The organism is Mesorhizobium sp. NZP2234 (assembly GCF_013170765.1).
GTDB lineage: Bacteria > Pseudomonadota > Alphaproteobacteria > Rhizobiales > Rhizobiaceae > Mesorhizobium > Mesorhizobium loti_D.
In genome coordinates, this window is sequence record NZ_CP033364.1 from 4,524,987 (window position 1) to 4,581,572 (window position 56,586).

52 protein-coding genes and 2 tRNA genes (2 of these 54 running past the window's edge) are annotated in these 56,586 nt (G+C 62.8%); 21 read left to right on the forward strand and 33 right to left on the reverse strand.

Annotation, left to right across the window (positions count from 1 at the left end):
• A protein-coding gene (locus EB230_RS22420) for a DUF3008 family protein (RefSeq protein ID WP_056562242.1) crosses the window boundary here: on the reverse strand, positions 1-66 show its beginning. Its footprint begins 123 nt before the window's first position; the window shows 66 of its 189 coding nt (coding positions 1-66); the start codon lies at positions 64-66; its stop codon lies off the left edge, out of view.
• Positions 67-195: 129 nt separating this feature from the next.
• Here EB230_RS22420 and EB230_RS22425 point away from each other — a divergent pair, with 129 nt between their 5' ends.
• Positions 196-1,578, forward strand: a complete 1,383-nt coding sequence (locus EB230_RS22425; protein ID WP_056562244.1) for an RNB domain-containing ribonuclease — start codon at positions 196-198, stop codon at positions 1,576-1,578.
• Here the strand turns inward: EB230_RS22425 and murI are convergent.
• A complete protein-coding gene (gene murI / locus EB230_RS22430; RefSeq protein ID WP_056562247.1) occupies positions 1,575-2,375 on the reverse strand; it encodes a glutamate racemase in 801 nt (266 codons plus the stop codon). The genes EB230_RS22425 and murI overlap by 4 nt on opposite strands.
• Positions 2,368-3,285 carry an RNA methyltransferase gene (locus EB230_RS22435; protein ID WP_056562251.1) on the reverse strand — a complete coding sequence of 306 codons (918 nt, stop codon included), beginning with the start codon at positions 3,283-3,285 and terminating at the stop codon, positions 2,368-2,370. Before EB230_RS22435 ends, murI begins: the two co-directional genes overlap by 8 nt.
• Positions 3,286-3,501: 216 nt before the next feature.
• Here EB230_RS22435 and EB230_RS22440 point away from each other — a divergent pair, with 216 nt between their 5' ends.
• Both EB230_RS22440 and EB230_RS22445 read left to right on the forward strand, forming a co-directional pair.
• Complete coding sequence (locus tag EB230_RS22440) at positions 3,502-4,713, forward strand: NADP-dependent isocitrate dehydrogenase (protein WP_056562254.1); 1,212 nt, start codon at positions 3,502-3,504, stop codon at positions 4,711-4,713.
• A gap of 81 nt (positions 4,714-4,794) precedes the next feature.
• On the forward strand, positions 4,795-5,421 hold the full coding sequence (locus tag EB230_RS22445) for a glutathione S-transferase family protein (RefSeq protein WP_172373975.1): 627 nt from the start codon (positions 4,795-4,797) through the stop codon (positions 5,419-5,421).
• Between the two features lie 15 nt (positions 5,422-5,436).
• On the opposite strand, the gene EB230_RS22450 is transcribed toward EB230_RS22445, so the two are convergent.
• The 4 genes from EB230_RS22450 to recA all read right to left on the reverse strand — a co-directional run bounded on the left by EB230_RS22450 (position 5,437) and on the right by recA (position 11,355).
• Positions 5,437-5,916, reverse strand: a complete 480-nt coding sequence (locus tag EB230_RS22450; protein WP_172373976.1) for a DUF2269 domain-containing protein — start codon at positions 5,914-5,916, stop codon at positions 5,437-5,439.
• On the reverse strand, positions 5,913-7,208 hold the full coding sequence (locus tag EB230_RS22455) for an SDR family oxidoreductase (protein ID WP_172373977.1): 1,296 nt from the start codon (positions 7,206-7,208) through the stop codon (positions 5,913-5,915). The genes EB230_RS22450 and EB230_RS22455 overlap by 4 nt, the downstream gene beginning before the upstream one ends.
• 10 nt (positions 7,209-7,218) lie before the next feature.
• The gene (gene alaS, locus EB230_RS22460; RefSeq protein ID WP_172373978.1) at positions 7,219-9,885 is read right to left on the reverse strand and encodes an alanine--tRNA ligase; all 2,667 of its coding nucleotides are present in this window, start codon (positions 9,883-9,885) and stop codon (positions 7,219-7,221) included.
• Between the two features lie 369 nt (positions 9,886-10,254).
• The gene (gene recA, locus EB230_RS22465) at positions 10,255-11,355 is read right to left on the reverse strand and encodes a recombinase RecA (RefSeq protein WP_013895892.1); all 1,101 of its coding nucleotides are present in this window, start codon (positions 11,353-11,355) and stop codon (positions 10,255-10,257) included.
• A 281-nt stretch (positions 11,356-11,636) separates the two neighbouring features.
• Between recA and EB230_RS22470 the strand changes: the two genes are divergently transcribed.
• Together EB230_RS22470 and EB230_RS22475 are read left to right on the forward strand one after the other, a co-directional pair.
• Positions 11,637-12,581, forward strand: coding sequence for a carbohydrate kinase family protein (locus EB230_RS22470; protein ID WP_172373979.1), 945 nt, complete (start codon positions 11,637-11,639; stop codon positions 12,579-12,581).
• A 75-nt stretch (positions 12,582-12,656) separates the two neighbouring features.
• Complete coding sequence (locus EB230_RS22475; RefSeq protein WP_056562265.1) at positions 12,657-13,574, forward strand: pseudouridine-5'-phosphate glycosidase; 918 nt, start codon at positions 12,657-12,659, stop codon at positions 13,572-13,574.
• A gap of 9 nt (positions 13,575-13,583) precedes the next feature.
• On the opposite strand, the gene EB230_RS22480 is transcribed toward EB230_RS22475, so the two are convergent.
• On the reverse strand, positions 13,584-13,907 hold the full coding sequence (locus EB230_RS22480; protein ID WP_056562267.1) for a TfoX/Sxy family protein: 324 nt from the start codon (positions 13,905-13,907) through the stop codon (positions 13,584-13,586).
• A gap of 89 nt (positions 13,908-13,996) precedes the next feature.
• On the opposite strand from EB230_RS22480, the gene EB230_RS22485 reads away from it, so the two are divergent.
• A complete protein-coding gene (locus EB230_RS22485; RefSeq protein ID WP_172373980.1) occupies positions 13,997-14,494 on the forward strand; it encodes a GFA family protein in 498 nt (165 codons plus the stop codon).
• Positions 14,495-14,528: 34 nt separating this feature from the next.
• Here the strand turns inward: EB230_RS22485 and sufA are convergent, their stop codons facing one another.
• The 7 genes from sufA to EB230_RS22520 all read right to left on the reverse strand — a co-directional run bounded on the left by sufA (position 14,529) and on the right by EB230_RS22520 (position 21,687).
• The gene (gene sufA, locus EB230_RS22490; RefSeq protein ID WP_013532156.1) at positions 14,529-14,909 is read right to left on the reverse strand and encodes a Fe-S cluster assembly scaffold SufA; all 381 of its coding nucleotides are present in this window, start codon (positions 14,907-14,909) and stop codon (positions 14,529-14,531) included.
• 182 nt (positions 14,910-15,091) lie between these two features.
• A complete protein-coding gene (locus tag EB230_RS22495) occupies positions 15,092-15,484 on the reverse strand; it encodes an SUF system Fe-S cluster assembly protein (RefSeq protein ID WP_081294794.1) in 393 nt (130 codons plus the stop codon).
• Positions 15,485-15,492: 8 nt separating this feature from the next.
• Positions 15,493-16,737, reverse strand: coding sequence for a cysteine desulfurase (locus EB230_RS22500; protein ID WP_056562276.1), 1,245 nt, complete (start codon positions 16,735-16,737; stop codon positions 15,493-15,495).
• Between the two features lie 4 nt (positions 16,738-16,741).
• The gene (gene sufD, locus EB230_RS22505; protein ID WP_172373981.1) at positions 16,742-18,010 is read right to left on the reverse strand and encodes a Fe-S cluster assembly protein SufD; all 1,269 of its coding nucleotides are present in this window, start codon (positions 18,008-18,010) and stop codon (positions 16,742-16,744) included.
• Between the two features lie 25 nt (positions 18,011-18,035).
• Complete coding sequence (gene sufC, locus EB230_RS22510) at positions 18,036-18,791, reverse strand: Fe-S cluster assembly ATPase SufC (RefSeq protein WP_172373982.1); 756 nt, start codon at positions 18,789-18,791, stop codon at positions 18,036-18,038.
• A 27-nt stretch (positions 18,792-18,818) separates the two neighbouring features.
• On the reverse strand, positions 18,819-20,336 hold the full coding sequence (sufB, locus tag EB230_RS22515) for a Fe-S cluster assembly protein SufB (protein ID WP_096445255.1): 1,518 nt from the start codon (positions 20,334-20,336) through the stop codon (positions 18,819-18,821).
• A gap of 187 nt (positions 20,337-20,523) precedes the next feature.
• A complete protein-coding gene (locus EB230_RS22520; protein ID WP_172373983.1) occupies positions 20,524-21,687 on the reverse strand; it encodes a cysteine desulfurase family protein in 1,164 nt (387 codons plus the stop codon).
• Positions 21,688-21,928: 241 nt separating this feature from the next.
• On the opposite strand from EB230_RS22520, the gene EB230_RS22525 reads away from it, so the two are divergent.
• The gene (locus EB230_RS22525) at positions 21,929-22,603 is read left to right on the forward strand and encodes an alpha/beta hydrolase (RefSeq protein WP_027042409.1); all 675 of its coding nucleotides are present in this window, start codon (positions 21,929-21,931) and stop codon (positions 22,601-22,603) included.
• Positions 22,604-22,624: 21 nt separating this feature from the next.
• Complete coding sequence (locus tag EB230_RS22530) at positions 22,625-23,275, forward strand: FMN-binding negative transcriptional regulator (RefSeq protein WP_172373984.1); 651 nt, start codon at positions 22,625-22,627, stop codon at positions 23,273-23,275.
• 18 nt (positions 23,276-23,293) lie between these two features.
• Here EB230_RS22530 and EB230_RS22535 read toward each other — a convergent pair whose 3' ends face one another.
• The 4 genes from EB230_RS22535 to EB230_RS22550 form a co-directional block, all read right to left on the reverse strand.
• Positions 23,294-23,983 (reverse strand): phosphatase PAP2 family protein, encoded by a 690-nt coding sequence (locus EB230_RS22535; RefSeq protein ID WP_246738838.1) that lies wholly within the window; start codon positions 23,981-23,983, stop codon positions 23,294-23,296.
• 157 nt (positions 23,984-24,140) lie between these two features.
• Positions 24,141-25,790 carry a glycosyltransferase family 39 protein gene (locus EB230_RS22540; RefSeq protein ID WP_172373986.1) on the reverse strand — a complete coding sequence of 550 codons (1,650 nt, stop codon included), beginning with the start codon at positions 25,788-25,790 and terminating at the stop codon, positions 24,141-24,143.
• A 40-nt stretch (positions 25,791-25,830) separates the two neighbouring features.
• Positions 25,831-26,163, reverse strand: a complete 333-nt coding sequence (locus EB230_RS22545) for a lipid-A-disaccharide synthase N-terminal domain-containing protein (RefSeq protein ID WP_056562293.1) — start codon at positions 26,161-26,163, stop codon at positions 25,831-25,833.
• A complete protein-coding gene (locus EB230_RS22550) occupies positions 26,156-26,890 on the reverse strand; it encodes a glycosyltransferase family 2 protein (RefSeq protein WP_056562295.1) in 735 nt (244 codons plus the stop codon). Before EB230_RS22550 ends, EB230_RS22545 begins: the two co-directional genes overlap by 8 nt.
• Before the next feature lie 369 nt (positions 26,891-27,259).
• Here EB230_RS22550 and tyrS point away from each other — a divergent pair, with 369 nt between their 5' ends.
• Complete coding sequence (gene tyrS, locus EB230_RS22555; RefSeq protein ID WP_056562298.1) at positions 27,260-28,513, forward strand: tyrosine--tRNA ligase; 1,254 nt, start codon at positions 27,260-27,262, stop codon at positions 28,511-28,513.
• A gap of 98 nt (positions 28,514-28,611) precedes the next feature.
• On the opposite strand, the gene EB230_RS22560 is transcribed toward tyrS, so the two are convergent.
• Positions 28,612-31,992: a DUF3971 domain-containing protein gene (locus EB230_RS22560; RefSeq protein WP_172373987.1), complete on the reverse strand. Its 3,381-nt coding sequence runs from the start codon at positions 31,990-31,992 to the stop codon at positions 28,612-28,614.
• A 95-nt stretch (positions 31,993-32,087) separates the two neighbouring features.
• Here EB230_RS22560 and EB230_RS22565 point away from each other — a divergent pair, with 95 nt between their 5' ends.
• Entirely contained in the window at positions 32,088-32,555 is a 468-nt protein-coding gene (locus EB230_RS22565; RefSeq protein WP_056565414.1) for a peroxiredoxin, read from the forward strand.
• Positions 32,556-32,586: 31 nt separating this feature from the next.
• Here EB230_RS22565 and EB230_RS22570 read toward each other — a convergent pair whose 3' ends face one another.
• Positions 32,587-33,729 (reverse strand): GNAT family N-acetyltransferase, encoded by a 1,143-nt coding sequence (locus EB230_RS22570; protein ID WP_056562303.1) that lies wholly within the window; start codon positions 33,727-33,729, stop codon positions 32,587-32,589.
• Positions 33,726-34,721 carry a sterol desaturase family protein gene (locus EB230_RS22575; protein ID WP_056562306.1) on the reverse strand — a complete coding sequence of 332 codons (996 nt, stop codon included), beginning with the start codon at positions 34,719-34,721 and terminating at the stop codon, positions 33,726-33,728. The genes EB230_RS22570 and EB230_RS22575 overlap by 4 nt, the downstream gene beginning before the upstream one ends.
• 303 nt (positions 34,722-35,024) lie before the next feature.
• Here EB230_RS22575 and EB230_RS22580 point away from each other — a divergent pair, with 303 nt between their 5' ends.
• Positions 35,025-36,329, forward strand: a complete 1,305-nt coding sequence (locus EB230_RS22580) for a M23 family metallopeptidase (protein WP_056562309.1) — start codon at positions 35,025-35,027, stop codon at positions 36,327-36,329.
• A 92-nt stretch (positions 36,330-36,421) separates the two neighbouring features.
• Here EB230_RS22580 and EB230_RS22585 read toward each other — a convergent pair whose 3' ends face one another.
• A complete protein-coding gene (locus EB230_RS22585) occupies positions 36,422-37,660 on the reverse strand; it encodes an amidohydrolase (RefSeq protein WP_056562312.1) in 1,239 nt (412 codons plus the stop codon).
• Entirely contained in the window at positions 37,647-38,825 is a 1,179-nt protein-coding gene (locus tag EB230_RS22590) for a M24 family metallopeptidase (RefSeq protein WP_172373988.1), read from the reverse strand. Before EB230_RS22590 ends, EB230_RS22585 begins: the two co-directional genes overlap by 14 nt.
• Before the next feature lie 218 nt (positions 38,826-39,043).
• Between EB230_RS22590 and EB230_RS22595 the strand changes: the two genes are divergently transcribed.
• From EB230_RS22595 to EB230_RS22615, 5 genes are all read left to right on the forward strand, one after another.
• Entirely contained in the window at positions 39,044-40,210 is a 1,167-nt protein-coding gene (locus tag EB230_RS22595) for an ROK family transcriptional regulator (protein WP_056562318.1), read from the forward strand.
• Positions 40,207-40,971 carry an ATP-binding cassette domain-containing protein gene (locus EB230_RS22600; protein ID WP_056562321.1) on the forward strand — a complete coding sequence of 255 codons (765 nt, stop codon included), beginning with the start codon at positions 40,207-40,209 and terminating at the stop codon, positions 40,969-40,971. The genes EB230_RS22595 and EB230_RS22600 overlap by 4 nt, the downstream gene beginning before the upstream one ends.
• Positions 40,972-41,011: 40 nt before the next feature.
• Positions 41,012-42,052, forward strand: coding sequence for a sugar ABC transporter substrate-binding protein (locus EB230_RS22605; protein WP_056562324.1), 1,041 nt, complete (start codon positions 41,012-41,014; stop codon positions 42,050-42,052).
• Positions 42,053-42,173: 121 nt separating this feature from the next.
• Positions 42,174-43,169 carry an ABC transporter permease gene (locus EB230_RS22610; protein WP_065005129.1) on the forward strand — a complete coding sequence of 332 codons (996 nt, stop codon included), beginning with the start codon at positions 42,174-42,176 and terminating at the stop codon, positions 43,167-43,169.
• A 13-nt stretch (positions 43,170-43,182) separates the two neighbouring features.
• Complete coding sequence (locus tag EB230_RS22615; RefSeq protein WP_172373989.1) at positions 43,183-43,953, forward strand: SDR family oxidoreductase; 771 nt, start codon at positions 43,183-43,185, stop codon at positions 43,951-43,953.
• A gap of 65 nt (positions 43,954-44,018) precedes the next feature.
• Here the strand turns inward: EB230_RS22615 and EB230_RS22620 are convergent, their stop codons facing one another.
• Both EB230_RS22620 and EB230_RS22625 read right to left on the reverse strand, forming a co-directional pair.
• Positions 44,019-44,741 (reverse strand): hypothetical protein, encoded by a 723-nt coding sequence (locus EB230_RS22620; protein ID WP_172373990.1) that lies wholly within the window; start codon positions 44,739-44,741, stop codon positions 44,019-44,021.
• Positions 44,742-44,777: 36 nt separating this feature from the next.
• A tRNA-Val gene (locus EB230_RS22625) sits at positions 44,778-44,853 on the reverse strand.
• Positions 44,854-45,069: 216 nt separating this feature from the next.
• On the opposite strand from EB230_RS22625, the gene EB230_RS22630 reads away from it, so the two are divergent.
• A tRNA-Asp gene (locus EB230_RS22630) sits at positions 45,070-45,146 on the forward strand.
• Between the two features lie 688 nt (positions 45,147-45,834).
• Here EB230_RS22630 and EB230_RS22635 read toward each other — a convergent pair.
• From EB230_RS22635 to ugpC, 4 genes are all read right to left on the reverse strand, one after another.
• Complete coding sequence (locus EB230_RS22635) at positions 45,835-46,581, reverse strand: GNAT family protein (protein WP_172373991.1); 747 nt, start codon at positions 46,579-46,581, stop codon at positions 45,835-45,837.
• A gap of 487 nt (positions 46,582-47,068) precedes the next feature.
• Entirely contained in the window at positions 47,069-48,013 is a 945-nt protein-coding gene (rbsK, locus tag EB230_RS22645) for a ribokinase (RefSeq protein ID WP_172373992.1), read from the reverse strand.
• Positions 48,014-48,017: 4 nt separating this feature from the next.
• On the reverse strand, positions 48,018-48,470 hold the full coding sequence (locus tag EB230_RS22650; RefSeq protein WP_172373993.1) for an RbsD/FucU family protein: 453 nt from the start codon (positions 48,468-48,470) through the stop codon (positions 48,018-48,020).
• A gap of 42 nt (positions 48,471-48,512) precedes the next feature.
• Positions 48,513-49,568, reverse strand: coding sequence for a sn-glycerol-3-phosphate ABC transporter ATP-binding protein UgpC (gene ugpC / locus EB230_RS22655; RefSeq protein ID WP_056562339.1), 1,056 nt, complete (start codon positions 49,566-49,568; stop codon positions 48,513-48,515).
• Between the two features lie 288 nt (positions 49,569-49,856).
• Here ugpC and EB230_RS22660 point away from each other — a divergent pair, with 288 nt between their 5' ends.
• The 3 genes from EB230_RS22660 to EB230_RS22670 all read left to right on the forward strand — a co-directional run bounded on the left by EB230_RS22660 (position 49,857) and on the right by EB230_RS22670 (position 53,671).
• Entirely contained in the window at positions 49,857-51,524 is a 1,668-nt protein-coding gene (locus EB230_RS22660) for a sugar ABC transporter substrate-binding protein (protein ID WP_172373994.1), read from the forward strand.
• A gap of 96 nt (positions 51,525-51,620) precedes the next feature.
• Positions 51,621-52,742, forward strand: coding sequence for a sugar ABC transporter permease (locus EB230_RS22665; protein ID WP_172373995.1), 1,122 nt, complete (start codon positions 51,621-51,623; stop codon positions 52,740-52,742).
• An 11-nt stretch (positions 52,743-52,753) separates the two neighbouring features.
• On the forward strand, positions 52,754-53,671 hold the full coding sequence (locus EB230_RS22670) for a carbohydrate ABC transporter permease (protein WP_056562348.1): 918 nt from the start codon (positions 52,754-52,756) through the stop codon (positions 53,669-53,671).
• 121 nt (positions 53,672-53,792) lie between these two features.
• Here the strand turns inward: EB230_RS22670 and EB230_RS22675 are convergent, their stop codons facing one another.
• Complete coding sequence (locus tag EB230_RS22675) at positions 53,793-54,536, reverse strand: creatininase family protein (RefSeq protein ID WP_056562353.1); 744 nt, start codon at positions 54,534-54,536, stop codon at positions 53,793-53,795.
• A gap of 3 nt (positions 54,537-54,539) precedes the next feature.
• Positions 54,540-55,106, reverse strand: coding sequence for an SIS domain-containing protein (locus tag EB230_RS22680; RefSeq protein WP_172373996.1), 567 nt, complete (start codon positions 55,104-55,106; stop codon positions 54,540-54,542).
• A 164-nt stretch (positions 55,107-55,270) separates the two neighbouring features.
• On the opposite strand from EB230_RS22680, the gene EB230_RS22685 reads away from it, so the two are divergent.
• Positions 55,271-56,293 (forward strand): aldo/keto reductase, encoded by a 1,023-nt coding sequence (locus tag EB230_RS22685; protein WP_056562359.1) that lies wholly within the window; start codon positions 55,271-55,273, stop codon positions 56,291-56,293.
• An 88-nt stretch (positions 56,294-56,381) separates the two neighbouring features.
• On the opposite strand, the gene EB230_RS22690 is transcribed toward EB230_RS22685, so the two are convergent.
• Positions 56,382-56,586, reverse strand: partial view of an HU family DNA-binding protein gene (locus EB230_RS22690; protein WP_006201846.1) — the 3' portion only. 68 nt of this gene lie beyond the right edge of the window; only the last 205 of its 273 coding nucleotides appear in the window; the start codon falls outside the window, past its right edge — the gene reads right to left on this strand; it ends in the stop codon at positions 56,382-56,384.

A 56,586-nucleotide genomic window follows, 5' to 3' on the forward strand; every position in this document is an offset into this window, starting at 1 on the left:
CTCCCCGCGCTTGGCGGAGAGCGCGGCGCCGGCGGCTTTCTGCTGGGCTTTCGAGGTGGCAGGCATGGCGGTTTCTCCTCTTCTGTCAGAAGAAACGCCGCGCTTGTGCGGCAGTTCCAGCGCCAGTGGTCCAGTTCCTCGCCGGGATCAATTCGCAGCCTTTCCGTGTCCGGAACTCCAGTGTAGGACGGCTGGATGAAGTCTCTGACAGACCCCTCACAAGCTCTCTCCTCCGGCCTGACGAAAATCCGCACCGAATTCCACGTGCCGGATGGATTTCCGGCTGAGGTCATGGCCGCTGCGGAGGCGGCGGCCCGACGTGTGCCGAACCAGCATGCCGATCGAACGGACATGCCCTTCGTTACGCTCGATCCGGCAACCTCCACCGACCTTGACCAGGCGTTCTCGATCGAGGCGAGCGGCAGCGATCTTCTGCTGCGCTATGCCATTGCCGACGTGGCCTGGTTCGTCGAGGACGGTGACGCGATCGACCTCGAAGCCTGGACGCGGGGCGAGACATTTTACTTGCCGGACGGCAAGGCCGGACTCTACCCGCCGGCACTTGCCGAGGGTGCGGCGAGCCTGTTGCCGGATGGACCGCGTCCTGCTGTCATCTTCACCGTCCGGGTCGCCGAAGACGGCGCGGCGAAGTTGGACGGCGCGGAGCGGGCAATCATTCGAAGCCGTGCGAAGCTCGCCTATGACAGCGTCAAGGCTTCCGACGTTCCGGCCGGCTTCGCTGAAATGGCGCGGCGCATGGCGATGAACGAAAAACGTCGTGGCGCGTCACGCGTCGACCCACCCGAGCAGGAGGTTGAAAGGCTCGCCGATGGCACATTCCGGCTGTCCTTCAGACCGCTCCTGCAATCCGAACAGGACAATGCCGCGCTTTCGCTGGCTGCCAACATAGCGATCGCCGACGCCATGTTTGCGCACAAGACCGGGCTGTTCCGCGTGATGTCCGGGCCGGACGCGTCCAAGGTGCAGAGACTTCGCAACGCGGCGCAGGCGCTCGACCTGTCCTGGCCCGCCTCAACCAGCCTGCGCGACTACCAGCGCACGCTCGATCCGGCTGACCCGAAACAGGCTGCGTTGATGCTGGAAATCCGCCGCGCAGGCAACGGCGCGTCCTACCAGCCCTACCAGGAAGGTGTCGTTCCCTGGCATGAGGCGATGGCCGCGACCTATGCTCACGCCACCGCGCCGCTCAGGCGGCTGGCCGACCGCTATGTCGTGCGCTGCGCGCTGGCAATCGCCAACGGCCAGCCTGTGCCGCAGCCAGTCACCGATGCGTTCACCAAATTGCCGAAGGTGATGGGGCGTGCGGATAGCCGCGCTTCCCAGATCAACCATGCGGCCATCGACCTTGCCGAGGCGGTCATGCTCAGGGGACGCGAGGGGGAAACGTTCAAAGCCGTAGTCACCGACTTCGTCGACCATGGCGTACGCGTTCAGCTTGCCGACATGCCAGTCGTTGCCACGGTGAAGGCCACCGGGATCAGACAGGGCGACAGCCTGACGCTAAGGCTGGCCTCGGCCGATCCGGATCAACGCAGCATCGTCTTCGAGCCTGTTTAAGCGGCGGACGTTTCCACCACCAGTCCAAAGCCCTGCATCAGCCGGCTGACGGCAAAATCGGCCTTGCCCGAGGTGAAGACCGCGATATCGGGTTCGCCTTGCGGCAGCGCCCCATCGACGGGCGGCAGCAGTGAAAGCGCCCGCCGGGCGATCGCTTCGGCGGGATCGATCCAGTCGACCGGCCAGGGCGCCGTCTTGCGCATGCGATTGACCAGGAACGGATAATGCGTGCAGGCGAGTACGACGATGTCGGTCCGCATACCGTCACGCTCGATGAAGCAAGGCGCGATCTCGGCCCGCACGGCCTCCTCGTCGACAAAGCCCTCGCGCATATAGACTTCCGCAAGACCCGCCAGCCTGTCGCTGCCAACCAGGCGGACATGGCATTTCTGCGCCCACTTGCTGATCAGGTCACGTGTGTATTGCCGCTTCACCGTGCCGGGCGTCGCCAGCACCGAGACCAGGCCCGAGCGGGTACGTTCCGCCGCCGGCTTGACCGCCGGCACGGTGCCGACGAAGGGATGGCCGGGAAAGGCATCGCGCAAGGCGTCGATCACCAGTGTCGAGGCGGTGTTGCAGGCGATGACGGAAATCGCCGGCGTGAACCTGTCGAGCAGTTTGCCGAAGAGATCGAGTATGTGGGTGCGCAACGCCGGTTCTTCCCAGGCGCCGAAGGGAAAGGCGGCGTCGTCCGCGACATAGATGAAGCGCCGGTCTGGCATCAGCACACGTGCCTCGCGCAAAACGGTCAGCCCGCCGACGCCGGAATCGAACATCAGGATCGGCAGGTCAGTCATTGTCGGTTCCCTTGCCGCCCAGCGGCGGTGCGTCCTCATCGTCACCGGCAGGCCGGTGCGCCGGGTGATCGGCTTCTGCCTTGCCGGCGCGCGCGGCGGCCGGAAGCCGCCTGGGATCATCGCCCGGCGAACCATCGCCGCGCGGCATCGCCGGCGAGAACCTGTCGAGGGACGAGATGATGCCGCGCAGCACCTTGAGCTCCGGCTCGGCAAAGCCGGCACGCGTCAGCACGGCACGCAGATTGTCGACCATTTTCGGCTTCTTCGGCGCTGGCCGGAAATAGCCGCGCGCTTCCAATGCGCCTTCGAGATAGGCAAACAGGCCGTGCAATTCTTCCTTGCTGGCCGGTTTCATCTCCGGCCCGGTGAAGTTGGTCTTGGTCTCGTCCTCCAGGCCTGACTTCATCCACTCATAGGACATCAGCAGCGCGGCCTGGGCGATGTTGAGCGAGGAGAAATCGGGATCGACGGGAAAGGTGACGATCTCGTCGGCAAGCCCGACTTCGTCATTGTAGAGACCGAAGCGCTCGCGGCCGAACAGGATGCCAGTGCGCTGCCCCATACCGTGGCGGGCGCGGAGCACCCTGCCCGCTTCCACGGGGCCGCGCACGGCCTTGAAGCCGTCGCGCTGCCTGGCGGTGGTGGCGAAAACGAAATTCAAATCGGCAAGCGCCGAGGCCAGGTCGTCGAACACTTTCACGGCGTCTATGACATGGTCGGCGCGGCTGGCGGCGGCGCGCGCCTTCTCGCTCGGCCAGCCGTCGCGCGGATTGACAAGGCGCAGTTCGACGAGGCCGAAATTGGCCATGGCGCGGGCAACCATGCCGATGTTCTCGCCAAGCTGCGGCTCGACCAGGATGATCGCCGGGCCGGCGGGTGGGATGTTATCGGGATCTTGGGTGACGGGCATGATTGTCAAAGAACTGCTGTTTGCGGCATTTCAGCGTCCCCTGCCATATTCGGCCGCGAAAATGAAGCATTCGCAAATGACGGCGGCCATTGCCTCGCATTCGTGACCGATCGCCGTTTGCGCGGCCAAAAACCCTTTGATATACGGGCGGCATCTCCCGGCCGAACGCCACGCGGGCAAGGCCGTCCCATATCCCAGCAACGAGGCATTCTTTCCATGGCGAAGATCAAGGTGGCGAACCCGGTCGTCGAACTCGACGGCGACGAGATGACCCGCATCATCTGGCAGTTCATCAAGGACAAGCTGATCCACCCTTATCTCGACCTGAAGCTTGAATATTACGACCTCGGTATCGAGCATCGCGACGCCACCAACGACCAGGTGACCATCGATTCGGCCAACGCCATCAAGAAATACGGCGTCGGTGTGAAGTGCGCGACGATCACCCCCGACGAACAGCGCGTCGAGGAATTCAAGCTGAAGAAGATGTGGAAGTCGCCGAACGGCACCATCCGCAACATCCTCGGCGGCACCATCTTCCGCGAGCCGATCATCATGAAGAACGTGCCGCGCCTGGTGCCCGGCTGGACCAAGCCGATCATCGTCGGCCGTCACGCCTTCGGCGACCAGTATCGCGCCACCGATTTCCGCTTCCCCGGCAAGGGCAAGCTGACGATCAAGTTCGTCGGCGAGGACGGCCAGGTGATCGAGCACGACGTGTTCGACGCGCCCGGCGCCGGTGTCGCCATGGCCATGTACAATCTCGACGAGTCGATCCGCGAATTCGCCCGCGCCTCGCTGAATTACGGCCTGCTGCGCAACTATCCGGTCTATCTCTCGACCAAGAACACCATCCTCAAGGCCTATGACGGCCGCTTCAAGGACATCTTCCAGGAGGTCTACGAGGCTGAATTCGAGGCAGAGTTCAACTCGAAGAAGCTGTGGTACGAGCACCGGCTGATCGACGACATGGTGGCCTCCAGCCTGAAATGGTCGGGCGGCTATGTCTGGGCCTGCAAGAACTATGACGGCGACGTGCAATCCGACACGGTGGCGCAAGGCTTCGGCTCGCTCGGCCTGATGACCTCGGTGCTGATGACGCCGGACGGCAAGACGGTGGAGGCGGAAGCCGCGCACGGCACCGTCACCCGCCACTATCGCCAGCACCAGAAGGGCGAGGAAACCTCGACCAATTCGATCGCCTCGATCTTCGCCTGGACGCGCGGCCTCGCGCACCGCGCCAAGCTCGACGACAATGCCGAGTTGAAACGGTTCGCCGAGACGCTGGAGAAGGTCTGCATCCAGACCGTCGAGAGCGGCTTCATGACCAAGGACCTGTCGCTGTTGATCGGCCCGGACCAGCCCTGGCTCTCGACCACCGGCTTCCTCGACAAGATCGACGAGAATTTGCAGAAAGCGATGGCGTAAGTACTCGCAGCTCCACATGCCGAAGGCTCCGAAAGGAGCCTTCGTCTTTTTGGGCCGATGAAGCAACGAAGGGCCGGCAGCATGACCAAGCCAATCCTCTACGGAGCGGACTACAGCGTTTACGTGCGCATCGCGCGGATGACGCTGGAGGAGAAAGGCGTCGGCTACGAACTCATTCCGCTCGACATCTTCGCAGCCGAAGGCATCCCGTCCTGGTATCTCGAACATCACCCGTTCGGCCGCATCCCGGCCTTCGAGCATGACGGGTTTCGGCTCTTCGAGACGAATGCCATCGCGCGCTATGTCGACGAGGCTTTCGACGGCCCGGCGCTGCGGCCCGCCGATCCGCGCGGCCGCGCCAGGATGGCGCAGATGACAGGCATGCTCGACGCCTATGGTTACCGCGCAATGGTCTGGGACGTCGCCGTCGAGCGGCTGGAAAAGGCGGAGCCGGATGAGAGCCTGATCGCCGGTGGCCTGAGCCAGGCGGAAACGGTCCTCAGGGTGCTCACCGCACTCAAGGTTCCCGGACCGTGGCTGCTCGGCGATCAGGTGACGCTGGCCGACCTGCATGCGGCGCCGATCATCGCCTATTTCCTGAAGGCTGCCGACGGGCAAAAGCTGATGGCCGGGTTTGCCGAGATTCAGGCGTGGTGGGATCGGATCACTGACAGACAGGCCTTTGGCGTGACCGAAAAGGCCGATTGAGAGCCGGTGGCCGGGCTAAAACCCTATCTCGGGCCTTGTGACCATCAGCCAGAGAATGGCAAGCACGGCGGCGAAAGCCGGGAAGCCGCAAGCAAACCAGATGCGAAACAGGCGCTTCTCTTCGGCGGGCAGTGCCACGTTTTCGATGGCCGCCTGCCGCGCCAGATTCCGAATCCGAATCTGAATCCAGACCACCGGCAGCCAGAACAGACCGGTCACGACATAAAGCAGCAAGGACAGCACAATCCAGCCTTCGGAGAGCGGCCAGCCAACCGCTTGCGCCAGCAACACGCCCGTGATTGGCTGCACGATGACGGCGGTCGCCGTAAAAATGGTGTCGGCGATGACGACAGTACCCGCGACATGGGCGACGATATCGGCGCGGCCGCTGCGTTGCGCCATCAGCATGAAGAAGGCGATGCCGGCACCGGTGCCGAACAGAACCGTGCCGCCGATGACATGCGCCCAGCGCAATATGTCAGTCCAGAGGCTCATCGCTCGTCCAGCACCGCGAGCGCCACCAGCACCAGGCAAAGCCCGGGTATCGTCTTGACCAGCGGACCCAGTGGATCAAGCCATAGACTTGGAACAAAAAGCGTCGCCCCCGCCAGATAGGAGAGTGTGATCGCAATCATCGCCAGCAGCGCGGGCTTGGCGAAAGGCCGGACCAGAACCGCCGCGCCAACGACGATATCCGCGGCGCTGCCGACCAGAACGCAAATATGCGCGAAATCCACCGACACACCGCGTGAGGCGAGAATGTCCGCGGCCTGATCTTGCCGGATCATGCCAATGATGCCCGAAACGAGCCAGAACAGAGACAGGCAAGCGAAGATAACAGGCTTCGCCAGCCAAAGGCGCGCGAACCATCGTTCCTGAGCATGTGCCGGCATATCGGCCAGCGTTGCCTCCAGCGGCTGAAGCGGATGGTCGCAAACGGCATTCCAGGACCGGGCATTGCCTGTGATGCCGTCCGCCAGCGCGGCAAGTGCCGAGCTGCGTAGAGGAGAGCGCCAACCAAGGACGCCAACGGCATCGGCAACGACACTGGCGAACCGGCCAAGGATGGCCGGCATCGGCATGACCCGTGCTTGCGGCAGACCAAGCCATGCGCGAAAGGACAGCAGAACATCGGAGAGAGATCTGGCATTGCCCTCGACGAGATCGATGGCAAGTCGGGGTGGCAGCGATCCGGCGACCGCGCGCGACACCGCTTCGGCAACATCGGCGACCGATACAGTCTGGATCGGTTGGCGCGGCATGACGGCCGGAATAAAACCAGGGAATGCCGCAAGGGCACGCAGAAGCGCCGTGCCGCCATAGGCGGCGGGCGCGATCACAAGGCCCGGCCGCAGAATGGTCCACTCCAGGGATGAGCTTGCGACGGCTTTGTCGCCTTGCGCCTTGGTGCTGAAGAAAGGATTTGGCGAAGCGAGATCGGCGCCGATCGCGGATATCTGCGCAAAGCGATGCACACCGGCCTGTTCGCAAGCCGCGACAAGTGCCACCACCGAGCCCCGGTGAACGGCGTCCAGACGGTCGCGCGGGCCGTCCTGCAAGGCGCCCGCGGCGTTGACAACCGCGTCCATGCCCGCAACCACCGGCAGCCAGTCTTCAGCGGCGGGCAGTTTCGACATGTCCGCCGCGATCCAGCGAACCGCCGGCCGGCGCCGCCCGGCATCCCCGACTTCGCGACCGAGACCGGTCACCTGATGACCGTCGCGAAGCAAACGGCCAATGACGGCGTCCCCGATCAAACCATAGCCGCCGAGGACGAGTATTTTCATGTCGCGGCTTTCAGGCGGCTTCGAGTGCCGCCCTGACCGCCGCAATCGCATCATTGGCCTTCGAGGCGTCAGGGCCACCGGCCTGGGCCATGTCGGGCCGGCCGCCACCGCCCTGCCCGCCCAAGGCGGCGGAGGCGACGCGCACCAGGTCGACAGCGCTGAAGCGGCCGACGAGATCGTCGGTGACGGCAACTACGACGCTTGCCTTGTTATCCTCACCGGCACCCACGAAGACGACGACGCCGGAGCCGAGCGAGGTCTTGCCGGCATCGGCCAGCGGCTTCAGGTCCTTCGGCGAGACGCCGGAGACGGCCTTGCCGAGGAAGCCGATGCCCGCGACCGTCTCGTTCTCCGAGGGCGCGCCGGCCGCGGCACCGCCGCCCAGCGCCAGTTTCTTGCGCGCTTCGGTGAGGTCCTTCTCGAGCTTCTTGCGCTCCTCAAGCAAAGCCTCGACGCGCGCCGGCACGTCGGCGGGCGAGATCTTCAGCGTCGCTGCCGTCGCCTTCAGACGCCGATCCTGCTCGTCGAGATGTTTTCGGGCCGCCTCGCCGGTCAATGCCTCGATACGGCGCACGCCGGCGGCAACCGCGCTGTCGGAAACGACGCGCACCAGACCGATGTCGCCGGTCGCCCTGACATGGGTGCCGCCGCAGAGCTCGACCGAATAGGGCCGGTTGGCCTTGGCGCCGTGCAGCCCGGTGCCCATCGACACGACGCGCACTTCATCGCCATACTTCTCGCCGAACAGCGCCATGGCGCCCTCGGCAATGGCGTCGTCGACCGACATCAGGCGCGTGGTCACCGGGCCGTTCTGCACGACGATTTCATTGGCCATGCGCTCGACCTCTTCGAGTTCCTCGGCCGAAATCGGCTTGTTGTGCGAGATATCAAAGCGCAGGCGCTCTGGCGCGACCAGCGAGCCCTTCTGCGCGACATGGGTGCCCAGCACCTCGCGCAGCGCCTCATGGATCAGGTGGGTGGCGGAGTGGTTCGCACGCAGCCGGGTGCGGCGTGCGTGATCAACCTTGAGCTCGACGGCGGCGCCCGTCTTGACCGTTCCGCTCGCCACCTTGCCCAGATGCACGAACAGCCCATCCGCCTTCTTCTGCGTGTCGGAGATCTCTATCGAGAAGCCTTCGCCCGAGATGACGCCGGTATCGCCCATCTGGCCGCCGGACTCGCCATAGAATGGCGTCTGGTTGACGACCACCGCAACCGCGTCACCCTTGCCGGCGCTGTCGACGGTCTTGCCGTCCCGGACCAGCGCCTGGATGAGGCCTTCCGCGGCTTCAGTCTCGTAGCCGAGGAATTCGGTGGCACCGGTCTTTTCGCGCACCGAGAACCACACCGTCTCGGTGGCAGCCTCGCCAGATCCCGCCCAGTGTTTGCGCGCCTCGGCCTTCTGCTGCTCCATCGCATTGGTGAAGCCGGCAAGATCAACCGAGATGTTGCGCTGGCGTAGCGCGTCCTGCGTCAAGTCGAGCGGGAAGCCGTAGGTGTCGTAGAGCTTGAAAGCCGTTTCGCCATCCAGCATGTCGCCGGCATGCAGCGTGTCCGTCGCCTCGGAGAGCAGGCCGAGGCCGCGCACCAGCGTCTTGCGGAAGCGCGTCTCCTCGAGCTTCAACGTTTCCGTGATCAGCTGTTCGCCGCGCAGCAATTCGGGATAGGCTTGGCCCATCTCGCGCACCAGGGCCGGCACCAGCTTCCACATCAGCGGCTCGCTCGCGCCGAGCAGCTGCGCGTGGCGCATGGCGCGGCGCATGATGCGGCGCAGCACATAGCCGCGGCCTTCGTTCGAAGGCAGCACGCCGTCGGCGACCAGGAAGGAGGACGAGCGCAAATGATCGGCAATGACACGGTAGGACGCCACCGTTTCGGCATCCGGCGCGCGCCCAAGCGCGGAAGACGCCGCATCGATGAGGTGACGGAACAGGTCGGTTTCGAAAACGCTTTCCACGCCCTGCAGGATGGACGCCATGCGCTCCAAACCCATGCCGGTGTCGATCGAAGGACGCGGCAGGTCGATGCGCTCGTCCTTCGTCACCTGCTCATATTGCATGAACACCAGGTTCCAGAATTCAAGGAACCGGTCGCCGTCTTCCTCGGGACTGCCGGGAGGGCCACCCCAGATGTGCTCGCCTCGATCGATGAAGATTTCCGAGCACGGCCCACAAGGACCGGTGTCGCCCATCGCCCAGAAATTGTCCGAGGTCGGGATGCGGATAATGCGATCGTCCGAGAAACCGGCGATCTTCTTCCAGAAGCCCGCCGCCTCATCGTCGGTGTGGTAGACGGTGACCAGCAGCTTGTCCTTCTTCAGCCCGAATTCCTTGGTGATCAGGTTCCAGGCAAGCTCGATGGCGCGCTCCTTGAAATAATCGCCGAAGGAGAAATTGCCGAGCATCTCGAAGAAGGTCAGGTGACGCGCGGTGTAGCCGACATTGTCGAGATCGTTGTGCTTGCCGCCGGCGCGAACGCTCTTCTGGGCAGTGGTGGCGCGCGAATAGGTCCGCTTCTCCAAACCGGTGAAGACGTTCTTGAACTGCACCATGCCGGCATTGGTGAACATCAATGTCGGATCGTTGCGCGGCACGAGCGGGCTCGAAGCCACGACCTCGTGGCCCTCCTTGCGGAAATAGTCGAGAAATGTCGACCGGATCTCGTTCACGCCACTCATGACTGCTGCCTTTTCGCGAAAACCGCCGGCGCGGCCGGCGGAAACTGGTCTCTGCTTTTTAGAAGATTGACTTGGCCTTTTAGCGGGCACACCGCACCCTGTCCAGAAACACGGAATTGGGCCAATCCAATGCACGTCGCCCAAAACGACCTCGGTTTTGGCATAGCGACATGCATGAGGATAAAGACCTGAAGCGTGTCGCGTGAATCCGCTCAGACGCGAAGCGCTTCAGGAGCTTGTCAGCCCCACACTGTCCAAAAACAAAAACCGCCGGCTCGAAGGCCGGCGGTTTTGAACGCGGTACGAAAGAACTCGATTACTTAAGCATCAGGTCATAGGCCGGCTTTATGGCCGAACTCTGGCAGTGTCCTACATCGCGCCGGCTTCGTCCTCAAAACCGTCGTCGCCGTTGCCTTCGGAGCCGCCATTCTCGAGGAATTTCTCGGCGATCAGCCCGGCATTCTGTCTCAGCGCCAGTTCGATCTCGCGCGCGGTATCGGGATTGTCGCGCAGGAACAGTTTTGCGTTTTCGCGGCCCTGGCCGAGACGCTGCGAATTGTAGGAGAACCAGGCGCCCGACTTCTCGACAACGCCGGCCTTGACGCCGAGATCGACGAGTTCGCCGGTCTTGGATACGCCCTCGCCATACATGATGTCGAATTCGACCACCTTGAAGGGCGGCGCCAGCTTGTTCTTGACCACCTTGACGCGGGTCTGGTTGCCGACGACCTCGTCGCGATCCTTGACCGAGCCGATGCGGCGGATGTCGAGGCGCACCGATGCATAGAATTTCAGCGCGTTGCCGCCGGTCGTGGTTTCGGGCGAACCGAACATGACGCCGATCTTCATGCGGATCTGGTTGATGAAGATGACCATGGTGTTGGAGCGCGAGATCGAGGCGGTCAGCTTGCGCAGCGCCTGGCTCATCAGGCGGGCCTGCAGGCCGGGCAGCGAATCGCCCATCTCGCCCTCGATTTCCGCGCGCGGCGTCAACGCCGCGACCGAATCGACCACCAGCACGTCGATGGCGCCGGAACGCACCAGCGTGTCGCAGATCTCCAGCGCCTGTTCGCCCGTGTCGGGCTGCGAGATCAGCAGGTTTTCAAGATCGACACCGAGCTTGCGGGCATAGACCGGATCGAGCGCATGCTCGGCATCGACGAAGGCGCAGATGCCGCCCTTCTTCTGGGCTTCGGCCACCGTATGCAGCGCCAGCGTCGTCTTGCCCGAGCTTTCCGGCCCGTAGATCTCGATAATGCGGCCGCGCGGCAGGCCACCAACCCCGAGGGCGATGTCGAGGCCGAGCGAACCGGTCGGCACCGTTTCGATCTCGACGACCTGCTCGTTGGCGCCGAGCCGCATGATCGAGCCCTTGCCGAAAGCCCGCTCGATTTGCGACAGCGCCGCATCCAGAGCCTTTGATTTGTCCACTGCCTTATCCTCTACAAGCCGCAAAGAATTCTGAGCCATGATACATCACCCCTTGGTCGTCAATGAAGGCCGGACAATCCGTAATCCCTGGCATTTTGTACCTTTTTTGTTCTCATTTGACAAGAGGCAACAACCGTTTGAAAAATAAACGATATCCTGATTTGTTCTTTTTTCGTACCAGAAACGCGAGCAGCAACCCGCCTCCCATCGGGCCAGCCGGCGCCGTTGTCCCGGCCTGCCGAATCGCTGCCTTGCATGCGAAGCTCTGTCGCGCAGCCTAGCGCTTGTGCGGCTGCAACAACAAAGGTCCTATCGCCGCCATGGTGAAATCCGCAAAGATACTGGCCGTGGGAGGGGCCCACATCGACCGGCGCGGCCAGGTGTCCGGCCTCTACGTGCCGGCCGCGTCCAACCCCGGCACGATGCGCGAGGATGTCGGCGGCGGCGTCTTCAACGCGCTGCGCAACACAGTGTTGCGCGGCGTCTCCGCTTCGCTGCTTTCGATGCGCGGCGGCGATGCGGCGGGCGACACCGTTTCACGCGCCATAGCGAAGGCAGGGATTGCAGATCTGTCAGCGGTGTTCCTTGACCGCACGACACCAAGCTATACCGCGTTGATCGATCGCGAAGGCGAGTTGATCGTCGGCTTTGCCGACATGGCGCTGTACGACCTGGCGTTTCCCAAGCAGATCCGCCGATCCAAGGTGCGGGAGGCGATCGCGGCCGCCGACGCCATCCTGTGTGACGCCAATCTGCCGTCGGCGGCACTGGAGCGACTGGTTTCGCTTGCCGCCGGCAAGCCCGTATTCGCCATTGCCATTTCGCCGGCCAAGATCGTGCGCCTGAAGCCGGTGCTCGGCAATCTGGCCGTCGTCTTCATGAACCAGCGCGAGGCCCTCGCGCTGGCAGGCCTGGACGGCGCGGCTTCCCAGCGCGGCATCGTTGACGGGTTGAAGCGCGCCGGCCTCGCCAGCGCGGTGGTAACGGCGGGCGGCGGCCCGGTGCTGGGTTTCGATCGCGACGGCATGTTCGCCATCATGCCGCCCGCCCCGAGGAAAGTTGTGGACGTCACCGGCGCGGGAGATGCGCTGGCGGGGGCAACGGTCGCCGCCTTGCTGCGCGGCATACCCTTGCGGGCGGCGTTGCGGGAAGGCGTCGCCGCGGCAACCCTGGCCATCGAGAGCGCCGACGCCGTTCCCGATTTCACCGCGGCCGCCTTCATGGAAGCGCTGGCCCTTGTGCCCGATGTGCAGGAAGTGGCATGAGACCGGCAAATTCATAGTACCGGAGTGCCGCCGCGCGTCTTGATGGATGCAACGCACACCGGTTGGAGATTAGAGATGACGCCAGAGACCGCACGCCCCTTCATCGATATCCACGCGCCGGTGGCGCAAGCCCTGGCCGCCGGACGCCCGGTGGTGGCGCTGGAAAGCACCATCATCACCCATGGCATGCCCTACCCCGACAATGGCGCCATGGCGGCGAACGTCGAGAAGATCATCAGCGACGGTGGTGCCGTGCCGGCGACGATCGCCGTGGTCGGCGGGCGCATCAAGATCGGCCTTTCCGACGGCGAACGCGAATCGCTCGCCATGACCGGCGACGCCATGAAGCTGTCGCGCGCCGACCTCGGCTTCGCCGTCGCGCAAGGACGTACCGGCGGCACCACGGTCGCCGCGACGATGATCGCCGCCCATATGGTCGGGATAAAAGTGTTCGCCACCGGCGGCATTGGCGGCGTGCACAAGGGGGCGGAAACGAGTTTCGATATTTCGGCCGATCTCGATGAGTTGGCGCGCACACCGGTCATCGTCGTCTCGGCCGGCGCCAAGGCCATTCTCGATATCGAAAAAACGCTGGAAGTGCTGGAGACGCGCGGCGTGCCTGTTGTCGGCCATGGCTGCGAGACCATGCCCGCCTTCTGGTCGCGGCAGTCGCCGTTCCGCGCGCCTCTCACCTTGTACAAGCCGGAAGACATCGCGCATTTCCACCAGACCCGGGCTGCGCTTGGGCTCGGCGGCGGCATGCTGATCGCCAACCCGGTGCCGCAGGACCACGAAATCCCGGCCGAAGAAATGGCGGGCTATATCGAAGCGGCGCAAAAGGCCGCCGAGGCTCTGCACGTGACCGGCAAGGCGGTGACGCCGTTCCTGCTGTCGAAGATACTCGAACTCACCGGCGGCCGCAGCCTGAAGACCAACATCGCGCTGGTCGAAAACAATGCGAGGCTGGCGGCCGAGATAGCAAAGGCGCTGTAGGTTCGGCGGCTACTTGCCTGCGCGCCTTCCAGCCTCATGGGCGCGGCGTGCCCACACCGTCATCTCGTCCGGATCGTCAAAGGCACTGTCGGGAATGCTCCAATAGGGCATGGCGACCAGCTTGCCGTGGCGCGAGCCGGTATAGGTCCATTGCTTGCAGCCCTCGGCTTCGAAGTCGGGGACGCTTTGCTCGTCGGCCTTCATCAGCAATTCGCCGCGCAGCACGATGGCGACGATGACGCCGTCGAAATAGATGCCCTTGCCGCCGAACAGCCTGCGGATGCTGACCGGGCCAAGGCCGGCGAACAGTTCGGCGATGCGTTCATTGTCCATGCCGCGATCATGTCACCGGCATTTGACATTGTCACCGCGCAACCAAGATCATGCTGACAGGTTGAGATCATTCAGTCGGAGTTTTTGTCATGCCGCTTCTGCTCAAGGGATCCTGCCGCTGCAACGCCGTGCGTTTCGAGGTGGAGAGCCACACGCCCGTCCCGTTCATGCTGTGCTACTGTTCGATCTGCCGCAAGCAGCAGGGCGGCGGCGGTTTCGCCATCAATCTCGGTGCCGACTACGAAACGCTGAACATCAGGGGCAAGAGGAGCCTTGGCGTCTACCGTGCCGAGATCGAGGACGACGAGCGTCCGCATTGCGAGGTCTCGACCGGCGAACGCAATTTCTGCCGCAAATGCGGGGCGGCGCTCTGGCTCTACGATCCGACCTGGCCGGAACTGGTGCATCCCTTCGCCTCGGCGATCGACAGCGACCTGCCGAAACCGCCTGAAAAGGTGCATCTTATGCTGAAATACAAGGCAAACTGGGTCGAACCCGTGATCGGCAAGCGCGACAAGGTGTTCGATATCTACCCGGAAGAGTCGATCACCGACTGGCACAAGCGGACGGGTATGTGGGTGGAGTAGTTTCCTTCGCCCTGCAAGCAGGGCGAAGGAAAGATCAGGCCGAGGCGCGTGCCTCTGCCAGCGCTTTGAGGTCAGCCGGCTTCAGTTCGACGGACTCGCCGCAGCCGCAGGCCGAACTCTGGTTCGGGTTGTGGAAGGTGAAGCCGGTGCGCAGCGTCGTCTGCTCGAAATCCATCTCGGTGCCGAACAGGAAGAGCGCCGCCTCCGGCGCGACATAGACATGGGCGCCGTCGCGCTCGATATGGTCGTCCTTGGTGTTGGGTTCAGTCACCAGGTCTACCGTGTATTCCATGCCGGCGCAGCCGCCCTTCTTGATGCCGAGGCGGATGCCATGCGCGTTGTCACGGGTAGCCACGATCTCGCGCACCCGGTCGGCGGCCTTTTCGGTCATCGTGATGACGGCAAAGCGTCCCATTCTCTTTCCTTCTCCATTCCATGCAGGTTCAAGGCCTGCCGAATGATTCCTCACCTAAAATGGTGAACTTTTACCACTGGCGCAAGTGTACCAGGCTCGACCTGCTAAAGCGTGACGCGCTTTAGGTTTTTGGTTTATGCATGTCGTTGTCCCAAAACCGAGGTCACTTTGGGCGACATGCTTTAGTACCAGCCCACCGCCACCTGTGCCTCTTCCGACATGCGGTCGGGCGACCAGGGCGGGTCGAAGGTCATGTTGACCTCGACGCCGGACACGCCTTCGACGGCGCCGACGGCATTTTCCACCCAGCCCGGCATTTCGCCGGCCACCGGGCAGCCCGGCGCGGTCAGCGTCATGTCGATCTTGACCGAGCGGTCGTCCTCGATGTCGATCTTGTAGACGAGGCCAAGCTCGTAGATGTCGGCCGGGATTTCCGGGTCGTAGACCGTCTTCAGCGCCGAGACGATATCGTCTGTCAGCCGCGCAAGTTCGTCGGCGGGAATGGCGGAGGCCGATACGATGCCATCTGCAGCCGTTCCCGGCGCGGTCTCAGCGGTTGTGCTCACATCGTCCATGGTCGTCATCACCCAAAGAACTTTCGCGCTTTTTCGAGCGCCTCGGCCAAAGCGTCGACTTCGGCCCTGGTATTATACATGCCGAACGATGCCCTGCATGTGGAGGTTACGCCAAAGCGTTTCAACAGCGGCTGGGCACAATGGGTGCCCGCGCGCACGGCAACGCCCTGCCTGTCTATCACCATCGACACGTCATGGGCATGAATGCCTTGCAGTTCGAAGGAGATGATCGCGCCTTTACCCGGCGCGTCGCCGAAGATACGCAGCGAGTTGATGGCGCGCAGCCGCTCATGCGCATAGGTCTTGAGGTCTTCCTCATGCGCCGCGATGCGCTCGCGGCCGATCTTTTCCATGTAGTCAAGCGCGGCACCGAGCCCGATCGCCTGGACGATCGGCGGCGTGCCGGCCTCGAAGCGATGCGGCGGCTCGTTGTAGGTGACGATGTCTTCCGTCACCTCCTCGATCATCTCGCCGCCACCCATGAAGGGCCGCATACCCTGGAGAATGTCCTTCTTGCCGTAGAGCACGCCGATGCCCGAGGGGCCATAGACCTTGTGGCCGGTGAAGACGAAGAAGTCGCAGTCGAGATCCTGCACGTCGATCGGCATGTGCACGGCGCTCTGGCTGCCGTCGACGAGTACGGGAATGCCGCGCGCGTGCGCGATGCGCACGATCTCCTTGATCGGCGTCACCGTGCCCAGCGCATTCGACATCTGGGTGATGGCGACAAGCTTGGTGCGGTCTGTCAGCCGCTTCTCGAATTCCTCGATATGGAAGACGCCGAGATCGTCGACCGGCACCCAAACCAGCTTGGCGCCCTGCCGCTCGCGGATGAAATGCCAGGGAACGATGTTGGAGTGGTGCTCCATGATCGACAGCACGATCTCGTCGCCCTCGCCGATATTGGGCATGCCATAGCCATAGGCGACCGTGTTGATCGCCGAGGTCGTGTTGGAGGTGAAAACGATGTTGTCGGTGCTCGGTGCGTTGAGGAAGCGGCGCACCGTCTCACGCGCTTTTTCATAAGCGTCGGTCGCGGCATTCGACAGGAAATGCAGGCCGCGATGGACGTTGGCGTATTCCTGGGAATAGGCGTGCTGGATCGTATCCAGCACCACCTGCGGCTTCTGCGCCGAGGCGCCATTGTCGAGATAGACCAGCTTCTTGCCGTACACTTCCCGCGACAGGATCGGAAAGTCGCGACGGATCGCCTCGACGTCGTAGAAATCTCCGATCTTGCCTGGAGCGTTCATTATTTCACCCGTGTGTCAAAAACCAGTCGTCCAGCCGTGCTTCCAGCGCCTCGACGATCGCCTCGTCATCCAGTTCCTCGATCACCTCGGCGACGAACGCCTTGACCAGCAGGCCACGGGCCGACTTCTCGTCGACGCCGCGCGCCATCAGGTAGAACAGATGGTCGTGGTCGATTTCGGTGACGGTCGCGCCATGGCCGCAGACGACGTCGTCGGCGAAGATTTCCAGCTCCGGCTTGGTCGAGAACTCGCCGTCGTCCGACAGGAGCAATGTGTTGCAGGCCATCTTGGCGTTGGTCTTCTGCGCGTATTGGTGGACGTTGATGCGGCCCTGGAAAACGCCGCGCGCCTTGCCGGTCACCACATTGCGGATGATCTCGGTGGAGGTCGTGTGCGGCACCGCGTGGTCGAGCACCATCGTCACGTCGCTATGGGTGTCGCCAGCGAGCAGGTTGATGCCGCGCAGCTTGAAGTCGGCGCCTTCGCCCGTCGTCCTGACCATGACCTCCTGGCGCACAAGCTTGCCGCCGGCGTTCATCACGAACAGGGTCAGTTTCGCATTCTTGCCGATATGGGCCTTGAACTGCGCCAGATGGGTCGCCGTCTCCGGCTGTTCCTGGACGATCAGCCACGTCACCTCGGCACCCTCACCCAGCACAAGCTGGCTGACCGAACTGACCAGGGCAGCCCCGTCACCCGCCTGACGCTCGACGATGACCGCCTTGGCCCCAGCGCCGACGCGCACCGGCAGACGCACATGGGTCTGGCCGCCGGCCTGTATATTCTGCAATTCGATCGGCTTCTCGAGTTCCGTACCATCGGCGATGTCGACAAAATAACCGTCGGCGACGAAGGCGGCGTTCAGCGCGCCGATCGCATCATCGGCGCCATAGGGATCGAGCCCGGGCGCGATGCTGCCGTCGATCAGCTTTTCCGACAGGCGCTGCACGGTAACGCCTTCAAGGACCGGCACCTTCGCGTCGGACTTGCCGTTCAGGACCGGCAGAACGGCGGAGCCCTCGACGATCGGGGCGACGGCCTTGGCCATGGCGGCCGGATCGAAGTCCGGCACCGCATTCAACAGCCGGCGCAGGTCGGTGTAGTGCCAGGATTCGACGCGCCGCGTCGGCAGGCCGTGCTTGATCGCCTCGATCGCGTCGTCGCGCTTCAGCATTACCGCGCCGTCGCCCGGCAGCAGCGACAGCCGGTCGCCGAACGCGTCGATCAACGCCGTCTCGGCCGGTGTCCGCTGCGGCTGTGTGTGCATGTTCATCAGTTTGACCTTGCCTTCTGGCATCTCACGCGGCTTCGCCGATCACGCCCGCATAGCCATTGGCCTCGAGGTCGAGCGCCAGCGACTTGTCACCGGACTTGATGACTTGGCCCTTGTAGAGCACGTGCACGCTGTCGGGCACGATGTGTTCGAGCAGGCGCTGATAATGGGTGATGACCAGGAAAGCCCGGTCCGGCGCGCGCAGCGCGTTGACGCCGTCGGAAACGATCTTCAGAGCATCGATGTCGAGGCCGGAATCGGTCTCGTCGAGCACGCACAGCTTCGGCTCCAAAAGCCTCATCTGCAGGATCTCGGCGCGCTTCTTCTCGCCGCCGGAGAAGCCGACATTGAGCGGCCGCTTCAGCATGGCCATGTCCATGCTGAGCGAGGCGGCGGCTTCCTTCACGCGCTTGAGGAATTCCGGGATCTTCAGCGGCTCCTCGCCGCGCGCCTTGCGCTGCTCGTTCATCGCCACTTTCAGGAATTCCATGGTCGCCACGCCCGGTATCTCCATCGGATACTGGAAAGCGAGGAAGATGCCCGAAGTCGCGCGTTCGGCCGGATCCATTTCGAGGATCGACTGGCCATTGTACAGGATGTCGCCTTCGGTCACCTCATAGTCCTCGCGGCCGGCGAGGATATAGGACAGTGTCGATTTGCCCGAGCCGTTCGGCCCCATGATCGCGGCGACCTCGCCGGCTTTCACCGTCAGGTTCAGGCCGCGGATGATTTCGGTGCCGTCATCGACGATGCGGGCGTGCAGGTTTCTGATTTCAAGCATTCTTTTGTTTCCTGAATATCTGTCCGGTCAGCCGACCGAGCCCTCGAGCGAGATGCCAATCAGCTTCTGCGCCTCGACGGCGAACTCCATCGGCAGTTGCTGGATGACGTCCTTGACGAAGCCGTTGACGATGAGCGCGATGGCTTCCTCTTCGGGAATGCCGCGCTGCATGACGTAGAACTTCTGGTCCTCGGAAATCTTGGACGTCGTCGCTTCGTGCTCGAACTGCGCCGTCGAGTTCTTGGCTTCCATGTACGGCACGGTGTGCGCGCCGCACTGGTCGCCGATCAGCAGGCTGTCACAATTGGTGAAGTTGCGGGCGTTGGTCGCCTTGCGGTGCGCGGAAACCTGGCCGCGATAGGTGTTCTGCGAGAAGCCGGCGGCAATGCCCTTGGAGATGATGCGGCTCGACGTGTTCTTGCCGAGATGGATCATCTTGGTGCCGCTGTCGACTTGCTGATAGCCGTTCGAGACGGCGATCGAATAGAACTCGCCGGAGGAATCGTCGCCGCGCAGAATGCAGCTCGGGTATTTCCAGGTGATCGCCGAACCGGTCTCGACCTGCGTCCACGAGATCTTCGAACGGTCGCCACGGCAATCGCCGCGCTTGGTGACGAAATTGTAGATGCCGCCCTTGCCCTCGGCGTCGCCGGGGTACCAGTTCTGCACCGTCGAATATTTGATCTCGGCATCGTCGAGCGCCACCAGTTCGACCACCGCGGCATGCAGCTGGTTCTCGTCGCGCTGCGGCGCCGTGCAGCCCTCGAGATAGGAGACGTAAGCCCCCTCCTCGGCGATGATCAGCGTGCGCTCGAACTGACCGGTGTTCTTCTCGTTCATGCGGAAATAGGTCGACAGCTCCATCGGGCAGCGCACGCCCTTGGGTACGAAGACGAACGAGCCGTCGGTGAAGACAGCTGAATTCAGCGTGGCGTAGAAATTATCCGATGTCGGCACGACCGAGCCGAGATATTTCTGGACCAGTTCCGGATGCTCGCGAATGGCTTCCGAGATCGAGCAGAAGATCACGCCGGCCTGCGCCAGCTCCTTCTTGAAGGTGGTGACGACGGAGACGGAATCGAACACCGCGTCGACGGCGACACGGCCCGACTTGTAGACATTGTCGCTGGGCTCCTCGAGATCGGAGGCATCGGTCTTCTGCACGCCGGCGAGGATTTCCTGTTCCCGTAGCGGAATGCCGAGCTTCTCGTAGACCTTCAAGAGCTCTGGATCGACATCGCTGAGCGACGACGGGCCGGGCGTGCTCTTGGGCGCAGCGTAATAATAGATGTCCTGGAAATCGATCTTCGGATAGTGGACGCGCGCCCAGGTCGGCTCTTCCAGCGTCAGCCAGCGCCGATAGGCTTCCAGGCGCCATTCCAGCATCCAGGACGGCTCGTCCTTCTTGGCCGAAATGAAACGGATGATGTCTTCGCTCAGGCCCTTGGGGGCCTTGTCGACAGCGATCTCGGTCTGGAATCCGTATTTGTATTGGTCGACGTCGATCTTTCGGACCCGATCGATCGTGTCCTGCACAGCAGGCATATGCGTTCTCCATCCACGCCGGGGTCAAGGCCCGACAGTTTTCAAACTATGGCACCGCCGATATGAACGCCCAAGAAGCGCTCGCGGCAGCGTAAGTTCCATATAGTGCGCCTCGACCGAAAATTCACCCGGCCAGCATGAAACGCACGGCTCTACCAGGCCGAAAGGCCCAAAATCGTCCAACCGCTCAAGCGGCCTTTTCCTTACCCGCCCTACGAGCGGCAATACCCGCCAGCGCACTGCGGAACAGTTCGACGTCCTCGGCACCCGTCGCCGGGCCAATAGACACACGCAGGGCGCCGAGACTATCGCCGTAGCCCATGGCCTTCAGCACATGGCTCGGTCCGACCTTGCCCGACGAACAGGCTGAGCCGGCCGACAGCGCCACGCCGGCGAGATCAAAGGCGATCTGCGCGGTTTCGGCCTTGACGCCCGCAATAGCGAAGAATGTCGTGTTGGCAAGCCTTGGCGCGCCGGTTCCAAAGATTTCCGCGTCCGGGACCAGCATTTTGACGATTGCCTCGATCTCGTCACGACGCTCGCGCACCATATCGATCGTCGGCAGTCCGGCCACGGCCTCGCATGCGGCGGCGCCAAAGCCTGATATGGCGGCGAGGTTTTCCGTGCCCCCGCGATGGCCCTTTTCCTGGCCACCGCCATTGATCAGGGGCTTCGGCATCATCAGATCGGCGGCAGCAACAATGGCGCCGACGCCCTTGGGGCCGCCAATCTTGTGCGAAGACAGAATCAGATAATCGGCGTAACCCGCTGACATGTCGATGGAAACGCGGCCGGCGGCCTGAACCGCGTCGACAACCAGAATGCCGCCTGAGGCTTTGACAATCGCCGCGATCCGATCGATCGGCTGGATGACGCCCGTCTCGTTGTTGGCGGCATGGATCGCCACCAGCGGGAGGCCATCGGCCTTGTCATGACCGGAAAGCGCCGTCGCCAAGGCCGCAAGATCGGCAATGCCATCGGCGTCGACGCCGATGCGCGTCATTTGCGCCGCCGGAAAGCGCCCGCCATTCAACAGACAGGGATGATCGGCCTCGCAGACGTAAAGCCGGCTCATGCGCACGCTGCCGCGCCCCATCCGCCAATCGGGGGAGAGCAGCGTCGAGGCCGCCTCCGTCGCGCCGGAGGTGAACACGACATGTTCGGGCCTGGCATTCACCAATGCCGCGACCTCGCGCCTTGCCGTCTCGATCAAGCGCCGCGCGGCCCGGCCCTCGGCGTGAACAGACGAAGGGTTGGCCGCCACATCAAGTGCCGCGACCATGGCCTCGCGCGCCGCTGCAAGCAGCGGCGCACTGGCATTGTAGTCGAGATAGGCACGTTTTACGGCCATTTTCGTCCAGTTGATCCTGTCAGAAGCCATTCGGTCGTCGTATGGCGTTATTTCCTTGAAATTCCAAGGCGAGCCGTCCTATTTACGCGGCTTGCGGCGCGGGTGGCCGGGCTCGACGTCTGGCCACTCAGTTTTGAATAGTTCTAAACTAGCTTCTAAGAAGACGCTCGCCCTGCGTCAAGGCCAGAGGAAGACACGTTCCCGGGCGCCGCGCATTCGTATTACCTAAGTGGAGTATTTCATGCCTGAGGTCATTTTCACCGGTCCGGCCGGTCGCCTGGAGGGACGCTACCAGCCCTCCAAGGAAAAGAGCGCGCCGATCGCCATCGTTCTGCATCCGCACCCGCAATTCGGCGGCACGATGAACAACAAGATCGTCTACGACCTCTTCTACATGTTCCAGAAGCGTGATTTCACCACGCTGCGCTTCAATTTCCGCGGCATCGGCCGCAGCCAGGGCGAGTTCGACCACGGCACCGGCGAATTGTCGGATGCGGCGGCCGCACTCGACTGGGTCCAGTCGCTGCACCCGGATTCCAAGAGCTGCTGGGTCGCCGGCTACTCCTTCGGCTCGTGGATCGGCATGCAGCTTTTGATGCGCCGTCCGGAGATCGAAGGCTTCATCTCGATCGCGCCGCAGCCCAACACCTATGACTTCTCGTTCCTGGCGCCCTGCCCGTCATCGGGCCTCATCATCCATGGCGATGCCGACAAGGTGGCGCCGCCGAAGGATGTGCAAGGCCTGGTCGACAAGTTGCACACGCAGAAGGGCATCACCATCACGCAAAAGACGCTGCCCGGTGCGAACCACTTTTTCGCCAATGACGCCGACCTGCTGATCGAGGAATGCGCCGACTATCTCGATCGCCGGCTGGCGGGCGAATTGTCCGATCCGCGGCCGAAGCGGCTGAGATAAACCGGGAAGGCGCCAGCGCCGATGTACGAGCCTCCTCATTTCCAGGAAACCCGACCCGATGTCCTGCACGGACTGATCCGGTCGCATCCGCTCGGCATGCTGATCTCGAACGGCCCTGACGGTCCGGTCGCCGACGCCATTCCGTTCCTGCTCGACGCCGGGGCGTCGCCGAACGGCAGGCTGCGCGCCCACCTGGCCAAGGCCAACCCGCACTGGAAACTTATTGCGGGAAACCCGTCATCACCGGTGCTGATCGTCTTCCAGGGCACCGACGCCTATGTGACGCCCTCCTGGTACGAGACCAAGCGCGAGACCGGCAAGGTGGTGCCGACCTGGAACTATGCCATCGTCCAGGTGCGCGGCACGGCAAAGGTGATCGACGACCAGGACTGGCTGGCACAGCAGATCGCCGACCTGACCATATCTCAGGAAGGCCCCCGCGAAGCCCCTTGGGCGGTGACCGATGCGCCGCCGCCCTTCATCCAGTCACAGATCAAGGGCATCATCGGACTGGAGATCGAGATCAGCGAGATCCATGGCAAGTGGAAGGTCAGCCAGAACCGTCCCGTCGCCGACCGCGCGGGCGTCGCGCAAGGGCTCGAAAGCGAAACGGCCAATTCGTCCGACATGGCTCGCCTGGTGAGATCCTACGGCGGACTGGACAGCAATTAGACCAATCCACCCTGCGATTTATCTTTCCGGAGCAACCAACCGGAACGATGCTTTGCGGACCGGCAATCCCGACTGCGTCGGCCGGAAGATGAAGCCGAGACGAGCAAACACCACCCCGCAGGCGAGCGCGAAGGCGCAGCCGAGGCCGAAGCCGGCGACCGTGTCGCTCGGATAGTGGGCGCCAACGAAGACCCGGGTCGAGGCGATGCAGGCCGTCACCGCAAGCGCCATATACCAGCGTCGCGGAAACAAGAGCAGAAGAACGCCGAACACCGCGCCCATCGTCGTGGCATGGCCGGACGGAAAGCCGGCGAAGCGTGCATCGAAAGCAAAGGGATGCAGGGCCAAGACACCAAAATCCTGGAAGTAGAGCGGGCGGGCCCGGCCGATCGCGTATTTCAGGACATTGACCGTCAGGCCGGACAGGCCGACGGCGCTCAGCACCAGGAAAGCCAGGCAGGTCCAGTTGTAGGCCAGCATCAATGATCGCCTCGAGAGACTTCGCCAATCGATCAGATTGGCCGCGACAAGCAAAAGCGCGGGCGGAATGAGATACCAGCCGCCGAGGCCGAACTGCGTGAAAAAGTCGGCCAGACGGACGAATCCCGGCGACCATTGATCACGGAGCATCCCCGCCGGGGTGTCGAGACGGACAAACGCGGCCGCCGTCAGCAGAACCCAGCCCAGGCCCCAGACCGACCATACCATGTTCGGGTATCTGGCGGGGCGGGCAGCAAAGCGCCCTCTCACGATCCGCATCGTGTCGAGAAAATTGTCGACCGACCGGCGCCCTGTCCCCAGGAGCCTGCCAGAAACGGGTGGGCGCGATTTCACGAGCATTGGGAAGTCGACCTCATCGCCGAAGTCATTGCGCGATACGATAAAGGCCGAGCGACAATTTGTCTCCCGACGAATAGTTGAGGCCGTCGATTTCGGCGACGCGGTTCACCGATTTGCCTCGCACCGACAGCATGCCATTCAGCTTCTGCTCATCCTCGATCGGCGCCAGCCCCAACGCGCAGCCCGGATCGGCAAGCAGATGTTCCGCCACCCCGCCAATATCGGTCAGCACCGTCTTGGTGCCGACCAGGAAGACCAGGCTCGGTTCCTGATAGCGCGCCGAGGCCAGCACCGTCGTGTCGCAAGCCTTGTTGGCAAGCACCGCCTGCCTGATCGCCGGGCTCAGCCATATCGGCTTCAGGGATGGAGCGATGACGCCGAACAGCAAGGCATAGGTGATGCCGGCACAGGCGGCGGTGGCTCCGATGCGAGGCAGCGGCACCTGCAACTGTCGCGAAAAACCCAGGTAGCCAGTGCCGAGCGCGGCAGCGGCGGCCGGAATGCTCCACCAGGAAAATGTGTGGGTGAGATAGATCGGCGCTCCCATACAAACCGCCGCCAGACCAAGGCTGACCACGGCCAGACCGAATGCGGTCGACCACCACAGCCATTGCTGCCAGCGCTTGAGCGGTGCATTGGCATCCTGCGGCTGCAGCGTCAGCAGCCAGCCGATCAGCAGCGCCATGCCGGGATATGCCGGCAGGACATAGTGCGGCAGCTTCGTCGGAATGAGCTCGAATACGAGCCAGAAAGGGATGTACCAAGCGAGGCAGAAGCGCAGCCTGGGATCGTCGCGCAGACGGTTGAGGGCCTGGAGGCCGGCGCCGACCGCGATCAAGCCGAAAGGCCACATGAATAGCGAATAGGTCAGCATGTAAAAGCCCGGCGGCAGGCCGTGCGATTCCTCGCCCGACGCGACCTTGCCAAGCATGTCCTTGCCGACAGCCTGCTGCAGGAAAGCACCATGGCTTTTCCAGGTGATCGCGGCGAGCCAGGGCAGCGCAATCACCACGACCAGCAACAGGCCGCGTCCAATCCTTAGTTTCGACAGCCAGCGCCCATCGCGCTCGAAGGCGAACAGCACCGCGATGGTCAGCGCCGACAGCAACGGCGCAATCGGCCCCTTGATGAGGATCGCCGCCCCTTGCGCGATCCAGAATATCCACCAGAGGTGCCCGGCGACCGGTTCGTTGCGGCGCGCTGACAGGTAGATCTGCGCCAGCGCGCCTTGCGCCGCCACACAGCAGGCAAGCAGCATCGCATCGGTCTTGGCATCGCGGCCCTCGAAGGCCGTGGCGAAGATCGCCGCCATCACCAGGCCGGCGGCGAGGCCGGCATTGGCGCCGAAAAGATTGGTCCCTGTCCAGGCGATCGCCAGCACCGCAATGGCAATGCCGAGCGCCGAGACCGTGCGGTAGACCCAGATCGGCGCTTCGGCCCCCTTGCCGCTCAAGGTCACGGCGGCAGATTGCAGCCAATAAATACCGATCGGCTTCTGGTAGCGCGAGGCTTCCTGGAAGCGGATGTCGACATAGTCGCCGCTCTCCGCCATCTGCTTGGTGGCCTGGACGAAGCGCGACTCGTCCCGGTCGATCGGCGGCAGGGACGCCAGCCCCGAAACCGTCATCACCAGGCTGAACAGGAAGAGAAAAATGTAGTTCCTGTTCAACGCCATGCTCGAGCCTCTCTGGTCATTTCTTGATGGGACAGGCCGCTCAATCCACCTTGGTCATCGCCGCCTTGCGCTCATTGGCGATCAGCCAGAGATTCCTGATGTAGATGAACATGCCCATGGCCTGGCCGGCGATGAACACCGGATCCTGGCGCTGGATGGCATAGATCAGAAGCAGGCCGCCGCCGAACAGGGAGAAGAACCAGAAGGCCACCGGCACCACGCTGCGCTTGGCCTTTTCCGAGGCGAGCCACTGCACGACGAAGCGCATGGTGAAGAAAAACTGGGCGATGAAGCCGAGCAGGACCCACGCATCGAATTGCTTGATGAAAACCTGGTGAAGCCACGTCGCCAGTTCCTGAAGCACGTTAAACACGCTTGATTTCCTCTACTTTTGGCATTCTGCGGCGCCTGCGGCGCAGCCACCAGACACCGCCGAGATCGAGCGCGCCCTGCAGGCCACGGTCGAAAATGCCGTAGTTCGACTTGCCGTGCCGCCGCGAGCGGTCGACGACGTCGCAATGCACGACGCGATAGCCCTCCTGGATGACCAGGGCCGGAACGAAGCGGTGCGTGCCGTCGAAAAACGGCAGCTTGCGCAGGATATCGGTGTGTACAGCCTTCAGGCCGCAGCCGGTATCGCGCGTCTCATCATGCAATATGGCGTTTCTCAGCCAGTTGGCGAAGCGCGACGCCAGCTGCTTGACCTTGCTGTCGCGGCGCTTGAGGCGCTGCCCCTGGGCGGCGCCGAAATCGGGGCCGGCCCGCCGCAAGGCGTCCACCAGCACGGGGATGTATTGCGGATCGTTCTGGCCGTCACCGTCGATCGTGGCAACGATGCCGCCGCGCGCCGCCCAGGCGCCCGAACGCACGGAGAGGCTCTGGCCGGCGGATTTCTGGTGCCGCAATTCCCGTACCGGAAAGGAGCGAAGGGCCGCCTGCTCGGTCAGCACGGCAGCCGTCTCGTCGGTCGAGCCGTCGTTGACGATGATCAGTTCGAAGTCGCGCCCGGCCATCGCCGTCTCGATCTCGTCGATCAGCAGCGGCAGGTTTGCCGCCTCGTTCCTGCAAGGAATGACGATGGATATCAATGCGTCCGGCATGTCGCGTCGGGGCTCTGTCGTCGGATATGGCATTCCTGGATGCCGTGCGGTGCCGCTCGAGGTCGTGGGCTGCAAGAACCTTTGGCGCGGCGCCTCATTACGCCAGCCGAAACGATGAAGCAAGCATTGGTGCCGGACGGCGCGACGCGCCGTTTCAACAACCGGTGATCATCAGGACATCTTGTGGTCCTTCGGGCGCAGGCGAGCGGATGCAAAACCGGATTCCACTTTTGCTGATCGCGAACTCCTGGTTGCCGCGCGATCGAACGCAAAACCGGATTCCACTTTTGCTGATCGCGCTTGGATGCTAAACGCGCCCGTTCACATACGCCCGCGCCGGACCGGGCGGACGCTTTCGGGAAAGAAACCATGCCTGCCTTCAAATCCGATTTCCTGCGCACGATGAGCGAGCGCGGCTTCATCCACCAGATTTCGGATGAGACCGGCCTCGACCAACTTTTCGCCAAGGAAACGGTCACCGCCTATGTCGGCTACGACGCCACCGCCACCAGCCTGCATATCGGCAATTTGATCTCCGCGACCATGCTCTACTGGCTGCAGGAGACGGGGCACCGGCCGATCGCTCTGATGGGCGGCGGCACGTCGATGATCGGCGACCCGTCCTTCCGTGACGACCAGCGCAGCCTTTTGACACCCGAGGCGATCGCCACCAACATCGAGGGCATCAAGCGCATCTTCGGCCGCATCCTGCGTTTCGGCGACGGCCCGAACGACGCCATAATGGTCAACAATGCGGACTGGCTGATGAAACTCAACTATGTCGAGTTCCTGCGCGACGTCGGCCGGCATTTTTCCGTCAACCGCATGCTGACCTTCGACAGCGTCAAGCTTCGGCTCGACCGCGAGCAGTCGCTGTCGTTCCTCGAATTCAACTACATGATCCTGCAGGGCTATGATTTCGTCGAACTCGCCCGGCGCCAGAACTGCCGCCTGCAGATGGGCGGTTCAGACCAGTGGGGCAACATCATCAACGGCGTCGATCTCGGCCATCGCATGGGCACGCCGCAGCTTTACGCTTTGACCACGCCGCTGCTTACGACATCGTCGGGCGCCAAGATGGGTAAATCGGCGAAGGGAGCGGTCTGGCTCAATGGCGACCTCTTCTCGCCATATGATTTCTGGCAGTACTGGCGCAACACCGAGGACGCCGACGTCGAGCGCTTCCTGAAGATATTCACCCGCCTGCCCCTCGATGAGATCGCGCGCCTGGCGGCGCTCGGCGGCTCCGAGATCAACGAGGCCAAGAAGGTGCTGGCCACGGAGACGACGGCGATCGTCCATGGCCGCGAAGCGGCGCAGCTGGCCGAGGAAACCGCGCGAAAAACCTTCGAAGAAGGGGCGCTTGCCGACACATTGCCGACCGTCAAGGCCGACAAGGCAGCGCTGGAGGCAGGCGTCGGCATCCTGTCGCTGCTGGTCACGGCCGGGCTGGCATCGTCCAATGGCGAAGCGCGCAGGCACATCCAGGGCGGTGCGGTTCGCATCAACGACCAAACGGTCAGCGATGATCGCCGCATGGTCACGCTTCAGGATCTGAGTCCGGAAAACGTCGTAAAGCTTTCACTCGGCAAGAAAAAACACGTTCTGGTGCGGCCAGGCTGAGGCCGCCTGCAGCCGTTCACCATTTCACGGAATCCCAGGGGAAAGCGCCAAGCGCTTTTCCCGGAAAAAATCCGTTTCACACTTTTCCTGGAATTGTTCTAGCGATACTCGAAGATCGACCGGAAGATGCCCGGCGCGATCACCGACAGCGGGTTGACGTCGAGCACCGGCTTGTTGGCATTGCCCCTGAGCCGGTAGGTGACGCCGATCAGGCCGCGATCGCGGCCGTTGCCGAGAAGCGCGCCGACGATGGGCAGTTCGCCGAAGATGCGGTTGAGGCCATAGACCGGCATGAAGGTGCCGGTCATGTCCATATTGTTGTTCTGGTCGTAGAGGATGCCCTGGAACGTCGTGCCGATGCGGGGGCCGCGCAGCACGCCATTGGCCAGCTTCAGATAACCGCTGCCTTTCTCGATCTCGGCATAGCCGCGCTCGAACTTCACCCGCGACGTATCGAGATTGCCCTTGACCGCCTGGTTGAGGCTGCGGTTGTCCCCGGCCGGCGTGGTCGAGACGATAGAGGCCAGTTTCGGTTCATTGACGATGAAGAAGTTGCTGGTGTCGACCTTGCCCCTCATCGGTCCGTCGCCCGCTCCCGCCAGCGCCAGGGTGATCGACCCACCTTCCATATGCTCGTATATGTTGAGAAATCTCAGGATAGCGCCGGCATCCGCCGACTGCACGTTGAGCGAGCGCCGACCGTCGCCGGCAGTGTTGCTGACTGCTATGGCCGCGCCAGAACTGGCCGTGGCGCTGACCTTCAGGCCGTTCACCCTTGAACCGGCCGCGCTGTAGTCCAGCTTCAGGTTGGACAGTTGTTCGTCGTGGAAACCGGTAAGCTGCCCGACGTCGGCGCTGACGGAAATGTTGTCTGTCCCCGTGGTCTTGGTTGCGGTGTCCACATCCGACATGAACTGCTTGATGAGCGATCGGGCGTCGAGCGCATTGCCATTGATGTCGACCGCGTAGCCCTTGCCCGACCGCTTCACCGAAATCGCGACATCGTCACCCCTGTTCAAGGTGACCTTGCTGAATTTTGCCGACGACAGGGCGCCGTTGACCAGCACGATGCCGCCGTCGATGGAGAATGTTTTGCCATCGAGGTTGAAATCGGACAGTGTCGTGGTGTCACCGGACTTGGTCATGACGAAGGTGACACTGGCCGGGACCCCTGCCCCCTTGCTCCAGCCGGCCCAGGGAATGTCCAGCCTGGCATTGGTCAGGTCGGCCGACACATTCTGATTGCCGCTGCCGCTCTTGTCGATCGCGACTTTCACCGTTCCGCCCAGCATCGGCGTCAGGCCGGGCATGGCGGCGGCGCGGATCTTGTCGTCAAGCACCAGGGCCACCTTGCGGCTGCGCGGCGGCCCGTCATCCGCCAACGGTTCGACGAGGTCGAGTTCGGCAGGAATGTTGTTCAGCGACGCCTTGGCGGAAATCACCGCCTTTACAGGGTCGACCGTGATCGAGCCGTCGGCATCGGTGACGGTCTGTCCCTCGAACGGCTTGGCCAGCGACAGGCCGGTGTAGTCGAGGGACACCAGCCAGTCGAGCTTCGAGGTGTCGACGCCGGACTGCAACGGAATGTCGGCCCTGACATGGCCGGTAACGCTGCCGGACAGGTCCTCCGGCAGGAAGCCGACATGGCGCATGGCGTTGATCGGTTCGTATGAGGCGAGTTCCGCGACAGCCGACGCCTCTCCCTCCACGTCAATGTCGAGTGCGCCGATGACCGGCGGGTGGTTCGCCGCCTTGACCGACAGTGTGCCGTTGCTGGCCGCCACGGTGCGGCCGCTGGGCATGAAGACGGTGCCCGATGAGAGCGAAATGTCGACGTCGTTGCCGTGGAAGGCGACGACGCCGACCGCGTCGCGTATCGGCGGAATGCGGCCTGCCGTGTCGAAGCGAGCCCCCTCGATCTGGAAGCGGCCGAACACTTCGTCGGCCGAAAGCGGAACGCCGTTGCCGAGGCGATCCGGCACGACCTGGAACTGAAGATTGGCATCGACGACGCGGCCGCCGAATAGATTGTCCAGCACCCAGAGCCGCGCGTTGCGCGCCGAGAACCACGGCCACAACTGCTTGACGTGCGAGACCAGCATGTCATGGACGTTGAGCGCAAGATTGACACCGGGAGCCTTGCCGTCAACGAATTCAACGGCCGCGGTGCCAAGCACCTCGCCGGAAGCGTCGGATCGAACCGCGATCTGCTCGGCCACCAGCTTATGGCTCTTGGTCTGATAGACGCCGGCAATGCGGGCGATGAATGGCAGCGCGGGCTCGGGCGATTCCGATGGCGCCAAGGTCGAACCGTCGCTGGTCAGGTCATAACGATAGGAGGGTTCCTCGCCCGCCTCCCCTGTCGCCGGCTTTGGCCCTATAGAGCCGCCGAAATTGAAAGAAGACCGGCCGGTTTTCAGAAGCAGCCTGTCGACCTGGATCTTGTTGCTGCCATGGACAAGCGTGGCATCGACATCGAAATCGGCCGGCAGCAGGCCGCGCGTGCCAAGATCAAGCACGGACCCGGCGGACGAGATGGCGGCTGTCAGCCGCGATGCATTCGCGCCGGATCCTTCAGAGCCGGTCAGCTTCAATGCGACCGCACCCAGCTTCCCGGCACCGGCCGCGGTGTTGTCGGCAGCCGCCAGGTCGATGTTCGCGGTCAGCGCCGTCACGCGGTGCGCCGCGATATCACGGGTGGCGGAAGCGGCAAGGGTAACCTTTCTGCCGTCGACATTCGCCTCGGAGGAAAACTCCATACCGCCCGGGCCCGACTGCACGACGGTGGCGTCGGTGATCGTGACCAGCTTGATCGCCCCGGTTTCGGGCAACACGAATTCGACATTGCTGAGATCGATCCGGCGCAGCGAATCTTCCCGCACGGCGTCGAGCGCCTGATGGATGTTGCCGAACACCGCGTCGGACAGTTTCTCGGGATCGACGAGGCCATCCTCATTGCGCAAGCCGGCTGTCCAGTCACCGCCCGACGGCATCGCGGCCGTGACGATGCGCGCGTCGGAGATCCTGGCGCTGGTCAGCCGCACCTCCCCCCACAGCAGTGGTATCAGGCGCATGCCGAAGCGAACACGGCCGGCATCCGCCATCGGCTTGCCATCCGATGTCTTCAGGCTGACGTCGCTGACCTGAAGCGCGACGAAGCTCGAACTGTCGAGCGTGATGCGCGCCGGCCCGACAGCGACATGGACATCGACGCCGGCAAGTCTCTCGATGGCGATCTCGGCTTCCGCCCGAAGCCGCTCGGAGCCGATGCCGGACGCCCCGACCAGATAGACGACGACCGCTGCCAGCAGCACGAGGCTGACAACGCCGGCGAACACGCGCGAAAGGGTGCGGAAGCCGCGGCCGATCGACGCCTGACCGAGCGGCGGCACGCGGCACGCGGACGGCAAAGCCCCCAGGTCGGTGATTTCATCCCGCCTGAACCTGATCTTCTCGTGCTGCGGTTGCTCCTGATCCACGCCATCTTCCGTTGTACAAATTCGCTCGTGGACGAATCCCCGCTCGACACTATATCGGTGTGGCTTCGCGCGTAACCTCAAACAAGGGCATCGATATGGCTGACCTCGACGTGGGCGATCTTGCGCCGCAATTCGACCTGCCGCGAGATGGCGGCGGTTCGCTCAACCTGGCCGCATCGGCCGGCAAACCCGTGGTGCTCTACTTCTATCCGCAGGACGACACCACAAGCTGCACGCAGGAGGCGATCAGCTTTTCACAGCTGAAGCCGGACTTCGAGAAGGCCGGTGCCGTCGTGATCGGCCTGTCGCCCGATCCCGTCAAGAAGCATGACAAGTTCAAGTCGAAATACAATCTCACCATCGATCTCGCCGCCGACGAGGAACGCAAGGTGATCGAAGCCTACCATCTCTGGGTCGAGAAATCGATGTATGGCCGCAAATACATGGGCGTCGAGCGCGCGACGTTCCTCATCGGCCGCGACGGGCGGATCGCCAGGATCTGGCGCAAGGTCCGGGTCAAGGGCCATGCCGAGGAAGTGCTGGAAGCCGTTCGCGCGCTTTGAACGCGCGATGGCAGGTTCACACGAGCCGACCTTACTCGTCTGACGCCTCCGCCTTCGGCTGCCGCCGCGCCCGCCAGGATTTCGCAACATGGTTCGCATGATCGGCCAGCGCGGCGAGATGGCCGCGCAGACCACGCGCGCCCATCATCGACCACAGCGTGACTGATTCAGTGGCGAAGCGGCGCTTGAAATCCTCGCCGCCGCAGAGAAAATCAACCTTGGCCAAGCCACGGTCGAGCGACCACTGGATGTAGTCCATCATCAGTACCATGCCCGGTGAGGCGCGCTCGTATTCGGGATCGTAGGTGGTGACGAAAGCCATCATCGTGCCATGCTGCTCGAAATTGATGGAGACGGCGATGATCGTGCCGTTAAGCTCCAGCACGAAGATGCGCAACAGCCCGAGTTTGGCCAGCACGGAAACAAGCGCGGCAAGAACGGGCGAGCCCTCGTCGAACAGGTCCGAGACGCGGCCATGCCGGGCAAGCCAGAGGCGCTTGAGCGCAGCAACCCGCGCGAGCACGGGCTCGCGCGGCTCGTCCGCATCCAGCAGGCGGAAACGCAATTCGCCGCCTTCCTCCATGAACTTGCGGCCACGGCGGTAGTTCTGCCGGGCCTTCTTGGACAGTGTCTCGAACCATTTCGCCCCACCCTGCCAGGGACCGGCGACGCGATAGCTGATTTCACTGCGGTGGTTGGGCCGTAGTGCCTTGCCATGGCGCGAGGCCGGGTCCAGCAGAGCACCAACACCGGCATCCGGCAGCAGACGGTTGAGATAGACCAGGTCGAAGCCACCCTGATCAAGGACGTACTGCCAGAGCCGGGAGAGCGCCTGCGGATTACAGTCCGGGGCCAGCAGCGCGTCGCCATAGTCACTGTGATCCTTCGCCGCCCATTCGAGCATGCGGATCCCGGAGCGCTTGAAAGTGGCGAGCGCAATCACGCCATCGAGCCGGTCGCCGTTCCAGGCCAGCCCGATCCTGAGCGTGCGCAGTTCCTGCTGCGGGGTCGTGCGCCACCAGGCCGCGATCCATTCCGGGTGCTGGAAGACCAGCCCGTCGACGCGCCGCCAAAGTGCGCTCCAGGCCGGCGTGATCTCGGCCAGCCGCTCCGCCGATGTCACGACTTCGAAGGTGCGTGTCCGCGGGATGGCGAGCACGAAAGGAGCGTTCATGGCCGTGTTCCCTCAGATGACCGTGAGGTCCTTGGTTTTCCAGGCCGCATGCGCCTGGCGATATGCCTCCACATCCGCTTCAGCGGCATGAGATAGAGGCCGGCGAGTGACTGATAATCGCGCACATCGCGGTCGATCAGTCCGAACTTGAAGTCCTCGTCGGGCTTCGGCACGCACAATGTTCCGAACAGCCGGTCCCAGAACGAGAACAGCAGGCCGAAATTCTTGTCGTAATGGCGTGGATCGGTGCTGTGATGCAACTGGTGCCAATGAGGACACAGGATCACATTGTTGAGCGGGCCGAACGAGATCTTGAAATGCGTGTGCCTGACGAAATCCATCATCAGGATGTTGCGCATGACATAGACGTTAACGCCAAAGACGGTCAGTTCGACAAGGTTAAGCGAAATCAACGACCAGATGCCGAAGCAGACGCCGACGATGAGGCCATCCCAGGCCCGATTCATCAGCTCGTCGAGCGGATGGACCCGATCCTTGGTGATCCCGACCATCACCTCGGCCGAGTGATGCACCTTGTGCAACTCCCAAAGCAGCGGATAGCGATGCTGGGCAACGTGATAGAGATAGTAGGAAATATCGTAGGCGAGCAGCATGGTGATGGTGAAGACCAGCACCGTCACCGGCCCCGCCGGCCCCTCGATCAGGGGCGGCTGGAACTGGAAGAGTGTCGAAAACAGCCAGTTGGTCGCGTAGCCAACCGCGGTGACGAAGACAATGCCGGCAGGCAGCATCAGGAAGGGCATCAGGGCCTTCTTCGTTACCCAGAACAGCAGATCGGCCTTCGCCGAGGGATGGGTGATGGCCTCGTGCGGGATGGCGAACTCGAAAAACTCCTTCCAGCTCTTAGTCTCGACCGTGCGCCAATAGGCCACGAGCGCGCTGACAAAGGCAGTCAGCAGCAAAAGCCCCGTCGCCAGCAGACCAGTGCCCGAAATCTTGTCGAGGATCTTGCCAACCAGATCGCTCAGCATTCCCATAACCATAATGAATCCCAAACCCCGGCACGCTTTTACTCGAAAACCGTCAACTAAAAGCAATCGAAGACAGTTAAGAAACTAACCTCTAACGCGCGAGCGTCAGTCGCTTCTCCTGCCAGCAAGTTGATGCCGATTGCCAGGGATTTCGCGACACCGGGCCTCAACTTGGCGGTTTTCATGCAACTTCCCGCCCGTTCCGCGTGCATTCGCCTCCGCGCATTCAATCCCGCAAAGCTTTGTTAACCTTAATAATGTGTAGTCCGACCGTCGTGATGTCGTAAACGAAAGCTTGGTCCCGTGAACGCAACCGGTCAGTCCGCAGTCTTCGGCAGGCGCAAGGAACCTCACACCGTCATCATCGCGCGCGGCAACGAGATCAGGCATTTCACGATCCGGCCCTGGCTCGCGGCATTCATCGGTTCGGCACTCGCCGCCATTGCCATCGGCTACCTGCTGGCCACGTCCTATCTCGTGCTGCGCGACGACCTGATCGGCGCCACCACCGCGCGCCAGGCGCGCATGCAGCAGGCTTATGAAGACCGCATCTCGGCACTTCGCGCCCAGGTCGACCGCATCACCAGCCGCCAGCTGCTCGACCAGCAGCTGATGGAAACCAAGGTCAGCGAACTGCTCGAACGCCAGACACAGCTCAGCCAGCGGCACGGCCGCCTCGGCCCGCTGCTCGAACGCGCCGAGAATGAGGTTGGAACGGAACCCGTGGAGGATCCCGCAACGGCTGCCAAGCCCGACAAGCACGCCGACGTGACCGGCAGCATCAGCCAGCCGGCGCCGAACTACGCGGTCGCCAGCCTGGGCGTCGACCTGGGCGCCGCCGACACCAGGCCGTTCTCCTTGTGGTCGACCCGTACCGATCCACTGCCCAGCGATTCCGCAGCGGATCGCGCGGACAAGCTGTTCGTTTCGATCAACCAGTCGCTGAAATCCATCGAGAACGAACAACTCACCCGCATCAGCACGCTCGCCGACAATGCCTACAAGAGCGCGGATGCCATCCAGCAGGCGCTGGCGGCGGCCGGACTGCCGGTCGACAGCGATTTCGGCAAGAACGAGAGCGATGTCGGCGGCCCGCTGATCCCGCTCGACAGTTCGATGATCTTCGACAGCAAGGTCAAGGAACTGGACGAAGCCCTGGATACGCTTGACCAATTAAAGAAGGAAGCGCGCCGGCTGCCGCTTGCCAACCCCGCCCCTGGCCACTCCGTCACCAGTCCGTTCGGCGTGCGCACCGATCCTATCCTCGGCACCGCCGCGCTGCACTCGGGAATGGACTTCAGGGCTCCCATCGGCATGGCGGCCAAGGTCACGGCGCCCGGCATTGTCACAAAGGCGGGCTGGAACGGGGGCTATGGCCGCATGGTGGAGGTCGACCACGGCAATGGTTTTGCGACCCGCTATGGACATCTGAGCGAAATCGACGTGACCGTGGGCGAGAAGCTGGACGCCGGCGCCATCGTCGGCAAGACCGGCAGCAGCGGCCGTTCCACCGGCCCGCATCTGCACTACGAAGTGCGCCACAACGGCGAAGCGATCGATCCCCTCCGCTTCCTCACCGTCGGCAAGAAAGTTGCCCAGTATCTCTGAGGCGCGCAAGCCCGGGTTGGATCAGCAATATTGAACATGCATCTCAAGGGCTGTCATGAAAGCCATGCATGAACCGGTCTTTGATCGTCTGATCAGTCTGTGCTCCCCGGCTGTATCGACAGAAATCCGGTCGCCGCCGCAATCAGCGTGGCCGCACCAATCTTCAAGGCGGCCTCGTCGACGCGAAATTTGGGATGGTGAAGCGGAAAGACCGAGCCAACCTGCTCATTACGGATTCCGAGCCGGAAATAGACCGATGGGCGCTTCTCGCTGTAGTAGCCAAAATCGTCGGCAATGGCCCATCCGGGCGTGTTGAGGACATTGTCGGCGCCGATGCAGGCCTTGCCGCTGGCGACAACCAGTTCGGCCATCTCGGCGTCGTTGACGACCCCAGGTTCGCCCTTGTGTATGGCGAGTTCCACACTGGCGCCGTGGCTCGCTGCCGTGCTCTCGAGGATTTCGCGAACACGCCGCCAAGCCCGCTCGCGGGTTGCATCGCTGCCACTGCGGATGGTCCCTTTCAAGGTGACCTTGCCGGCGATAACATTGTAAGCGCTGCCGCCGTTGATACCGGTGACTGAAATGACCAGCGGATCGTAGGGATCAATCTCGCGCGAGACGATCTTCTGCAACTCGCTCACCATGGAGCAGGCCACGGCGATCGCATCGATGCCCTCATAGGGCTTTGCCGCATGGGCCGCCTCGCCGATGACGACGGCATCGAACGTATCGCACGCCAGCGTGTAGGGACCAGAGCGCACCGCGATCTTGCCGGATGGCGTATACGGATCGACGTGAAGGCAGATCGCGGCGTCGATATCGTCGAGCAGCCCCTCCTCCACCACACGTTTGCCGCCCGAGGGCGAGTCCTCCTCGGCCGGTTGAAAGATGAGACGCACGGTGCCGCCAAAATCGGCCCTTGATTGATGGAGGTGCGCGGCAACCGCGAAGCCCATCGATGCGTGGGCGTCGTGGCCGCACGCATGCATCACGCCGGGATTTGTCGAGGCGTAGTCGACGCCGGACTCTTCTTCGATCGGCAAGGCATCGATATCGGCGCGAATGGCAATCTTTCGATTTGACGGTTTGCCGGTGCCGACAATATCGACGGCCAGGCCAAAGCCCGCGACATCACGAATATCGGTTATTCCCTCGCCGGCCAGCTTTTGCCTGAGATAACGCTGCGTGTCGGCCTCGCGGTTCGACAGCTCGGGATTGCGGTGCAGATGGCGCCGTATTTCGATCATGCGGTCGAGAAGCCCGGCGTCGATGTCGACCGCGCCGGGACCGGCGACATCGCCTGCCATGGCCGAACCCTCAGGATTTGACATGGATCTCTCGCGGGAACTTCGTCAGGGTCTCATGGCCGGTTTCGGTTACCAGGATGGTCTCGGAGACCTCGATGCCCCAGCCATCCATCCACATTCCGAGGATGGAATGAAGGACGTTGCCGGGTTGAAGTACCGTCTTGTCGCCGGGCCTGAGGCTGATCGTGTGCTCGCCCCAATCCGGCGGATAGGCAACGCCGATGGAATAGCCGATGCGCGATTCCTTTTTCAATCCGTAGCGCTGGATGACCTTGCGCCACGCACCCTCGACCGCTTCGGCCGATGTACCCGGCCTGACCGCATCGAGAACCGCATCCATGCCCTCGATCACCGCCTTCGCCGTGTCCGAGACACGCGCCGGCGTCTTGCCCAGTTGCATCGTTCTTGCCAGTCCGGCCGCATAGCGGCGGCATACACCGGCCAGTTCCAGCGCAATCGTCTCGTTGTCTCCAAACCGCCTGTCGCTCCACATGATGTGCGGGGCCGAGGCATTCTCGCCGCCGAGGATTGTCGGCGGAAGAGCGGTGATGTCGCCCGCGAAATCCCGGCTGCCGGCGATCTGCGCGGCCTGGATGGCAGCAATGGCATCGCATTCGCGCACACCAGGCGCGATCACGTCGAAGGCCCGCGCCACGGCCGCCTCGGCCAGGGTCGATGCCTTGCGCAGATAGGCGATCTCGGGTGCCGATTTGACCGCGCGGATCCAGTTCACCAGAAGGTCTGCATCGTGCCATTTGGCGTTGGGAAGGCCGGCGACGAGCCTGGCATGTGCCTTTGGCGAGAAATAATAGGCTTCGAGCTCGATGCCGATATGTCTGGCACCCCATCCCCTGGCGGCGATCCAGTTCGCGATCCAGTCCATGGGGTGGCGATCGGCCCGCTGAACATGATCTTCCGGGAAGCCAACCACGTTCTCGGGCTTCATCCATGCCGTCAGAAGACCACCAGCCGCATCCATGGCGCGCCCGATCCAGACCGGCTCGACCTCTTCCAAGGGAACCAGCACCACCTGCGGCGTGTAGAATGACCAGCCATCGTAGCCGGTGATGTAATGCTGGCTGGCAACGTCGTTGACGACAAGTAGCTCGAGACCGCGCCTCGCCATCTCGGCGCGGATCTTGCGAAGCCGCTGCTGGTATTCGTCGCGGGCAAACGGCAGTTCGATCATCTCTACTCCATGCTCTGTTCAACGGGTTGCGAGGCTTGCCCACCATTGAAGCGTTTTCCCATGACGGCAATCGGCCAAGGGCGACAGGTGAACAGGTCCTAGGCCGGGTATGCCTACGCCCCATCGGGCGCTTGGGATGCCGCTTCGATTTATTTTTGAATTCCATTTGACTGAAAAAATCTTTGGTGCGAACCTTGCGTCAACCGAGGGCGCAAGGCATGGCATTGCGGGGGACCAATCAGGAGTTCGGGCGGCCGTACAACCGGCGCATCGTGCTTGAGTCCATCCGCCTTCACGGACCGATCGCCCGTGGCGAGATCGCCAACCGCGTCGGGCTTACCGTCCAAACGGTCTCGACCATCGTTCGTGAATTGGAAGAACAGGGCTACATCCTCTCGGTGCGCGAAGAGCCGAAGGGGCGCGGCCTGCCTCCTGCGACGCTGCGGATCAATCCCGAGGGCGGCTATGCAGTCGGCATCCACATCACCCCGCTGGGCATCAATGCCGCCTTGATCAATCTGAGTGGCGACGTGATCGAGAGCACCTATCGCGAAGCCCCGAACGCGACGCCGGACCATGCCTTCGACCTGATCGGCGCGATGGCGATCGAATTGACCAGGTTGCGGGCTGGAGGACGGGTGCTTGGGGTCGGCCTGGCCCTGCCCGGACCATTCGGCGTCGAATCCATGAGTTTTGTCGGCCCGACCACCATGAGCGGCTGGAAGGATGTGGCGCTGCGCGAGCGGCTGGCGGCCTCGACAGGGCTGCCGGCCTTCTTCGAAACCGACATGGCTGCGGCGGCCATGGGCGAGCGGCTCTACGGCCTGGGCGCTCAATTCTCTGAATATTACTATCTCTATTTCGGCGTCGGCCTAGGCGGCGTCATGGTTCATGACGGCAGCCCGCTGCGTGGCGCCTGGGGAAATGCCGGCGAGGTCGGGCACATCCCTGTCGTTCCCGGGGGCGAGGCCTGTCCTTGCGGCAACCGGGGTTGTCTCGAAAGATACCTCTCGCTCGAGGCGCTCCGACGCTGGAACGGCAGCGAGGCCGATTGGGTCGCGGAAGTCGCACCGATCTTTCACAATGCCATTGCCGTCATCGAGAATCTCTTCGACCCCGAAACGGTCATCCTCGGTGGGCTGGCATCCACCGACCTGCTCGAACGGCTGGCTGGCTCGACCGAAGGTCTCCACAACTCCGTTTCCGCGCGCGAGGACCGCACGACGCCCCGGGTCATGGTCGCACGGGGCGGCCAGCATTCGGTATTGCGCGGTGCCGCCGCCCTCGCGGTTTCCGGAGTGCTGTCGCCCCGCTTCGGCCAGATGTTCACGGCCGAGCGCGAACGCGGCCGCGATCTCCTCGCGCCCAAGGAGATTGCCGCATGAGCGAACCGCTGCTGGTACTCGACAACGTCACCAAGAACTACGGCGCGATCGAAGCGCTCAAGGGAATCAGTTTCTCCATCGGCAAGGGTGAGGTCGTCGCGCTGCTCGGCGATAACGGCGCCGGCAAGTCGACGCTGGTCAAGATCATCGCCGGCGGGCTGGAGCCGACCTCCGGCCGCATGCTGTTCGAGGGCAAGGAGTTTCTTGCCAGGTCGCCGGCCGAGGCGAAGGCGGCGGGCATTGAAACCGTCTACCAGGACCTGTCGCTGTGCACCAATGTCGATGTGGTGGCGAATTTCTTCATGGGCCGCGAGATCACCAGGAAAGTCCTGGGCATTCCCGTGCTCGACGAGCGCGCCATGGAGGCCGTCGTCGCGAAGGCGCTGGCCAGCGCCGGCACCCGCATTCCATCACTGCGCACCAATGTCGAGCACCTCTCGGGCGGCCAGCGGCAAGCCATCGAACTCAACCGGTTCGTGCATTGGGGCGGCAAGCTGGTGCTTCTCGACGAGCCGTTCGCCGCCCTTGGCGTCGAGCAGACGCGGCGCGGCCTCGACATGATCCGCCAGGTGGCGAGCCAGGGCATCGGCGTCGTCATCATCACCCACATCATGCAGCAGGCTTTTCAGGTCGCCGACCGAATCGTGGTGATCCGGCAAGGTGTCGTGGCCGGCGATGTCGCCAGAAACAAAACAAGTCCCGATGCGGTGATCAACATGATCACCGGCGAGACGCTTGCCGGTGCCGGACCGGCTGGCTGAGGGACAAAAAGAGGGGTCCGGCTCAACAGGAGCGAACGACATGAAGCGAATACTTCTTGCTGTCTTCGGTATCCTGGCACTGGCCTTTGCCACGCTCACGCCGGCATTCGCCCAGTCCAAGGGGACCGTCTACTATATGGTGCCGACATTGCTGGACGAGTTCCAGACCGGCTCGGTGACCGCGCTGGAACTGTTCCTGAAACAGGTCGGCTACGAGATAAAGACGCTGAACGCCGACAACAAGACGGACGCCCAGCAATCGCAGATGAACGACGTCATCGCGCTGAAGCCAAAGGCGATCATCCTGGCGGCGGTCGATTTCAACGCGTTGAAGCCGTCCATCGAGGCCGCACGCGCGGCCGGCATCCCGGTGGTCGAGTTCGACCGCCAGATCACGTCGACGCCTTCCGACTTCACCTCGGTGGCGGGTACCGTCGAGATCGGCCATATCGCCGCCGACCAGGCGGAGAAGCTGCTGAAGGCGAAGAACGGTTCGGTGAAGGGCAAGGTGCTGCAGGTGCTCGGCGATCCCGGCGATCCCTACACGCTCGACATCCAGAAGGGTTTCGAGGAGAAGATGAAGGCGTTCCCGGACGTCAAGATCATCTCGCTGCCGGCCATGCAATGGGAAGCCAGCAACGCCGGCACCATCGTCGCCGACCAGATGCTGGCCAACCCCGACATCGACCTGATCTTCAGCCATGCCGCGCATCTCTCGGTCGCCGCCGTCGCCTCGCTCGAGGCCGCCGGCAAAAAGCCGGGCGACGTCATGCTGATGAGCTCGAATGGCGCGCCGGTCGGCCTCGACCTGATCCGCAAGGGTTGGCTCAACGTCGAAGTCGAGCAGCCGCTCTACGCGCAGGCCGCGGCCGTCGCCATGTTCATGGACAAGGTCGCCAACAAGCAGGAGATCAAGCCCGGCGACTATGACGTGCTGGGCCTGAAATCGACCGTGACCAAGGAAGCGTGGGGGCCGAACATCAAGATCCCGGGTGCCGCCATCACCAAGGAAAACGTCGACAATCCGGCCTTCTGGGGCAACCAGAAGGCGCCGACGGATACCGTCAAACCGGTCGAATAGGCCGACCGCATAAGGTGCTCCGGACCAAGCTGGTCCGGAGCCGCTTCTCCGCAACATCAATCCGCGCAAGATCCTCGCCGAAATCGACTTCTCGGGGTTCATGCGCCAGCCGGATCAGCTCATGAACCCCCGCACCCGCCAAGCCCTGGAGTTCGTCCTCGACAACCTTGTCTGGTTCATGCTGGTCTTCGTGCTGGTGGTCTTCTCCATCTTCATCCCGAACTATTTCCAGCTCGGCATCTTCGCCAACATCATCGAGGCCTCGAGCGTGCTCGGCGTCATGTCGATCGGCCTGGCGCTGGTCATCATCGCCGGGCACATGGACCTGTCGGTCGAATCCGTCGCGGCGCTCAGCGCCATGGCGGTGGGCATCCTGTTCTGCTCGTCGGGCATCGGCCTTGGCATCCAATTGCACCCGGAATGGCTGATGGTCCCTGTGTCGCTGCTGCTGGCCCTGGCCGTCGGCGGTCTCATCGGCGCCTTCAACGGGTTTCTGGTGGTCAAGGTCAAGATGAGCGCCTTCATCATCACGCTGGCGTCCTACATCTGGGTGCGCGGCCTGGTGCTGGTCATTTCGGGCGGCCGCTCGGCTCAGGATCTGGCACCCGCCATCCGCTGGTTCGGCATCCAGCGGCTGATCGGCCTGCCGCTGACGGCCTGGATCGCCATCGCCTGTTTCGTCGTCTTCTCGCTGATCATGGCCAAGACGCCGTTCGGCCGGCACCTCGTGATGATCGGCGGCAACGAGACGGCGACCTTCCGCGCCGGCATCCGGGTGAACCGCAACCTCATCATCGCCTTCGTGCTTGCCGGCGCCATCGCCGGCCTTGCCGGCTGGCTGCTGGCGATCCGCACCTCCGGCGCCACGGCAAACCTCGGCGTCGGGCTGCTGTTCAACGCCTTTGCCGCGGTCGTCATCGGCGGCGTCAGCCTGAAAGGCGGCGTCGGCACCCTGCCCGGCGTCTATGCCGGCGTGCTCCTGCTCTCGGCCATCAACACGGCGATCAACCTGATGGGACTGCCGGCCAACTTCACCCAGGTCATCCATGGCCTCCTGGTGCTGGCCGCGGTGCTGCTCGACGCATTCAAGCAAACCATTCGCCAAAGACTCGCATGACAGGACGGCTCGCATGACCGGAAGACTGAAGGACAAGGTGGCGCTGATCGTCGGCAGCGCGCGCGGCATCGGCAAGGGAATCGCGCTGCGCTTCGCCGAGGAAGGCGCAAGTCTGGTACTGGCCGACACCGAGACCGAGGCCGGGCAAGCGACAGCCGACGAACTGGGCGTCCCCTTCATCCGCACCGACATCTCGCAAATGGCCGACGCGGAGGCCGCGGTGGCACTGGCGCTGAAGCATCACGGCCGCCTCGACATCATCGTGCAGAATGCCGGTATCTATCCCTGGCAACTGATCGAAAACACCAGTGCCGACGACTGGGACCGCGTGATGGCCGTCAATCTGCGCGGCACGTTCAATGCCAGCCGCGCCGCACTGGTGCCAATGAGGGCGCAGCGCTCCGGGCGCATGCTCTACACCTCCTCCATCACCGGCCCGCACGTGACCAGTCCCGGCCATGGCCATTATTCGGCCAGCAAGGCCGGCATCAACGGCTTCATCCGGGCGGCGGCGCTGGAATTCTCCGGCTACGGCATCACCGTCAACGGCGTCGAGCCCGGCAACATCCTCACGGAGGCCATCCAGCAGCATCGCGGCGCCGCCTATATCAAGAACATGGAGGATTCCATCCCGCTCGGCCGCCTCGGCAGTCCGCGCGACGTCGCCAATGCCTTCCTCTTCCTGGCCTCGGACGATGCCAGCTACATCACCGGCACGACCATCGTCGTCGACGGCGGGCAGTTACTGCCCGAAGGCAAGGATTTCCGGATGGCGCCGCCGTGATTCCTTAACCCGCGAGGAAAAGTCGCCGCTCTTTCCGTCGCCGTTCCGCGGCTTCCTGCAAAGGCTTACCGAAACCAGTTGAACAGCTGTTCGAGCATTCCGGGCGGTTCCAGCGAGAACACGGCGCGAAATGTCGTCGGCCGATCGCTGGAAAATGCCGATGCAAGCGGTCGAGAATAGGATGCCGTGCGTCCGTCATCCGATATCGTGCCACTTGTCTCGATGATGCGCGGAGCCGTCACCGTCCATGCAATGTGCCTGCCTGACATCTTCGCCAATATGAGGGTCCGCAGCCCTTGCGCCATCGGATCGTCGGCATACTTGTCGGTTGGCTTGAGACTGGGGAAATTGACGACGAATTCGTAATTGTCCCCTACTCGGTTGAGCTGCACGCCCTGCTTCTTGTCTCCTCCGATATTGGCGTTCGAAAGAGCCGCAACGAGATCGTCCGTCTTGCCGGAGAAAAACAGCGAGCAGACCTCATCGCTGCCCTCGGTTTTCTGCTCGGCGGTTCCGGTTATGCCCGGCGACGACAACAGCTTGTCGGAACTGCACCATTTGCCGTTCGCGTTCTTGGCCATCGCCAACAGCGAGCCATCCACCGCTATCCGGATATTGGCCGTCGCGGTCCCATCGCGCCGGAATGCCAGATCCTGCTTCACGTCGAAGCAGCCCGCCACCAACAGACATCCGACCAGCGAGACGACGATGTTACGACGAACAGGGAATATCCAAAAACGCATCACATCTACGTTCAAATCTTGGCCCGGGGTCTCTTTTCGCGGCACCCTTCACAAAAAGCGGCCAGCCGATGATGCGAAATCTGGTGGGCGATGACGGACTCGAACCGCCGACATCTTCGGTGTAAACGAAGCGCTCTACCAACTGAGCTAATCGCCCGCTCCGGCGGGACCTTTAAGCGGTCGGGACCGGGTTCGCAAGGCCAAATGAACAGCCGACGTCCTGTTCGCACGCCGGATTTGTCCACAGAATGGCGGCTGTCAAAAAACCTTCTCCAGTTTGTGTTTATGATGGTTTGGTGCGCTTGACACCCGGGGGCGAACCCCTTATCCACCGCCCCAACGACGAACACGGCTGACACGTGCTCGTCAATGCGCGGGTGTAGCTCAGTTGGTTAGAGTGCCGGCCTGTCACGCCGGAGGTCGCGGGTTCGAGCCCCGTCACTCGCGCCAAGTCTTTTCAAGGACTTGGCCTTTGTCGCGCATAAGAAGTTTCAGCTTTTCCACCGCCGGGCGTCCTGCGTTAGAGCCGAGGCTGAAGGTTCGAAGGCGGCGGGTTGAAGCCTTGTCCAGAGGCTATCCCCCAGTTCGAAAAACTCCCGTCGTGCCGGACAAGTATTGGGCTGATGGCGTGGACTCCATACCATCCTTCCAGGATGCCCGGCGTCATCCCCTAAATTGCAGACATTTACATTAGCAATCTCTCAACTAAGTGGGGCGACCATACTCCATGTTGGGTCGACAGTTGGGTGTTGCGATGCAAAGTGACTTTGCAGCGGCGCGCGAGCTGCTCGAATGCGCGCAAAACCGCCTATCAGGAAACGACGAAACGAGCCGGAGTGTCCGCGCGAAGCTCGATGTCCTGATTGAAGAGATCGCAGCCGCGGAATTTCAGAAGGCGCCCCTGACGATCGTTCCATTTCCGCGAACGCGACCGCCGCGGTAGTCGGGAGCCCAAAGCTTCCTTTCAAGGGGTGGCCGCCGCCAGGAGGCTGGCGGCACCTCATCACAGCGCGAAAAAGACCTGCCGAAGCGTGGCCGATTGGCCTACTCTGAACTCGGCGGATGCGCGTAGATTACAATGGCTTTCATTTGCTTCGGGCCTCGAGGCCGCGCGGACATTATCGGACCGCCACGATCTTCATACCCGCACCCTGACCTGCTCCAAGGATTGCACCTGGCGTCCATCGACAAAATTGTCAGGATGTAGCCAAATCAAGAAGGCGGCGTTGGCAGCCACCCAATCCCGGGCCAGCAGGGAATACATGCAGATGTCGCATGGGCGCCCTTTCAAGGTGAGGCCTTCGCGCAATATGCCCTCGAAGACGAAACCCAGCCGATCGGCTGCTCGCCTGGATTTCGCATTGGCCGTCGTGCAGGTCCATTCCAAGCGGCGATAACCCAGATCGTCGAAGACGTGCCGCATGATGAGGAACAGCGACTCGCTGGCCGCGACAGTCCTTTGTAGAACCGGTGCGAAGAGGATATAGCCGAGTTCGATCACCCTGTGTTCCGGCCTTGCCTCCATCAGGCAAAGCCAGCCAACAGGCCCTGCGGCGGTTCTTAGTGTCAGAAATACGCGCGATTGGTCGCCAAGCAGGTCGCCGACATGCGCGCGGAAAGACTCGACCCCGTCGAACGGCCCCACTTTCATATCGGCCCAGATCTCGTCGCGTTCGCCGGCGTGGGTTAGCCGGAAGATATCGTCGGCATCTTCGCGACAGAGCGGAACCAGACTTATATGATCTCCGGTCAAGGTTACTGGCCGGGGAACGCTCGCACTGCCGGCTGCTTTCGACAGTTCCTTCCATCTCTCTTGCTCAGCCATGCTCCCGTCACCGCTGATTGGCGCCCCGGGGGAGCGAACCTGGTCCGGACGGTACCCCAATGGGGCATTCTGCCTCAACCTTTTCGGAAAGGCCAGAATGAGAGGGGGCTTGCGGGGTCAACAGCCGACCGTGCGTCCGAGGTTTTCTCTGGTCGCCTGGAAACCAAGCGAATGACCAGGCAGACGTAGCCAACCTGCAAGACAACCAGCGTCAGCACCGCCCAACCAAGGGACGCCCAGATCGACCCGGACTCGAAGTAAACCCAGATCGAAATGCCGATTGTCGTTGCAAGCATTCCGACCAGAAATTGCGGAAAGTACATCTTGATTGCCCCGTCCACCCCCAACCTTTCGGTTCGAGATATCCATGTGCCCCGCATCTTTTATTTAAGTTGCCACTAAATTAGTAATTACGCAATTTCTTAATCATGAACTTGCGGCGGTTGTGGCTGGCATCATGAGCAGCGCGAGCAGATGGTGTTGACCGGCGCTTCTCTCGCGCACGGCCGCCGGCATCAACAACAACAGCCGATCGGCGAAACCGATTCTAGTTTTGGTCCAGCAGCGCCTCGACCTCGCGCAGTGTCGGCATCGACGGCGCCGTGCCCGGTCGCGTCACCGAAATGCCGGCGACCGCGCAGGCAAAGCGCACCGCTTGCAGCGGCTCCACGCCTCGCGAAAGCGCGGCGGCGAAGCCGCCGTTGAAAGCATCTCCGGCTCCCGTGGTTTCGACCACCGGCCCGGCGCTGATGGCGGGGACATGCTCGGAGCGGTCCCTGGTGTGCAGTAGAGCGCCCTTGTCACCGAGCGTGACGATGACGGCGCCGACGCCCTTTTCGAGCAGCTTGCCGGCGGCGACCCGGGCGTCATCGACCGAGGAGACTTTCAGCCCCGTCAATTCCTCCGTCTCGGTCTCGTTCGGCGTGAGATAGTCGCAGAGCGTGTAGATGCGGTCGGGAAGCTTGGCAGCGGGAGCGGGGTTGAGGATGGTCGTCACCCCTGCCCCGCGCGCGATCTCCAGCGCCCTCAGCGCCGCGTCGATCGGCTGTTCGAGCTGCGTGACAAAGACGCCGGCCCCGCCGATCAGGTCGGCATTGGCCTCGATATCGGCCGGCGAGATCAGCATGGCCGCACCAGGGCTGACGATGATGGCGTTGTTGCCGCTTCCCTCCTCGACGAAGATGTAGGCGGCGCCGGTGTAGCTATCCGGCGTATCGATGACGGCGCTTTTCACGCCGGCATCCATCCAGGTCCGCCTGGCCATGTCGGCGAAGGCATCGACGCCAAGCCGGGTCAGGAAGGTGGTGTCGGCACCGAGCTTGCCGGCGGCCACCGCCTGGTTCGAACCCTTGCCGCCCGGCCCGAGCTTGAACGAATTGCCGAGGATCGTTTCGCCCATGCGCGGCTGGCGGTCGGCGCGATAGGCGGTATCGGCGACGAAGACGCCCAGGATGACGACAGGTTTCATGACGACAGGCTTGCCCAAAGCCATGCTGCTACGCCGCGTCCGGCGGCACGACGCCCTTGCGGAAGGCGAAGCAGCCGTAGAAGCGGCGCTCGCCGGTCTGGATGACACAATAGGCCCGCTTGGCGCGCTCATAGAATGCGTAACGCTCGACCGGGAGCATCGGCCAGGACTTGCCCTCGGCCGCGTCGACTTCCTTTTGCACTTCCTTCTGCACGGGCGGAATCTCGTCCGGCTTGCCGACGATCTCCATGCGCGCCGCGGAGTCGTCGACGAACGTATCCAGCGGGTAGAGCGACAGCACCGCCTTCACCACTTCCGCCGCCGGGGCATCGATGCGCAACAGCCGTCCGAGCGCCGTCTGGCGCGCCACCGAATCGGACGGGAAATTGGTGTCGGCGATTATCAGGTCGTCGCCATGTCCCATCGCCCGCAATGCCTGCAGCACGTCGGCATTGAGCAACGGATGGATCCCTTTGAGCATGATGGTCCTCGTGAAGTCCGTTTGAGATCAGAGACGCTGAGATCAGAGACGCTGGCCGGTCTCGGCGTCGAACAGGTGGATATGGTCGAGCCTTGGCCGGAGTTTGAGCGTATCGCCGGGCTTGAAGTCGTGGCGCTCGCGAAACAATGCCACCATCTCGCCGTCGCCAAAGCGCAGGAAGACCAGCGTTTCGGACCCGGTCGGCTCGACCACCGAAATCTTCGCCGGCACGCCATCGGGATGGATCTCGATATGCTCGGGGCGCACGCCATAGACGACAGCCTGTCCGTCCTGCGCGGCATTGTCGCCAATCGGGAACAATGTGCCTGATATGTCGACGCCCGGCTTGTCGCCCTTGCGCAAAACACCCTTGAGCAAGTTCATCGAAGGTGAGCCGATGAAACCGGCGACGAACAAATTGGCCGGCCGGTCGAACAGCTCCAGTGGCGCGCCGACCTGCTCGATGCGGCCGTCGCGCATGACGACGATCTTGTCGGCCATCGTCATCGCCTCGATCTGGTCGTGGGTGACGTAGATGGTGGTTGTTTTCAGCCGCTGGTGGAGTTCCTTGATCTCGGTGCGCATCTGCACGCGCAGCTTGGCATCGAGGTTCGAGAGCGGCTCGTCGAAGAGGAACACCTGCGGATTGCGCACGATGGCACGCCCCATCGCCACGCGTTGGCGCTGGCCGCCCGAGAGCTGCCGGGGATAGCGTTTGAGGTAGGGATTGAGATCAAGGATGTCGGCGGCGCGCTTGACTCGCTCGGCGACCACCGCCGGATCGGTTTTCCGCAGCTTGAGGGCAAAGGCCATGTTCTGCTCGACCGTTTTGTGCGGATAGAGCGCATAGTTCTGGAACACCATGGCGATGTCGCGTTTTGCCGGCGGCAAATGATTGACGACACGGTCGCCGATGGCGATCGTGCCACCGGAAACGGTCTCCAGCCCGGCCACCATTCTGAGCAGCGTGGACTTGCCGCAACCTGAAGGACCGACCAGCACGACGAACTGTCCGTCAGCGATGTCGACGCTGACTTCGTGCAGAACCTTGACGGTTCCAAACGCCTTGGCCACCTTGCTGATCGTGACTTGAGCCATGTCTCCCCCATCGGCTCCACTGGCCGTAGGCGCAGAAGCTAACCAACACGACCTGCCAGGGCAAGTCGGTCTCTTATAGATAAAAACCTGTTCTCGTTGACACGGCGTTTGGTTGTGAGAATAGTGGCGGGTGCTGGTCCAAATGTCGGTAACGATCCGAAATCGGAACTTCAATCGACGCAGGGTGGGGTCCTGCCTAATTCGTTGTCCAGCCGGGAGCACAATCGTGCTCCAGCATCCGACAGGTGGCCACATCCATTCATACTGATATTCTGGGAGGAATAGTCGATGAGAACAGGTCTTTACGATAAATTGGTCCGCGCCGGCGCCACAAGGCGCGACGTATTGAAGAGCGCGGCCAGCATGGCCGCGATCGCGGCGGCATCCGGTGCCGGGCTCGGCGCGCTGACGCGCCCGGCTTCCGCTGCGAGCGAGCTTCGCTCGAAGATCCTGCAGATTCCCGGCGTTGGCAAAGGCCAGCCGACCGATGCCGATTTCCAGAAGGTCGGGGAGCTCTGCCTCGACGCGACCAAGGCCAATGTCAAGGAAGGCGAATTCGCCGGCGTTGAACTGACCTTCATGGGCCTCAACAACCAGAACCTGCACAATGTGCTGTTCCGCGGCTTTCTGAAACCATGGGAGGCCTATACCGGCGCCAAGATCAGCTGGATCGACCTGGCGCAGGCCGACTACAACGCCCGCCTGCAACAGTCGATCGCCACCGGCACCGTCGACTTCGACATTATTGAGATGGGCGCCCCCTTCGAAGGCGACGTCTGCGGCAAGGGCCTGACCTCGGAAATGCCCGACTGGGTCAAGAAGCAGATCGATTTCGACGATCTGGTCAATTATCTGAAGCCGCCGGTCGGCACCTGGGATGGCAAGCAGTATCGCGTGACCATCGACGGCGACACGCACAATTTCAACTACCGCACCGACGTGTTCGCCGATGCCGACCTCGCCAAGCAGTGGAAGGACGGCGGCGGTGAAGGCGAATGGGGCGTGCCGAAGACCTGGCAGCAAGTGCAGGCCGTGACCAAGTTCCTCAAGGGCAAGAAATTCAAGGGCCAGGACGTGTACGGCTATCTCGATGCGCCCAAGCCCTGGGGCGGTTTCGGCTTTTACTTCCTCGGCAGCCGCGCCACCGCCTATGCCAAGCATCCCGACGACAAGGCCTGGCTGTTCGACGCCGACACGATGAAGCCGCGCGTCAACAATCCGGCCTGGGTGCGCGCCATCCAGGACGTGATCGACGCGCTGCCCTCCGAACCGGCCGACCAGATCAACGCCGATCCGAACACCACCGCCTTCCAGCAGTTCCTGGCCGGCACCGGCTCGATGATCCCCTGGTGGGGCGACGTCGGCTCGAACGTCAAGACCAATGATTCCTCTGTGATCGGCGACGTCACAGGCTTCTCGATCCTGCCGGGTTCGGATGACGTCTACAACTCCAAGACCGGCAAATGGGAAAAGCTCGCCAGCGGCCCGAACTACTCGCCGAACTGCGCCTATCTCGGCTGGGGCGTCTACGTGATGGCCCGAGTCGACAGCGACGAGAAAAAGAAGAAAGCGGCATGGTCCGCCGCCGCCCATCTCGGCGGCAAGGACCTGTCTATCTGGACGGCGATGTATCCGTCCGGCTTCCAGCCCTACCGCAATTCCCATTTCGACATTCCGGAATGGGTGGCGGCCGGCTACGACGAGGCCTTCATCACCTCGTACCTCAAGTCGGAAGGCGACAGCTACAACCATCCGAACGCGGCGATCGAGCCACGCATCCCCGGCATCTTCCAGTATTATTCCGCCGCCGAGGACATTCTGGCCAACACCTTCGCCGGCAAGATGAAGGCGCAGGAAGGCGCCGACGCCATTGCCGCGGCCTGGGAAAAGCTGACCGACCAGATCGGCCGCGAAAAGCAGATCAAGCTCTACAAGGCCTCGCTCGGCATGGCCTGATCAGAGCCTGAACCTGGGTCCGGCGACGAGAGCCGCCGGACCCTGTCTTGACCGGGACGCCGGTCGCGAAGTGCCTTCTGCAACCGGACGAGACGCGTGGCTGACCAGATTTTGCCCACCAATGATTGGCCGGCAAACGCCGTCCCATCCGACCTGATCCCACCAGGCCGCAAACGCCTTGGCTGGGCGCTGATGGCGTTGGCCACGTTCGGCCTCCTGGCAACGATCCTGGCACAGATCCTCTACAAGAGCGAAGTCGACACGATCGGTTTCGAGACCTGGCGACCGGTCGTGTATGCCTATGTGCTGTGGGGCGTGGCGCTCGGCATCGGCCAGGTGCTGACGCGCGGCGAGGACGGGCAGCGCGCGCTATTCCTGTTGCCGGCGCTACTGTTCACCATCGCCATGGTGATCTTCCCGACGCTGTTCGGCTTCTACATCGCGCTCACCGACTGGAACCTCTCCTCCTTCAGTGGCCGCAGGTTCAACGGGCTCGCCAATTTCTGGCAGATGCTTGGCGATCCCTACTACCGCAATGCACTGTTCAACATGGTGCTCTATGTCCTGGCGGTGCTGGTCGAATATGTTATCGCCTTCGGCCTGGCGCTGTTGCTCAACGCACAGATCAGGGCGCGAAAATTCTTCCGCGTCGTGTTCCTGATGCCGCTGATGCTGTCGCCGGTCGCGGTATCGTGGATGATTGGCAAATCGCTGATGGAATACCGGTTCGGGCCGGCGGCGACGCTGGCGCGCCATCTCGGCTGGGATAATCCCGCCTTCTTCTCCGATCCGATCACAGCGCGTATCTCGATCATGCTGCTCGACGCTTGGACCTTCATTCCCTTCATGATGATCATGCTGCTGGCCGGCCTGCAGGCCATGTCGCGCGAGGTGCTGGAGGCGGCGCGCGTCGACGGCGCGACCGCATGGCAGACCTTCTGGCAGGTCACCTTCCCGCTCATGCTGCCGGTTTCGGTGACGGCGGTGATCCTGCGCATCATCTTCAAGCTGAAGCTTGCGGACATCATCATCACGGTAACATCAGGCGGCCCGGGCGGCGCGACCGATTCCGTATCGAGCTTCATCTACCGCGAATACCGCGACCGTTCGAATGTCGGTTACGGCACCATGCTGGCAATGGCCTATCTCGTCATCATCGTCGTGTTCGTGACCTGGCTGCTGAAGCTCGCCAACCGCTTCGTGCGCAACGTCAACTGAGTGGCCGGATCATGAGCGTTCAGACCACCGACTATACCGTCTCCGAAATCCGCTCTCCGGCGAGCTTCATCACCAGCCGCGTCTTCATCTACGGGGCGCTTGTCTTCTGGGCCTTCATTTGCCTGTTCCCGATCTACTGGACGATAACGACCTCGTTCAAATCGGCGGTCGACGTCACGCAAGGCCATCTCATCCCCTTCGTCGACTTCTGGCCGGACTGGAAAGGCTGGCGATCGCTCGGCCTATCGCCGGATTCGATCTTCCAGACCTCCACGGTGCGCGATGAGTTCTTCAAGCGCTTCATGAACTCGGTCATCACCTCGGTCGGCGCATCGAGCCTCGCCATCGTCATCGGCAGCCTGGCCGCCTACGGCCTGACGCGCTACCGCTACAAGTTCGCATGGTTCAGGAACGAGGACATCTCCTTCTTCTTCCTGTCGCAGCTGATCCTGCCGCCCGTGGTGCTCGCCCTGCCCTTCCTGGTGCTCTACCGGGAAGTCGGCCTGCTCGACACGCGCGTCGGGCTGATCCTGCTCTACACGCTGATGGTGCTGCCGATCGTCATCTGGATCATGCGCGACCAGTTCAACTCCATCCCGGTCGAACTGGAGGAAGCGGCCCTCGTCGATGGCCTGTCGATCTGGGGCGCGTTTTTCCGCATCGTCATGCCGATCGCGCTGCCTGGCATGGTCGCCGCCTTCATCCTGGCGATGGTGCTATGCTGGAACGAGTATTTCTTCGCCGCCCTTTTGACTTCGACCGATGCCAAGACCATTCCGGTCATGGTGGCAAGCCAGACCGGCTCGCAAGGCATCAACTGGTGGTCGATGGCAGCTCTTGCCACCGCGGCCATAGCGCCCCTCGCCGTCATCGGCATCGCGCTGGAGCGCTATCTGATCATGGGCATGACCGCGGGAGCGGTGAAATAGGCCTCACTGGTTCGCGCGCAACATTCGCGTTGGCCACAAGGCCACGACCGCTACGGCAAGGATGTCATGCCGATCGCCCGGCAGGGTCGGACTTACGGGCGGGCGGGCTGAAACACCGCGGTCAAGTCTTCAGAATGGACCGCAGGTGATCCATGATCATGGCAACGCCTGTTTGCCCAAGTTCCGCCGATGCGTCCTTGGCACCAGCCGTATACCAGCCGGTATTGTCGGCGAAGCGGGCGGCATCGACAGCGTCGGGGCATAGCGCCAGCATCAGCGATGTCTCGCCAATGCCGGCATGGTCGAACGGGTACTTGCCGTTCATGGCGGCCGGCATCAACGGATGCACCTGCACCCAGTTGAAGAAGTTTTCCCCCTCGGCATGTCCGGCATAATAGTCGGCCATCGTCTCGGAACCCCACCAGCCCTCGCCGCGCTGCTTCTCCAGAAAACGGAAGATCGCCTGACGGCCGGCGGTCTTGAAGGCCAGATCGGTCGGCATGCCGGCGGCAAAGTTCTCGGTCTGGTGATGGACGATGGCGTGGATGTTGCGGAAGCCGATGCGCAGCAGGCTGTAGAACAGCTCCTCGCCGAATGGGGCCAGTTGATTGCCGCCGACCTGCACCGAACCAGTGCCTTCCGGCGGTGCCACCGCGTAACTCGCCGCGCCGTAGTAGAAGGGCGGCAGGATGACGATGTCCCTCTCCTGCTCGAACAGCTCCAGCGTCTTGATGACGGCCAGCGTGTCCATGCCGACGGCCATGTGCTCGCCATGGTATTCGAGCACGCCAAGCGGCAGCGCGACCGGCCAATTCTGCGCGATCGCCTTGCGGATCTGGTGCGGCAGCATCAGTTCGTAACGCATGGTCTATTCCATGTTGGTGTGGCGGGCGCGCATGGCTTCGGGCGACGCACCCGTCAGGGATTTGAGTTTCAGCACCATCACCTCGAACAGCAGGAACAGGGCTCCTTCGAACACCGAGCCCATCGGCAGGACCGAAGTCTTCTGTAGGCCCTGGTCATCGGCCATGGTCTGGGCCGGGATGAGCAGCGTGGTGTCGGCCAGTCCCGCGGCACTGCCGCCGGCCTGGGCGGTCAGCAGCAGATTGGTCGCGCCGACGTTGCGCGCAACCTGCATCAAGGTCAGCACTGTCGAGGTTTCTCCCGGCCCGGAACTGGACAGGAAAACATCGCCTGGACCCAGCGGCGGCGTGGTCATGTCGCCGACCACCGAGACAGGCAGGCCGAGATGGTAGAGCCGCATGGCGAAACCCTTGACCTGCAAAGCCTCGCGACCGCAGCCATAGACGACGATTTGCCCTGCATCGGCCAGCAGCTTGCAAGCGGCGTCGATGCTGCCTTCATCCATACGTGCCAGCACGCAGCCGAGCTCATCGAGCGCGGTCTTGAACAGGTTCTCGCTCGGCCCGCTCACGGCAAATCCCCCCTCCAAATCGTCCGGAAATTTTTCACGAACAGCTTGATTTGGTTCATGCTAGCAACCGCGAAAATGCGTGTCCAACGCTGTGCGACGCTTTTGCCTGATCGCAGGCGTGATAGTGTCATGTCAGACAAATCAACCTGGGAAAACTGCAGGACATGAAGACACGGCATTTCGACCGCATCGGCAATGGCGGCATCACCTTCACCGAACTCGGCTTCGGCACGGCGCCGCTCGGCAATCTCTACCGCACCGTTTCGGACGAGGATGCCAATGCCACGCTGGATGCCGCCTGGGCGACCGGCTGCCGCTACTACGACACCGCGCCGCTCTATGGGCTCGGCCTGTCTGAAACGCGCCTCAATCCCTTCCTGCGCGGCAAGAAGCGCGACGACTATGTGCTGTCGAGCAAGGTCGGCCGCCTGATGCGCGCCTGCCCGCCCGAGCAGCGTACGGGCATCGGCAAGTTCTTCGACACGCCGTCGCGCCGCGAGGTGTACGATTACAGCTATGACGGCGTGATGCGCTCATTCGAGGCCTCGCTTGAGCGGCTTGGCGTGGACCGGATAGACATACTGTTCGTGCATGATGTCGACATCTTCACCCATGGCAGCAAGGAGGCGTCCGACCAGCGCATCGAGGAATTCATGCGCTCGGGCTATTATGGACTGCTGTCGCTGCGCGACCAGGGCGTCATCAAGGCATTCGGCGGCGGCATCAACGAATGGCAGGTTGCCCAGACGCTGGCCGAGCGCGGCGATTTCGACCTGTTCCTGCTTGCCGGGCGTTACACGCTGCTCGAACAGGAAGCGCTGACATCCTTCCTGCCGCTCTGCCAGAAACGCGGCATCGGCATCGTTCTCGGTGGCCCCTACAATTCCGGCATCCTGGCGACGGGACCGAAACCCGGCGCCTACTACAACTACTCCGAAGCGCCGAGGGACGTTCTCGAGCGGGTCGCCGGCATCGAGGCGGTCTGCAAACGCCATGGCGTCAGGCTGATCGAGGCGGCGCTGCAATTTCCGCTGCTGCATCCCTCGGTCGTCTCGGTGATCCCCGGCGGCCAGCGGCCGAGCGAAGTCGAAAGCAACCGGGCGCTGCTCGACGCGAAACTGCCAGCAGCCCTTTGGGCCGACCTGAAGAAGGAAGGCCTGATGAGAGCCGATGCGCCGACCGCGTAACCAGGGACCATTCGCGCCGGCGTCAGGCACAAAAAAGAAAAGCCGAGGCAAGCCCGGCTTTTCTGGTCTCTGAAAAAGAAAAACGCGTTTAGTTGACGGCGTCCTTGAGGCCTTTGCCGGCCGAAAACTTCGGCACGGTGCGTGCCGGGATCTTCACTTCAGCGCCGGTCTGGGGGTTGCGGCCAGTCGAGGCCGCACGCTTTGACACGGTGAAGTTGCCAAAGCCGACAAGCCGGACATCGCCGCCCTTCTTCAGTTCGCCGGTGATGACGGAAAACACCGCATCGACCGCC

Excerpts from the sequence above, each read along its gene's own strand:
- EB230_RS22425 (WP_056562244.1), top strand. The coding sequence starts at position 196 with ATGAAGTCTCTGACAGACCCCTCACAAGCTCTCTCCTCCGGCCTGACG.
- murI (WP_056562247.1), bottom strand. The coding sequence starts at position 2,375 with ATGACTGACCTGCCGATCCTGATGTTCGATTCCGGCGTCGGCGGGCTG.
- EB230_RS22435 (WP_056562251.1), bottom strand. The coding sequence starts at position 3,285 with ATGCCCGTCACCCAAGATCCCGATAACATCCCACCCGCCGGCCCGGCG.
- EB230_RS22440 (WP_056562254.1), top strand. The coding sequence starts at position 3,502 with ATGGCGAAGATCAAGGTGGCGAACCCGGTCGTCGAACTCGACGGCGAC.
- EB230_RS22445 (WP_172373975.1), top strand. The coding sequence starts at position 4,795 with ATGACCAAGCCAATCCTCTACGGAGCGGACTACAGCGTTTACGTGCGC.
- EB230_RS22450 (WP_172373976.1), bottom strand. The coding sequence starts at position 5,916 with ATGAGCCTCTGGACTGACATATTGCGCTGGGCGCATGTCATCGGCGGC.
- EB230_RS22455 (WP_172373977.1), bottom strand. The coding sequence starts at position 7,208 with ATGAAAATACTCGTCCTCGGCGGCTATGGTTTGATCGGGGACGCCGTC.
- alaS (WP_172373978.1), bottom strand. The coding sequence starts at position 9,885 with ATGAGTGGCGTGAACGAGATCCGGTCGACATTTCTCGACTATTTCCGC.
- recA (WP_013895892.1), bottom strand. The coding sequence starts at position 11,355 with ATGGCTCAGAATTCTTTGCGGCTTGTAGAGGATAAGGCAGTGGACAAA.
- EB230_RS22470 (WP_172373979.1), top strand. The coding sequence starts at position 11,637 with ATGGTGAAATCCGCAAAGATACTGGCCGTGGGAGGGGCCCACATCGAC.
- EB230_RS22475 (WP_056562265.1), top strand. The coding sequence starts at position 12,657 with ATGACGCCAGAGACCGCACGCCCCTTCATCGATATCCACGCGCCGGTG.
- EB230_RS22480 (WP_056562267.1), bottom strand. The coding sequence starts at position 13,907 with ATGGACAATGAACGCATCGCCGAACTGTTCGCCGGCCTTGGCCCGGTC.
- EB230_RS22485 (WP_172373980.1), top strand. The coding sequence starts at position 13,997 with ATGCCGCTTCTGCTCAAGGGATCCTGCCGCTGCAACGCCGTGCGTTTC.
- sufA (WP_013532156.1), bottom strand. The coding sequence starts at position 14,909 with ATGGGACGCTTTGCCGTCATCACGATGACCGAAAAGGCCGCCGACCGG.
- EB230_RS22495 (WP_081294794.1), bottom strand. The coding sequence starts at position 15,484 with ATGGACGATGTGAGCACAACCGCTGAGACCGCGCCGGGAACGGCTGCA.
- EB230_RS22500 (WP_056562276.1), bottom strand. The coding sequence starts at position 16,737 with ATGAACGCTCCAGGCAAGATCGGAGATTTCTACGACGTCGAGGCGATC.
- sufD (WP_172373981.1), bottom strand. The coding sequence starts at position 18,010 with ATGAACATGCACACACAGCCGCAGCGGACACCGGCCGAGACGGCGTTG.
- sufC (WP_172373982.1), bottom strand. The coding sequence starts at position 18,791 with ATGCTTGAAATCAGAAACCTGCACGCCCGCATCGTCGATGACGGCACC.
- sufB (WP_096445255.1), bottom strand. The coding sequence starts at position 20,336 with ATGCCTGCTGTGCAGGACACGATCGATCGGGTCCGAAAGATCGACGTC.
- EB230_RS22520 (WP_172373983.1), bottom strand. The coding sequence starts at position 21,687 with ATGGCCGTAAAACGTGCCTATCTCGACTACAATGCCAGTGCGCCGCTG.
- EB230_RS22525 (WP_027042409.1), top strand. The coding sequence starts at position 21,929 with ATGCCTGAGGTCATTTTCACCGGTCCGGCCGGTCGCCTGGAGGGACGC.
- EB230_RS22530 (WP_172373984.1), top strand. The coding sequence starts at position 22,625 with ATGTACGAGCCTCCTCATTTCCAGGAAACCCGACCCGATGTCCTGCAC.
- EB230_RS22535 (WP_246738838.1), bottom strand. The coding sequence starts at position 23,983 with ATGGTATGGTCGGTCTGGGGCCTGGGCTGGGTTCTGCTGACGGCGGCC.
- EB230_RS22540 (WP_172373986.1), bottom strand. The coding sequence starts at position 25,790 with ATGGCGTTGAACAGGAACTACATTTTTCTCTTCCTGTTCAGCCTGGTG.
- EB230_RS22550 (WP_056562295.1), bottom strand. The coding sequence starts at position 26,890 with ATGCCGGACGCATTGATATCCATCGTCATTCCTTGCAGGAACGAGGCG.
- tyrS (WP_056562298.1), top strand. The coding sequence starts at position 27,260 with ATGCCTGCCTTCAAATCCGATTTCCTGCGCACGATGAGCGAGCGCGGC.
- EB230_RS22565 (WP_056565414.1), top strand. The coding sequence starts at position 32,088 with ATGGCTGACCTCGACGTGGGCGATCTTGCGCCGCAATTCGACCTGCCG.
- EB230_RS22570 (WP_056562303.1), bottom strand. The coding sequence starts at position 33,729 with ATGAACGCTCCTTTCGTGCTCGCCATCCCGCGGACACGCACCTTCGAA.
- EB230_RS22575 (WP_056562306.1), bottom strand. The coding sequence starts at position 34,721 with ATGCTGAGCGATCTGGTTGGCAAGATCCTCGACAAGATTTCGGGCACT.
- EB230_RS22585 (WP_056562312.1), bottom strand. The coding sequence starts at position 37,660 with ATGTCAAATCCTGAGGGTTCGGCCATGGCAGGCGATGTCGCCGGTCCC.
- EB230_RS22590 (WP_172373988.1), bottom strand. The coding sequence starts at position 38,825 with ATGATCGAACTGCCGTTTGCCCGCGACGAATACCAGCAGCGGCTTCGC.
- EB230_RS22595 (WP_056562318.1), top strand. The coding sequence starts at position 39,044 with ATGGCATTGCGGGGGACCAATCAGGAGTTCGGGCGGCCGTACAACCGG.
- EB230_RS22600 (WP_056562321.1), top strand. The coding sequence starts at position 40,207 with ATGAGCGAACCGCTGCTGGTACTCGACAACGTCACCAAGAACTACGGC.
- EB230_RS22605 (WP_056562324.1), top strand. The coding sequence starts at position 41,012 with ATGAAGCGAATACTTCTTGCTGTCTTCGGTATCCTGGCACTGGCCTTT.
- EB230_RS22610 (WP_065005129.1), top strand. The coding sequence starts at position 42,174 with ATGAACCCCCGCACCCGCCAAGCCCTGGAGTTCGTCCTCGACAACCTT.
- EB230_RS22615 (WP_172373989.1), top strand. The coding sequence starts at position 43,183 with ATGACCGGAAGACTGAAGGACAAGGTGGCGCTGATCGTCGGCAGCGCG.
- rbsK (WP_172373992.1), bottom strand. The coding sequence starts at position 48,013 with ATGGCTTTGGGCAAGCCTGTCGTCATGAAACCTGTCGTCATCCTGGGC.
- EB230_RS22650 (WP_172373993.1), bottom strand. The coding sequence starts at position 48,470 with ATGCTCAAAGGGATCCATCCGTTGCTCAATGCCGACGTGCTGCAGGCA.
- ugpC (WP_056562339.1), bottom strand. The coding sequence starts at position 49,568 with ATGGCTCAAGTCACGATCAGCAAGGTGGCCAAGGCGTTTGGAACCGTC.
- EB230_RS22660 (WP_172373994.1), top strand. The coding sequence starts at position 49,857 with ATGAGAACAGGTCTTTACGATAAATTGGTCCGCGCCGGCGCCACAAGG.
- EB230_RS22670 (WP_056562348.1), top strand. The coding sequence starts at position 52,754 with ATGAGCGTTCAGACCACCGACTATACCGTCTCCGAAATCCGCTCTCCG.
- EB230_RS22675 (WP_056562353.1), bottom strand. The coding sequence starts at position 54,536 with ATGCGTTACGAACTGATGCTGCCGCACCAGATCCGCAAGGCGATCGCG.
- EB230_RS22685 (WP_056562359.1), top strand. The coding sequence starts at position 55,271 with ATGAAGACACGGCATTTCGACCGCATCGGCAATGGCGGCATCACCTTC.